Genomic DNA, 56,460 nt, shown 5'->3' on the forward strand with positions numbered 1-56,460 from the left:
CTTTTTGGGCGGCGTCTTGCGCAGGGGGGGTCGGGGCACCGGATACGGCGTCTTCGCGCCGCGCGGCTTTTGAGCGGGCCGGGCGCAGGGTGGCCAGCGAGCTCTGGATCGGCTCGATGAGCGCGGTCATCAGGGTCGGGTGCGGCTGTGCGACCCGGTTGCCTTCCGCATCGCCGATCCCGAAGCGCAGGTCTTCGCGGTCCGACGTCAGGTAGAGCGTGCCGAACATCCAGTCCCAGATCGCCAGCACCTCGCCGTAGTTCTTGTTGTAATGCCGGAGTTCGGAGGAGTGATGCACCTGGTGCTGGGCGGGGGAAATGAAGATATGTTCCCACCGGCGACCGAAGCTCAGCCAGACATGGCTGTGGCGCAGGTTCGCGGTGACCGCGTTGAAGGCAAAGTAAAAGACATTGACCCCGGCGATGAGCGCCACCGAGAGGTCGGTGACAAGAAATGACAGCAGGACGCCCTGTGCCACACCGAGGATCACGCCCTTGGCCGTCGAGGAGATCAGGTCGTAGATCGGATGTTTGCGGTAGACGGTGATCGGGGTCATCACCTCTGCCGAGTGATGCACCGCGTGGAACGGCCAGAGCGTCGGGTGTTCATGGTGCACGCGGTGCACCCAGTAAACGGTGAAGTCATTGGCCAGCAACACGATCAGCGCGATCCAGACCGGCGAGAGGGTGGCAGGTTCGGTCACCGTGCCGCCGGCGAAGCCGACGATCAGCGACGCGATGGCGACGGTCACGGCGACTTTCTGGAACGCGCCCAGAAGGGTGAGAATGCGGCCCACGGCAAAAAGCTGGATATCGACCAGATGCGAGCGGTGGAAATAGATGTCGCGGGGAAAGAGCCAGCGCCAGAAGCTTCCGGTTTCGCGCTGCTTGCGCCACACCCAGTAGGCCAGAATGATCATCCCGGGCAGGTAGAACGGCGCGATGCGCAGCGAAGGGTGGGCGATGGTGGCCTGGAAAAAGGCGAAGATGTCCTGCATGGGATCAGGCTCCGGAATTGGTGACGTCTGCTCGGGCGCGGTCTTGTCGCCGCGCTTTGGGTCCGGTCTCGAGAGCTAGGCCGGGTTTTCGGCAGGATTGAGGCGAGAGCGGGGCGGTTTGGCGCTGCGCCGCGCGGTCGGCGGCGCGACCGGGACGGGACACGCGGGCGGTGGGCGGGCTTGCTGGCGGTGGGTGCGCGGCGCTGGCGGTGGCTTGGGGGCGCTGCCCCCGTCTTTGCAAGCAAAGACTCCCCCGGGATATTTCAGGCCCAAAGAAACCGGGGGAGATCGCGGACCGGTCCTTGTATGGACATCGTGGCCGATCCGGCTGTCTGTTGCGGGCGCGAGGTGGCCGGCGGGCTTGCTGGCGGTGGGTGCGCGACGCTGGCGGTGGCTTGGGGGCGCTGCTCCCGTCTTTGCAAGCAAAGACTCCCCCGGGATAATTCAGGCCCAAAGAAACCGGGGGAGATCGCGGACCGGTCCCTGTATGGACATCGTGGCCGATCCGATTGTGTGTTGCGGGCGCGAGGCTTTCTCGCTTTTCCCCACAAGGCGGCCCCGGGGCCGTGCGCGAGACGAAACCGGAGGCGACGGCTCGGTGGGCGCATGGTGGGCGTGGGGCAGGCGGGTGCGTTCAGGGCGGGTTTTCATCGCCGCGCGCGCCCGGTATGCACGGGGTCACGCGCAGAGGAGACCGCGACCCATGTCGAAGATCGAGCCGCAACCCGGTATCCTGGATATCCAGCCCTATGTGGGCGGGAAATCCCATATCGACGGTGTCGAGAACATCGTCAAGCTCAGCTCCAACGAGAACCCTTTCGGCCCCAGCCCGGCCGCGCAGGAGGCGGTCAAGCGCTCGGTCCATCAGCTGCACCGCTATCCGTCCACAGATCATGCCAGCCTGCGGCAGGCCATTGCTGAGGTCCACGGGCTGGAGGCCCGTCGGATCATTTGCGGTGTCGGGTCCGACGAGATCCTGCATCTTCTGTGCCAGGCCTATGCCGGGCCGGGCGACGAGGTGATCCATACCGAGCACGGCTTTGCCATTTACCGCATCGGCGCACTGGCGGCGGGGGCGACCCCGGTGGAAGTGCCGGAGCGCGAACGTGTGACCTGTGTCGACGAGATCCTCGAAGCCTGCGGGCCGAAGACGCGGCTTGTTTTCATCGCCAACCCGAACAATCCGACCGGAACGATGATCGGCATGGCGGAGATCGAGCGGCTGGCCGCGGGTCTTCCGGACCGCGCGCTGCTGGTTCTGGACGGGGCCTACGCGGAATATGTGGAGGGCTATGACGGCGGTGCGGCACTGGTGGAGACGCGCGACAACGTGGTGATGACGCGGACCTTTTCGAAGCTCTACGGGCTGGGCGGGTTGCGGATCGGTTGGGGCTATGCGCCGCAGGAGATCATCGACGTCCTGAACAGGATCCGGGGGCCGTTCAATCTCAGCCAGACCGCGCTCGATGCCGCGGAAGCGGCGATCCGCGACACGGCCTATGTGGAGAAGTGCCGGGTGGAAAACGCGCGGATGCGGGCGTGGCTGTCGGAGGCGCTGGCCGAGCATGGGGTGCCGTCGGATACGTCCATGGCCAATTTCGTGCTGGCGCGGATGGGGTCGGCGGAGGAGGCGGAGGCCTGTGACGCGTATTTGCAGAGCGAGGGGCTGATCGTGCGACGCGTGGCGGGCTACAAGCTGCCGAATGCGCTCAGGATCACGGTGGGCGATGAGCCGTCCTGTCGCCGGGTGGCGCATGCGATCGGTCAGTTCAAGGCAGGTGCGCGATGCCCGTGATTTACGACAAGGTGGCGCTGATCGGGCTTGGGCTGATCGCGTCGTCGATGTTCTGGTCCGGCAAGCGGACCGGGGCGGTGGGCCATGTGTCGGGGTTTGCGCGCTCTGCCGAGACACGCGAGACCGCGCGACGGATCGGCCTGTGCGACAGCGTCTGCGACAGCATCGCAGAGGTCGTCGCCGATGCCGATCTCGTGGTGCTGGCGGTCCCTGTTGGTGCGATGGGGGCGGTGGCGCGGGAGATGGCGCCGCATCTCAAGCCGGGGGCGACGGTGACGGATGTGGGGTCGGTCAAGCAGACCGTGATTGACAATGTGGGGCCGTATATTCCGGAGAGGGTGCATTTTGTGCCCGCGCACCCGATGGCCGGGACAGAGCATTCCGGGCCGGAATCGGGCTTTGCGACGCTGTTTGACAACCGGTGGTGCCTCGTGGTTCCGCCCGAGGGCACGGACCCTGCGGCGGTCGACCGGCTGGAGGCCTATTGGCATGCGCTGGGCAGCCAGACGGAGCGCATGGATGTGGAGCATCATGACCTTGTCTGTGCGGTGGTGAGCCATATTCCGCACCTCATTGCCTACACGATGGTTGGTGTGGCCGATGATCTGCGCCGGGTCACGGATCAAGAGGTGATCAAGTTCTCGGCGGCGGGGTTCCGGGATTTCACCCGGATTGCGGCCTCTGATCCGACCATGTGGCGGGACGTGTTCCTGACCAACAAGGACGCCACGATCGAGATGCTCGGGCGGTTCACCGAAGAGCTGTTTGCGCTGCAACGGGCGATCAGAACCGGCGACGGTGAGCAGCTTCACGCCTATTTCACCCGTACCCGGACCATACGCCGTAGCATTCTGGAGGCAGGTCAGGATACTGATAAGCCAGATTTCGGTCGGGTTCAGGTGGGCAAATGAAACGCATTGCATTGGCGATAGGTCTTGTGGCGACACTGGCGGCATGTGCGTCGCGCGATGCGCCGACCGATACGGCCGGCCCGGAGAAAAAGGGGGCGGTGGCACAGGTGGGCGCGGTTCTGGGCCGCGCTTTTGCGTCGACCTCGGACAGTAAGGACGGTCTGCGCGCCATCGAGGGCGGCGGGCTGTGTGGAGACCCCGTGCTCAAGGGGGTGGTTGTCGGCCGGGTGCCGGGACGGATCGCCGGCTGCGGGATCGAGAACGCCGTGCGGCTTGATCAGGTCGGGCAGATCTCGCTTAGTCAGGGGGCGACGATCAATTGCGCAACGGCCAAGGCTTTCAAGACATGGATCGAAACCGGGGCGATGCCCGCCTTCGGGGACCGCGGCGGCGGTCTTGCCGGGCTCAAGGTTGCGGCCAGCTATGCTTGCCGGACGCGCAACCACAGGCGTGGCGCGAAGATATCCGAGCATGGCAAGGGCAACGCGATCGACATTTCGGCTTTCTTTCTGCTCGATGGCACGGAGATCCCGCTTCTGGGGAACTGGAACAGCGGCACAAACGGGCAGGCGATGAAGAAGATGCATGCTGCCGCCTGCGGCCCGTTCAAAACGGTGCTTGGCCCGGATTCGGATCGCTGGCATCAGGATCATTTCCATTTTGACGTGGCGCAGCATCGCGGCGGCGGAACCTATTGCCGCTAGGTCAGACGGGCGCGCGCAGGGTTTGGGACGACGCTGACTGGCAGACGTCCGGCCCACGGGCCTGATGGTCGCAGCGATTTTTGATTGCGGACGCTGCGCCGGACCGTCGGTCCGGACGGTTGATGCTTGGCCCGGCTGATCGCCCGCAGTCCCGGTTAAGCGCGGGCAAAGCCGCGCAGGGTCGGCTCGGTGCGGCGCTTGCCGGAGAGGGGGCGCTGTGCATTCCGGTCAATCTCGGTATGGCCGATCCACAGTCCTCTCGGCGCGGCCCAATCGTGACAAATCGAGCCGAACAGGCGCGTGCCGGGCCGCAGGGGCCCGGCGGTGTTGTCCTGCGTGGCGGAGATCGGGCCAGCGGGGACCAGAGCAGCCCTGCACCGGCGGCACGGGCGCGGCCTCCGTGCAGGGGAGCGTGGAGGCAGGGTCACGCGGCGCGGGCTGTTCGGCTCAAGCAGGAGAGACCCCGTCGCGGCCCGTGTCCCCGCGCGTGATGCGCAGGTGTGCAGGCGCCGGGCCGAAATCCGGGTCAGGCGGCCGCCGTTGCCTCGATTTCAAAGAGCAGGCCGGGAATGGCGAGCCGCGTGACACCGAGAAGGGTCATGGGTGGGGCGCAGTGCGCCGCGCCAAAACGCTGCCCGAGCAGATCGAAATGCGACAGCGCCGCGTCCACGTCGGTGGCAAACACCCCGAGCCGGATCACATCGCCGAACCCAAGGCCCGCCTGTCCGAGCACCGCTTCGAGATTGTCGAGCGCGAGGTCGATCTGCGCGCGCATGTCGCCCGGATGCTGCGGGGCGCCATTGGCGTCCACGGCGGTTTGCCCGGCGCAGATGACCTGACGCTGTGCGCCTTCGATGATTTCGGCCTGATTGTATCCGAGGCCGAGCGACCAGTTCCATGGATTGACAGCGGTGCGTTGCATGTTTGGATGTCCTTGTTTTGCTGTTGTTTGACGTGACATCACCTGCGTAAACCAAAATGGTGCCAAATTTTGTCACCATTCATGCTATGGTGGTGAAATGAATAGTCGCCTGCGCCAAGACGCCCTCATCCGAAGCCTGCGCCGCAGCGGGTCAGCCACCGTTGACAGCCTTGCCGACGAGGTTGGCGCGTCGCGCCGCACCGTGCTGCGCGATATCGGTGCGCTGCGGGATCAGGGTTTTGTCATCCATTCCGAACCGGGCCGGGGCGGAGGCATACAGCTTGACCCGCAATCGGTCCAAACCACCGCGCGGCTGTCCGTGGCGGAGGTCTTTGCGCTGCTGATCAGCGTGGCGGCGATGCGTGCGGCGGGAAACCTGCCATTTTCTGACCTTGCCGATCAGGGCCTGGCGCGCATCGAACGCGCTTTGCCGCCCGACAAGCTGCGGGACCTGCGACGGTTTCTCGATTGCCTGCATGTGGGGCCGCTTTCCCCACATCAGGATCTTTCGGATCTGGGCACGCTGGATCCGGAGCTTCTGCCGGCTTTCGAGGCGGCCTTTCTCTCTCGCGTGATGCTGCGGTTTGCGTATCGCGACGCGCGGGGGCGGCAGACCCGTCGCGAGGTGGAGCCGCAGGCGATGCTGATCCTGCCGCCGCTTTGGTACCTGGTGGCGTGGGATCCCGCGCGGGCGGGGTTTCGGCATTTCCGGATGGACCGGATCAGCCGGCCGGAGCAGGTCCCGGGCACGGGCTTTCGCCAGCGGCATGTGCCGTTTGAAGCGGATGTATGCCCGTATCGCGATTTGCCGCGCTGATACCGCGCTGCGGCGTAAGGCGCAGCGATGGCGGTGCAGGCTGGCCCGTCGGAGACCGCCCGGCGGGCGGGCGAGGGGGTGGTTCGGAGACCGCCCGACGGGCGGGCGAGGGATGGATCCGGATCAGGCCTCTCGCGCGCCGTAATACAGCCCGACCACATGTTCGGCCTCGGCAAAGAACAGCCAGCGCGCCACCGCCACACCGGCGACATGGCTGATCACGGCGATGGCGGCGAGCCAATGGGCAAACGGGGCGAGCAGCAGCAGAACCGGCATCAGCATCGCCAGCACAATGGCAATCATCCGCAGTTTGCGGCCATGTCGGCGCCCGACCACAAAGACCATCTCGCGGGTGAGGTAATTGGACCCGGTATGGGGGGGCTCGAAGGCACGCACGGTCCCGATCGTGCCCAGCCCGGTCGCGGTGGCCAGAGTGGTGCCGCTGTCTGCAAGGCGCTTGTCCCCTTCTTGCCACCACCAGAGTTGCAGGCCGCCCGCAACCACGATCAGCACAAGCGCCACGGTCACGCGGCCCGACAGCAACGCGCCGCCCGCCACGGACCAGGCGACAAACATCGCCGAGGTGGACCAGTGGTTCCAGCGCGGCACTGTCTTGAGCTGGGCGTAGATCATCGACGTGGTGAACACCGTGGCAAGGCAGAAAACCGCGCCAAGCCAGCCAAGCACGGCCCAATGCGCGGAAAAGAAGACCAGACCGAGCGCGTAGAGGCCAAGCGAGACAAGGGCGATCACGGCGCACCAGGCCTCGCGGGACAGCCAGCTCGTGCGCCATTGGGTGAACGCCTTGATCGCGCGTTCGGGGCGTCCGAGGTGAAAGGTTGAGGACATCAGGCCCCCGATCGCAAGGACATAGCCGATCAGGAAGAAGAAGAAGGCGGTCCAGCCGGTCGGGGGGGTGGCGTCGAGCCCCAGCCAGAACAGCAGGCCAAAACCCAGACCGGACAGGGTTGTGAAAGCGATGATGCTTGGTGCGGGATGCATGTCAGGGGGTTCTTTCTGGCATCGGTGTGGCGGTGACGCGGGCGGGACGGCCCTTTTTGTGCCGGCGGTGCGCGCGGCGCGGGGCGGCGGGCCGGCGCATCAACCCTCCTTGCCGGCGCTGTCGCCGGGCAATTTGCCAAGGGCGCGATCGAGCCAGCCGAGAAAGCCGCCCTGCGGTTCGGGGTCGATTGGCGCGAGCCAAGGGGCGAGCACGTCGGTTTCGCCCTGCCAGCTGTCCTTGGGCCGCGGGGGCAGGTATTTGTTCACCGGTTTGGTTCCTTGCTCGGGCATGAGGTCCATGCCGCCGCGCGCGGTGCTGAGCTTGCTCACGTGGCTGTCGGGATCGGCGAAATCGCCGAAATGCCGCGCCCCGGAAGGGCAGGTGCGCACGCAGGCGGGTTCGCGGTCTTCTTCGGGCAGGTTTTCGTTATAGATCCGGTCGACGCAGAGCGTGCATTTCTTCATCACGCCTTCGGCGGCGTCCAGTTCGCGCGCGCCATAGGGACAGGCCCAAGCGCAGAGACCGCAGCCGATGCAGTCGGTTTCGTTGACCAGAACGATGCCATCCTCGGTGCGCTTGTAGCTTGCGCCGGTGGGGCAGACCGTCACGCAGGGCGCGTCTTCGCAATGCAGGCAGCTTTTGGGAAAGTGGATGAGCTGCGCCGGGCCGGTGTCGGGCTGGACCTCGTAGCTGTGGATGCGGTTGAGGAAGGTGCCGGTCGGGTCGGAGCCGTAGGGGTTTTGATCCGAAAGCGGCGCGCCGTAATTCTCGGTGTTCCAGCCTTTGCACGAGATCACGCAGGCATGGCAGCCGACACAGGTGTCGAGGTCGATCACGAGACCGAGCTTGCGCGTGGTGCTGTCGGGAAGGGTGGTCATGCGGTCCACTCCTGCTGCGTTGGGAGTTGGGAGACGGGTTGTTCGGCGTCACGGTCCCAGGTCATCACGAACCAGACGAAGGACGCAACAACCGCGAAGAAGAACAGCGCGATGGCAAGAAGTGTCAGTTTCATGGCTGTCCTTTCCGGTAGTCCAGAGGCGCCGCTGCCGCGGCACGGGTTTTCAGGCAGTGTCGACGCGTCGCCTCGCGGGCGCCGGGGGTGCGCCGGGCGGGTGTGGCATGTGAGTATTTCCGGACAGAAGAAGCCATGGGGTCGGTCCGGAATAACAGGTGTGCCGCGGATGGCATGTCGTGTCGTGTCATGTGCCGATCCCCCATTTCAGCAGTTTGGGACCTTTGCCGACCGGGCTTTTCTGGGCCGGGAAAGCGGGGAGGCTTTCCTGCGGGGCTTTCGCCTTTTCCAGTTTCACCCGCAGGTCGAACCACGCGGCCTGCCCCGTGATCGGGTCGGAATTGGACCAGCGCAACCCGTCGCCTTTGGGCGGGAGCAATTCGTGGATCAGGTGGTTGAGCAGAAAGCCCTTGGTGGCCTCGGGGGCGTTTTCATCCAGCGCCCAGGCGCCCTTGCGCTTGCCGATGGCGTTCCATGTCCAGACCGTATCCTTGTTGAGCGCGGCCATATGGGCGGCGGGGACGGTAATCTCGCCGTGGCTCGAGGTGACGCGCACCCAGTCGCCGTCGCGGAGTTTGAGCTTCTCCCACCAGAAGGTGGGCAGGTAGAGCGGGTTGCGGCCATGGATCTGGCGCAGCCACGCGTTTTGGGAGCCCCAGGAGTGATACATCGCCATGGGGCGCTGCGTGAGCGCATGGACCGGGAATTCCGCCGGATCCTCATGCGCGTCCGATAGCGGCGCGTACCAGAGCGGCAGCGGGTCCATCGTATGTTTGAGCCGTTCGCGCAGATGCTCTGGCGGCTGGCGCTCGCCATGGCCTTCGGCGGCGTGCTGAAAGCGGCGCAACGGTTCGGAATAGATCTCGAAGAGGTAAGGGGTCGGCGCGTCGTAGAGGCCGAGATTGACGGCCCAGTCCTGATAGGCCGCGTTCCACGGTTTGTAGAACTGTGCCTCGTCGGGGATGTGGAAGACCGCGAAGCCGCCGTTTTCGATATAGCGGTCGATCTGCTGCGGGTTGGGCGCGCCGCGGCCCTCTTCGTCACCATTGCCGCGGAAGCCGGAGAGCGGGCCGATGCCGGGCTTGCGTTGGTGGTTGGTGATGTAATCGGCGTAATCCGCGTAGAGCGCGTTGCCGTCGGCATCGGTGAAGCCGGGCAGTTTCATGCGGTTGGCCAGATCGATGAGCACCGACTGGAAGCCGCGCACGCCCGCATGGCCCGGGCGCTCCGGCTCCACCACCGGCCAGCGGATCGCGTCGGCGGCGGCTTCGGGTTCGGAGATCGGACGGTCGAGCAGCGAGATGCAGTCGTGGCGCTCGAGATAGGTGGTGTCGGGCAGGATCAGGTCGGCATAGGCGACCATCTCGGAGCTGTAACTGTCGGAATAGATGATGTTGGGGATGACATAATCGCCGTTCTCATCGGTGTCGGACAGCATCTCCATCACGCCGCGGGAGTTCATCGAGGAGTTCCACGCCATGTTGGCCATGTAGAGAAACAGCGTGTCGATCTTGTAGGGATCGCCCGCATGCGCGTTGGAGATCACCATATGCATCAGCCCGTGGGCGGAGAGCGGGTTTTCCCAGGTAAACGCCTTGTCTATCCGGATCGGGTTGTTGTCGGCGTCGAGTGCGAGGTCGGCGGGCCCGTGGGGGTAGCCGAGATGCGGGCCGTCGAGCGGTTTGCCCGGGGCGGCGGTGAAATGCGGTTTGGGATGGGCGGTGGCGGGCTTGGGGTAGGGCGGCTTGAAGCGGAACCCGCCGGGGACCTCGACCGTGCCGAGGATGATCTGGAGGATGTGCAGCGCACGGCAGGTCTGGAAGCCGTTGGAATGGGCGGAGATGCCGCGCATGGCGTGCATGGAGACCGGGCGGCCGAGCATCTTCTCGTGCCGGTTGCCGCGGAAATCGGTCCATGGCTGATCCAGCTCGAAGGCCTCGTCGAAGGCGACGCGGGCCAGTTCGGAGGCGATGCGGCGGATGCGGGCAGGCTCAAGCCCGCATTTCGGCCCGACGGTGTCTGGGTCGTATTGCGGGTCGAGGTAACGCTCGGCCATGGCGGCGAGCACGGTGCGGTGCGTGATGCCGTCACGGGTGAGCGTGCCGGAGAGGTCGGGCTCGACGCCGTGCCCATCGAAGGCGGCGGGCGCGCCGGTCTTGCGGTCGATCACGATCAGCTTGCCGTCGCCGTCGCGCAGCAGCATGCCCTTGGTGGGCGAGTTGGGATCCGCGTCGATCAGCGCGGGGGCGTTGGTGAAGCTGGCCAGATAGATGAGGTCGATCCGGCCCGCTTTCATCAGGCAGTGGATCAGCGACAGGATGAACAGGCCATCGGTGCCCGGTGTGATGCCGACCCATTCATCGCTCACGGCGTTATAGCCGGTGCGGATCGGGTTGACGCCGATCACCTTGGCGCCGCGTTCCTTGAGCCGCCCGAGACCCATCTTGATCGGGTTGCTGTCATGGTCCTCGGCGACGCCGAAAAGCATGAAGAGCTTGGTGCGTTCCCAATCCGGCGCGCCGAATTCCCAGAACGCGCCGCCCATCGTGTAGATGCCCGCCGTGGCCATGTTAACCGAGCAAAAGCCGCCATGGGCGGCGAAGTTGGGCGTGCCGAATTGCTGCGCCCAGAGGCCGGTGAAGCTTTGCGACTGGTCGCGCCCGGTGAAGAAGGCGAGCTTTTCGGGGGCCGTGTCGCGCAGCGGTTTGAGCCAGGACACCGCCGTCTCAAGCGCCTCGTCCCAAGAGATTTCCTCGAACTCACCGGAGCCGCGCGGGCCGACACGCTTCATCGGGGCCTTGAGGCGCGAGGGGGCGTTGTGCTGCATGATCCCCGCAGAGCCCTTGGCGCAGAGCACGCCGCGATTGACCGGGTGGTCGCGGTTGCCTTCGATATAGGCGACCTGTTTCTTGCCGTCGGGGCCGTCCTTCATATGCACGTTGATGCCGCAGCGGCAGGCGCACATGTAGCAGGTCGTCTTGCGGATCTCGTCGGAGACCTTCGGGGAAAGCTCAAGCGTCGGGTTGGGGGCGGTCATGGCGGGGCTCCTGTCCTTGGGCTTACGCTTGCAGGCTGCGGAAGAGATGTAAACGCTTACATCCCTTCATCGCAAGGCTTTGTTGCGTGGGGCGGTCGTGCGGCGCAGCGATTGGTTGACGCGCCGGCGTGCGCGGCGTTTTCTGGCACGGTGCGAAATCGCGAGGAGCCGAAATGAGCCGTTTGCCGCGTGTTGTCTTTCCCGAGATCGAAGAACCGCGCGTGGCGGACGCGGTTGCGGCAATCGCGGCCGAGGGGTTCGCGGAGCCGGTCGCGCTCACACGGCCCAGCGATGCCCAGATCGAGGCGCTTGTGACGGCGCGGGGCATGAAGCCGGCCCTGGCGCGACGGCTGCTTGCGAAACCGCTATATGGCGCGGCGGCGATGGTGGCGGCGGGCGAAGCGGACGCGATGGTGGCCGGGGCGGATGTGCCCACGCGGCGCGTGATCGAAGCGGCGTCCATGGTGATCGGGTTGGCGGATGGCGTGAGCCTGCCGTCCTCGTGTTTCCTGATGCGCTTTGCGGATGGGCGGGACATGGTCTTTGCCGATTGCGCGGTCAATGTCGACCCGGACGCCGAGGGGCTTGCGGCGATTGCCCGCGCGTCCGCGGTGACGGGGGCGGCGTTGCTCGGCGAGGCGCGGGTGGCGCTCTTGTCATACTCGACCGGGGCCAGCGGCAGCGGCGCAAGCGTCGCACGTGTCCGCGCGGCGGCGGCGGCGACAGGCTTTGCCGGGCCGCTGCAGGCGGATGCAGCGCTCAACGCAACGATTGCGGGGAAAAAGGGCGTTGCAGGCGGGGATGCCAACGTCTTGATCTTTCCGGATCTGGATGCCGGCAACATCGCATACAAGCTGTGCCAGGAACTGGCCGGGGCGCAGGCCATCGGCCCGATCCTGCAGGGGTTCCGCAAGCCAGTCTGTGACCTGTCACGCGGGGCGCGCGTGGACGATATCGTCGAGTCGACACGGATCACCATAGCCCTCGCGTCGCGGGACTGACCCCGGTCTGGTCGGGGCATGTGTGGTCCGGGGCCGGGTATCGGGATGTCGACACAAGAAAAAACCGCTGGCATGGGCGGCAGTATAGCCCGGCTTTACCCATTGTCTTGCAGGATTGCGCGGGCATTGCGGGCAATTTCACGTTCTTCTTCGGCGGGGACGATCCAGACGGCGATCCGGCTGTCGGGGCCATGCAGCGTGGGCGCGTTGGCGGTGTTGGCCGCGTCGTCGAGCGTGGCGCCGAGCCAGTCGAGACCGGCGATGATGCGCGCGCGCACCTCGGCGGCATTCTCGCCGATCCCGCCGGTGAAGGCGACCGCGTCGCAGCCCTGCATCGCGGCGATGAGCGAGCCTGCATGGCGCAGCGACCAGTAGCAGAAATGCGCGACGGCAAAAGCCGCTTCGGGGGAAGGGTCCTGCATCAGGCGGCGCATGTCGGATTTGCCGCCGGACAGCCCGAGCAGTCCTGATTCCTGATTGAGGATTTCCTTGGTGCGGGCAAGCCCGTTGTCTTCGACCAGCTTGAGCACCGCGTTGGCGTCGATCCCGCCCGAACGGGTGCCCATCGTCAGGCCGTCGAGCGGCGAATAGCCCATCGTCGTGGCGACCGACCGGCCGCCGCGGATGGCGCAGAGCGACGCGCCGTTGCCAAGGTGAAACGCAAGCAGCCGGTCCGGGAGCGGGTGGCCCGAAATCTCGGGCAGGCGGCGGGTCAGGGACGCATAGCTCAGCCCGTGAAAACCATAGCGGCGGATGCCCTTGGTCTCGGGCAGGGAGGGGATCGCGTAGCGCGTGGCGACCTCTGGATTGGTGGCATGGAACGCGGTGTCGAAACTGGCATATTGCGGCAAGCCCGGCGCCAGCGCCGAAATGCTGTCGATCGCGGCAAGATGATGCGGGTTGTGCAGCGGCGCCAGAGGCGTGCAGGAGGCAATCTCTGCGCGCGTTTTGGCCGTAATCCGGACCGGGCCGGACAGGCTCGCGCCCCCATGCACCACGCGGTGGGCGGCGGCACGAAAGGACGACAAGGGATAGCCGCATGCGCCCAGCCGCTCGATCAGAGCGCCAAGTGCGGTGCGGTGATCCGGCAGCGGCAGCGCTTCATGCGTGCCGCCCAGACGGATCGCGGAGGCCCCGCCGATGGCCTCCGCCATGCCCGTGATGCACTCCGTCAGCGCATCGTCGAACACCGCCAGTTTGATCGAGGACGAGCCCGCGTTCAGCACCAGAATCCGGTCTGTTTCGGGCGCGCCCATGCTGATTACTCCGCGGCCATGTCTTCGCGCGAGATCCCCGCCACGGAGACCGGCTTTTTCATCGCGTCGCGACGGAACGGCTCGCCGAGCTCCTGGTTGATCATGGCTTCGATCAGGGTCGTCTTGCCATGTTTCATCTGGTCCTCGATCGCCGTGTTCAGCGCCTCGGTCAGCTCGTCCATGGTGCGCGCCACCACGCCTTGCAGGCCGCAGGCCTTGGCGATGCCGGCATAGGACACTTGTTCGTCAAGCTCGGTGCCGACGAAATTGTCGTCGAACCACAGGGTCGAGTTCCGCTTCTCCGCGCCCCACTGGTAGTTGCGGAAAACGATCTGGGTGATGGCGGGCCAGTCGCCGCGGCCAATTGCCGTCAGCTCGTTGACCGCGATGCCGAAGGCGCCGTCACCGGCAAAGCCCACAACCGGCACGTCGGGCTGGCCGATCTTGGCGCCGACGATGGCGGGCAGACCGTAGCCGCAAGGACCGAAGAGGCCCGGTGCGAGATATTTGCGGCCCTCGTCGAAATCGGGATAGGCGTTGCCGATGGCACAGTTGTTGCCGATGTCGGAGGAAATGATCGCCTCGCGCGGGAGCGCCTGCTGGATCGCGCGCCACGCCATGCGGGGGCTCATCCAGTCGGGCTTGGCCTTGCGCGCGCGCTCGTTCCATGTGGTGCCGGGGTCGTCCTCCTCGTGGGTGAGAGAGGTCAGTTCCTGCGCCCAGCGCGACTTGGTCTCGGCGATCCGGGCACGGCGCGCCTCGCGGCCCGCGTCGCCCGCGTCATCCGCAAGCTGGCGCAGGATGCCCTTGGCCACCTTTGCCGCGTCGCCAACGATGCCCACGGTCACTTTCTTGGTGAGGCCGATGCGGTCGGGGTTGATATCGACCTGAATGATGGTCGCATCGGCGGGCCAGTATTCCATGCCATAGCCGGGCAGGGTCGAGAACGGGTTCAGCCGCGTGCCGAGGCAAAGCACCACGTCGGCGTCCTTGATCAGCTCCATCCCGGCCTTGGAGCCATTGTAGCCCAGCGGTCCGGCAAAGAGCGGATGCGAGCCGGGGAAAGCGTCATTGTGTTGATAGCCGACGCAAACCGGTGCATCGAGCCGTTCGGCCAGCGCCTTGGAGGCCTCGATGCCGCCATTGGAGAGCACAACGCCCGCGCCATTGAGGATCACCGGGTTCTTGGCGGTCGAGAGCAGTTCCGCGGCTTTCGCGACGGAGTTTTCACCGCCGGGCGAGACTTCGAACTCGATCGGATCGGGGATCGCGATGTCGACCACCTGGGTCCAGAAATCGCGCGGGATGTTGATCTGGGCCGGGCCGGAGAGGCGCTTGGCTTGGGAGATCACGCGGGTCAGCACCTCTGCGACTCGGGAAGGGTCGCGGACCTCTTCCTGATAGGCGACCATGTCCTCGAAAAGCTTCATCTGCTCGACTTCCTGAAAACCGCCCTGACCGATGGTCTTGTTGGCGGCCTGCGGCGTGACCAGAAGCAGCGGCGTGTGGTTCCAGTAGGCGGTTTTGACGGCGGTCACGAAGTTGGTGATTCCGGGGCCGTTCTGCGCGATCATCATCGACATCTTGCCGGTCGCACGGGTGTAGCCGTCGGACATGAACCCGGCTGAGCCTTCATGGGCGCAGTCCCAGAACTTGATGCCTGCGGCGGGAAACAGGTCGGAAATCGGCATCATGGCGGAGCCGATGATCCCGAAAGCGTTGTCGATCCCGTGGCGTTGCAGAACTTTGACGAAAGCTTCCTCGGTGGTCATCTTCATGGCAGGCGGTCCTCGATGTCGAAAAAAGGAAAAAACGGGCGTCCTCGCCCGCATGGGATTGCGCGGCAACATACCGATCCCGCCAAGCAGCGGTTAGGGCCAGTGTTTTCCATGGCATAATGCCAGAATCCACCAGTTTCAAAATTTATGAGATATTTTGTCTCATAAAATGTTGTTCGCGCAGGATTTTGCGCAATTGGATCGACGCGGATTTGCGGGTGACCGGCGCGGCGGTGCTGGCGTCTCGGCGGTATGAATGTGGTGTTTGACTCAGCGATCCAAGCGCTGTGCGGCGCGGACCTCGTGCAGGGCTTGCGCCGTGCGGCGGCCCCAGGCGTCCCAGTTCAGCCGCTCTTCATATTCACGGCGCGCGCTGGCGCATAGGGCGGCATAGCCAGAGGGGTCGTCCAGATAGGTCCGGATGCGCGCCGCGAAGGCGTCTGGCGGGCTTCCGGGGGGCAGGGCATGACCATTGATCCCATCGCGCACCGGCACGCCGCCCACACGCAGGCACAAGGAGGGCAGCCCATGCGCGGAGGCTTCGCAAAATGCAAACCCGTAGCTCTCGAACGACGGCTGCACGAGGAAATGCGCCCCGGCCAGCGCGGCGTTGAACTGCGCCAGCTGATCGGGGATCGCCTTGTCGAGCTGAGGGTGGATGGTGACCCATTCATTTGTATGAAACGCGGGCGGCATGCAGCCGATCACACAGAGCCGCGCGTCGACGCCCTGCGCCCGCAGCGCCTGCATCGTGTCAAAGGCAACCGGGCCACCCTTGGCGAACCAGTCGCGGCCGATCAGCAAGAGCCGCAGCGGCGCATCGGGCGCGATGCGGCGCGGGGCGGGGGCGGGCACCGGGTCGATATTGGCGCCCCACTCGATCAGGCGCGCGGCCTTGGGCGGGAGGTCGTAGCGGTCGGTCACGGCATCGAGAAGCCATTGCGAGGGCCACAGCGCGAGATCGAGGCTGTGCAGAATGGCCTTTTCCTGTCGCTCGACCCAGGTATCCATGAGCGCCGAGAGCGCAAGCTTGCGCTTGAAACTGGCCCCGATTTCCGAGGTGCGGTAGACGGTTTGGGTCGCGTCCGAGGTAAACACCTTGATGCAGCCGGCAGGCACGCGAACCTGTGCCATCGAATGCAGCGAATAGGCGCCAAAAAGCACGTCATAGCCGCCGCGGGCCAATTCTGTTTCGACCCCGCGGGCAATGCGCCGGGCAAGCATGAGGTGCATGCGCCAGCGCAGCCGCAGATTGGCGCCGACGGGCAGCGCTTCGATCAGGCGGCGCACGGGCTGGACGCCGTGCCAGCGGTTGTCGAGGATGGTCACATCCCCGGCATGGGCGCACAGGGCGTCATGAATCCGCGCATTCCCTCCGGAGTAGAGGTTGCGGTCGAGCGGCGAGTGGTCGCAGAGATATGCGATCCGCAGGCGGGTCATGTGGCTCCCTTGCACGTGGCGGTGGCTTCCGCGCCGAAGGTTATCGGCAAAGTGTTGACGATCAATGCGGCGATTCGAGGGCGAGACCGTTGGCGTGGGGAGACCGGCGGCGCGTCCTTGATGCAGCGTCCGATTCCCCACCCGCTCGAGGCGCCGGTTTCGGGGGCGGGCGAATTGCGCACGGCGGGCGTGAGGCATAGGGATCGCACAAGGCGCGATTGCGCGATGGATGGCGGGATTGCCGGAGCCGTCAGAGCGCGCGGGGCACCCGCATTGCGCAAGGTATCGGGGCTTGCCATGCCTGCGCATGGCTTGGGGTGCTCAGGCGCGGCGTGACACAGGCGGTGCGCGCGGCGTGACACAGGCGGTGCGCGCGGCGTGACACAGGCGGTGCGTGAGGCGTTACACGGGCGGCGCGTGAGACGGCACACGGTGGCGCGCGAGATGGCACACGGTGGTGCGCGTGGCGTGACACAGGCGGTGTGCGAAACGGCACACAGACGCTGCCCAAGGCGTCAGAGGAAGGCAGGGCACGGGCATTGGCCGGGCACAAACCTTGCGCAAGCGCGGGCGGATCGACCGCGCCGGCGCAGCTTGCCGGTGGCGGGGATGCCATCAATTTGGCTCAAACATGACGCGACTTTGCCTCTGACGGCTGCTAAATCGGGATCTGGACCCCTGTGCACCCTGTTCTGCGAGGCTCATGCCAAACGTCATCGCCCTTGCCGCTCTCGCCATCTGGCCCCTCGTGGCCGTGATGCTTTTCTCGCGGATGCGTTTCGATCAGGCACTGATCTGGACGCTGCTCGTGGGTTATCTTTTCCTGCCGGAGCGGCCCGCAGTCTTTGATCTTCCGGCGTTTCCGGCGCTGCACAAGCATAACATCCCGGCGCTGGCGGCCTTCCTGATCATCTTGCAGAAAGGCGGGCTCAAAGGATCCCTCCTGCCGGAGAATATCGTCGGCAAGATGTTGGTGCTGACCTTTGTCTTCTCGCCGGTGATGACCGTGCTGAGCAACGGAGAACCGGTGTTTTTTGGCCAGATCGGGCTTCCCGGGCTCGGGCTCAAGGACATGATCGCCTTGCCGATCGAACAGTTCCTGCTGATCCTGCCATTCCTTCTGGCGCGTCAGCATCTCGTGTCGGGCGGGGCGCAGCGCGAGTTGCTCAAGGCGTTGATGGTTGGCGGGCTGGTCTACTCGCTGTTCATGCTGATCGAGATGCGCCTGTCGCCACAGCTCAACCTCTGGGTTTACGGGTTCTACCAGCACCAGTTCGGCCAGTCGGTGCGGGCGGGCGGATATCGCCCGGTGGTGTTTCTCTACCACGGGCTTTGGGTCGCGTTCTTTGTCATGACGTCGGTTGTCGCGGCATGGTCGCTGTGGCGGCTCGACGAGCAGGGTAACAAGACGAAACTGCTCATGGCGGCGGGCTATCTGACGATCATCATCGTCTTGGCCAAATCGCTCGGAGCCCTGCTTTTTGCCGTGATGCTGATCCCGCTGGTGATCGTGCTGAGCCCGAAAGCGCAGATCCGCGTCGCGATCCTTCTGGGCAGCATCGCGCTGGCCTATCCGTTGCTCAAGGGCGCGGATCTCGTGCCGCAAGACCGCATGCTTGCGGCGGCGGCCTCCGTCGACCCACAGCGCGCGGGCAGTCTCGAATTCCGCTTCGACAACGAGAACACGCTGCTGGAGCGGGCCTATATCAAACCGGTTTTCGGCTGGGGGAGCTGGGGCCGGAACCATATCCTCGATCCGGTGACGGGTTTCATCCTGACGGTGACCGACGGGCGCTGGATCATCGTGATCGGCGTCTATGGCTGGGTGGGGTTCATGGCAGAGTTCGGATTGATGCTACTGCCGCTGATCCTCATGTGGCGCGAAGCCGTGGCCCCGAGGCGGGACAAGATTTCCCCCATGATTGCCCCGCTGTCGCTGATTTTGGCGGTCAACATGCTCGATATGATCCCGAACGCCACATTAACGCCCTTGTCGTGGCTTATCGCCGGGGCGTTGACGGGATACGCCGAAAAACTGCGTGCGGCCCGTCTGGCCGCCGGACCTGTGGAAACGCCCGTTTTCTGGCGCAGTGTCATGTGATGGAGTTGTGAGTGTCCCTTTCCTGTCGCCGCCCTCGCGTTCTGATCCTGGCCGAGGAGTGCAACCCCGAGTGGCCGTCCCTGCCCATCGTTGGTTACAAATACGCCCGTGAGATCGCGCGCGGTGCGGATGTGACGCTCGTCACCCATGTGCGCAATCGCGAGAACATAGAGAAAGCCGGCTATGACGTGCCGGTGACCTATCTCGATACCGAATGGCTCGCAGGCCCGATGTACAAGGTCGAGCGGATCGTGCGCGGTGGCGACGATATCGGCTGGTCCACCTCCAAGATGTTTGCCTACCTGCCTTACGTGGCCTTCGAGCGCGCGGCCTGGACGCGGTTTCGCACCGAGCTCAGGAGCGGCGCGTTTGATCTGGTGCATCGCATCACACCCATGACTCCGACCCTGCCAAGCTATATCGCGCATAAATCACCGGTGCCGTTTCTGATCGGGCCGATGAACGGCAATCTCGACTGGCCCGCGGCCTTTGCCGCCGAACAGAAGCGCGAGAACGAGACGCTGCGGCGGTTCCGGGATTTCTACAAGTATCTGCCCTATGCGCGCTCGACCTATGACCGGGCCGCCGCCGTGCTGACGGCGTTTTCGCATACGCGTCGCGATCTGTCGCGGGTCGAGGATGCGCGGATTGTGCCGTTCCCGGAGATCGGGTTCGATCCGTCGATCTTCCACGGCATCGGGACGCTGCCCGCCGGTCGGCGCAGCGAGGATGGCAAGGTGCATTTCCTGCATGCCGGGCGACTTGTGCCCTATAAGCTGCCGGAATTGCCGATCCGCGCCTTCGGTGCGTCCGAGATCCTGCGGCAGCACCACCTGCATATCGTGGGGGACGGGCCGGAATTGCCGCGCATGCAGGCCGCGATTGCCGAGGAGGGGCTGGAGGCCTGCGTGACGCTGCATGGGCGCAAGACGCAAACCGAACTGGCCGACTGGATGCGGCGTTGCGACGTCTTTGTGCACCCGTCGATCCGGGAACTTGGCGCGGGTGTGGTGGTGGAAGCCATGGCCTGCGGGATCGAGGTGATGGTGACCGCCTATGGTGCGCCGGGCGATCTTGCCGCCGAGGGGCGGGGCGCGATGGTCGAGATGGCGGATTTTGACACGCTGGTGGCCGGGTTCCGCCGCGAGATGGAGGCGGTTGCCGAAGCGCCGGACCGCGCCGCCGCGGTTGCCGCGCGCGGCCAGGCATATGCCGAGACGCTGTATACGTGGCGCGCCAAGGGCGAAAAGACGCTGGAGCTTTACGAGGCGGTGCTTTCGGGGCGGCCCTTGAGCGGTCTGGGCTACTGAACGAGGGTCTCAAACCAATCCGGCCCGGTCTGCGCCGGGTCGCGCGGGCCTCTCCGCCCCGCTCTGTGCTACCCTTCTTCCGGGGCGTTTCTGGAAATGATGCGCGCGGGGATTCCGGCCACCGTGGCGCCTTCGGGGACGTCGCGCGTGACCACCGCATTTGCGCCGATCACCGCGTGGTCACCCACTGTAAGCGGGCCGATCAGCTTGGCGCCCGCGCCGACATCCACATGACCGCCCAGAACGACAGGCCCGGCCAGCGTCACCTGATGGAAGATCATGCAATTCACCCCGATTTCCGCATCGGGGTGCACGATGATGCCCGTGGGATGGGTGAGCCGCAGGCCACCCCCGATCCGGGTATTCAGATGCAGCTCGCTCTGCGTGATGGTCGACCAGAACAGGTGGTTCAAGGCCCAGTATTTCGAGGCAAGACGCGCGCCGCGCGCCTTTGCGGCCTGATAGCGGCGGATGGCGCGGAGCAGTTTCTGCCCCGGATCCCAAAACCGTCGGATCGCCTCACGCGACCAGTCGGGATGCTCTGCCGAAATGCCTGTTTCGTCCACGGGTCTGCCTGTTCTGCGCGCGCTTGTCATCGAAACGCCATTTATGCGCCCGGATTTGAGCACGGCTTGACGCTATGGCAACACTTGTCATCTAGCAACGCCTTCGATGCCCGTTCAAACTGGGCAGCCAAACGACCGGAGAAACCGGAAACACCATGACAGGATCGCGCCTCTCGCCTGGAGCCTCATCATGACGCGGCATGACCCCGCGCCGCCATTGCCGTATCGGGGCGATATCGACGGTTTGCGCGCAATCGCGGTGCTGTCCGTGGTGCTTTACCACTTCGGCGCGCCGCTGGCGGGCGGCTTCGTCGGGGTCGACATCTTTTTCGTGATTTCCGGGTTCCTGATCGGCGGCATACTCTGGCGGGAGTTTGACCGCACCGGGCGGGTGCGGCTCGGGGCATTCTATCTCCGGCGGTTCAAGCGGTTGGCCCCGGCTTTCTTTGCCATGGCCTTCGTGACCACGCTTGTCGGAGCGGCGATCCTTCTGCCCTTCGAGTTCCGCGAATACGGCAAGTCCCTGATCGCGGCGACGGTGTGGCTGTCCAACGTGCTGTTCTATCGAGACGCGGGATATTTCGACGCCGCCTCGGAGGAAAAGCCCCTCCTGCATACATGGTCGCTCGCGGTTGAAGAGCAGTTCTATATCCTCCTGCCGCTGACCATCCTGTTGCTGAAACGCTCCCGGCGGCTGTTGCTCTGGGCGCTGATCACGGCATGGGGGCTTTCGCTGGCGGCGTCGATCCTTGCGACCCCGAGCCACCCGATGGCGGCCTTCTACCTCTTTCCGTTCCGGGCATGGGAGCTCTTGTCGGGCGTGTTGCTCGCGATCTGGGGGTTCGAGACGCGGCGCCGATGGCACGGCTACGCCGCGTTGAGCTGGTTGGGGCTGGGTTTGGTGGCGGTGTCGATCCTGTTCATCCCGGCCGGGCCGCAGTTTCCCGGCGTGCTGGCGATCCTGCCGGTCCTTGGGACGGTCCTTCTGATTGCCAACGGCACGGGCCCCAACCCGGTGAACCGGCTGCTGTGTCATCCCTGGGCGGTGATGATCGGCCTGCTGTCCTACTCGCTTTATCTGTGGCATTGGCCAATCTATGTTTTTGGTGCCTACCTGCGGGGCGGCGCGCTGGACCCGGTCTCTGCGGCGGTCTTGATCGCGCTGTCGCTGGCGCTGGCATGGCTGTCGTGGCGCTTCGTCGAAACCCCGGTGCGACGGGCGCGCAGCTTGTCGGCGCGCCGCGTCTTCGTCTCCACCGGCCTTGCATCGGCAGCCGCTCTGATGGCGGGGGCGGTGATGTTTACACGCGACGGGCTGCCGGGACGGTTTGGCCCGGAGGCTCGGGTTCATATCGCGGCGTCGGGCGATTTCCTCCAGGATTTCAGCCGGTGCCGTATTGCCGAGACAGCGCCCCTCGACGGGCTCGAGATCTGCCCGATCGGGCCGGACGGGCCGCCCCAAGTTCTGATCTGGGGCGACAGCCACCTTCGTGCCCTGCATGACGGGCTTTCGCTGGCGGCAGCGGAGGCGCAGGTGCCCGGGCTGATCCTGTGGCGCGCGGGCTGCCCGCCGCTTTTTGGGGTGCGCAAGACCGAAAGTGCCGCCACCCCGTCGCAGGATCTTGATTGCACGCGGGCGAATCTTCAGATCCGGCAGGCGCTTTCGCGGCTGGACACGGTGGAAACCGTGCTGCTGGTGGGCCGCTGGAGTTATTATGCCAGCGGCACCGGTATCGGGCTCGATGCGACGAATGAAATCGGTGTGTTTGCGGTCGAAGACATGCGCGCGGGCCAAGCGCAGGCGCAGGTCGTCACCACGGCCGCGGGCCGCACGATCGATATCCTGTCACAGCAGTTTCCGCGCGTCGCAGTGCTGCGTCAGCCGCCGGAAATCCCGGATTATGACAGCCGCCGGGCCGCGCGGGAGACGGCGCATGCCGGCCTGCCCTTTGCGGCGGACCCGATCACGCGGCCGGATGTGGCGCGCGATGCGTTGGCTCTGCGTGCGGCATTGGCGGATGCCCCGTGGCTTGCGGCGGCGGAAGCGGGCCGCATCACCTGGATCGATCCGTGGCCCCGTCTGTGTGACGCGGAGGTCTGCTCCGCTCTTCAGGATGGTGCCGGGCAGTATTTCGACAACAATCATCTCACCAACAGCGCCGCGGTGCGTTTGCGCGACCTGTTTGCGCCGCTTTTTGAACCGGTGACGCAGCGCACGGCGCTTGATCGGCGGCCATGACCCATCCGGCCACAGAGACGCATTGGGATACGATTGTCATCGGAACCGGCATGGGCGGCGCCACATTGGGCCGGGCGCTGGCCGAGGCCGGTCAATCCGTGCTGTTCCTCGAACAGGGGGGCGCCGGCTATCGCGCGGAGGAAAACGGGCTGTCCGAAACCCCCTTGCCCGAAGCGCGCCTCGCGCGCGGGCTCTGGCCCGAGCCGCTCCATGTTGCCCTGAATGGTCGCACCCAGACGCTTTTTGCCCCGCTGGGCGCAGGGGTCGGCGGCTCGTCGGTCTTTTACGCGGCGACGCTCGAACGGCCCGCGCCGCATGATCTTGACCCCGGTCCGGACCATCCGACCGGGGGGTGGCCCGTCAGCTTCGCCGAGATGCGGCCATGGTATGACGTGGCCGCGCGGCTCTACGAAGTCTACGGCGCGCCGGATCCCTTGTCGGACGATCCACCGGCGGCGCTGGCGTCGCCACCCGCGCTCACGCCCACCGAGGCTTCGCTGATGCGCAGCCTGTCGGAGGCTGGCTTGCACCCCTACCACGCGCATACGGCGCTGCGGCGCCTGCCCGGCTGCGCCGCTTGTCTGGGCCGCAAATGCCCGCGCGATTGCAAGCGCGACGCGCGCTCCGTCGGGGTCGAACCGGCCCTGGCCACCGGTCGTGCAACGCTGGTCACAGGCGCACAGGTCACCCGCCTCTTGGCGGATGCGGAGCGTGTGATCGGGGTGGACGCGCGTGTAGACGGCCAGCCGGTGCAGTTCAGGGCGGACCGCTACGTGCTCGCAGGCGGTGCGCTGGGCTCTCCGCGTGTGCTTCTGGCCTCCGCCAGCGCGGATTGGCCAAACGGTCTTGCGAACCGCTCCGGTCTGGTTGGCCGCAACCTGATGTTCCATCTCAACGAGATGTTTGCGCTCTGGCCCAAGGACCGCGTGCCGGATGACGGCGCGACAAAGGCGATATCCTTTCGCGATCTTTATCACCGCGACGGGCAGCGCTTCGGAACCGTGCAATCCATGGGGATCCGCGCCTCCTATGGCGAAATCGTGCACTACCTGAACCGCATGCTGGCGCAGTCCCGGATGCCCGGCCTGCCCGGGTTGCAACCGTTCACGCGCGTGCCGGCGGCTCTGGCGGCGCGGCTCTTCGGGCAGGCGCAGATCTTTGTCGGCCTGCTGGAGGATCTGCCCTACGCGGACAACCGCGTGATCCATGACCCGACGCAGCCGGACCGGCTGGCGGTGTCCTATACCATCCACCCGGAGCTTGCCGCCCGCCGCCGCGCATTCCGCCACGCGATCCGGCGGGCGCTGAAAGGACATCGGCGGGTGTTCTTGTCGCTCCTTCCGGAACTGAACTACGGGCACCCGTGCGGCACGGTCCGTTTCGGCGACGACCCCGCGCGCTCGGTGCTGCGCCCGGATTGTCGCGCCCATGATGTCGCGAACCTCTGGGTTGTGGATGCCGCTTTCATGCCGACGTCGATGGGGGTCAATCCGAGCCTGACCATTGCCGCAAACGCCTTGCGCGTGGCGGAGACACTGACAGGAGGTGCACGATGACGGAGATCCACCCATCGGAGGGCTGCGTGCTTCTGTCGGGCGCAGGCTCCGGCCTTGGACGGGCCATGGCCATGGCGTTTGCGGAGCGTGGCTTCAGGGTCGTCGGACTCGGACGGTCCGAAGCGGCCTTGCAGGAAACCGCGGGCCTTTGCGCGCCCGGATTGTTCGTTGCCCGGCCGTGTGATGTGGCGGAGTTGTCCACGCTTTCGACAGTGGTGGCCGGGATCTGGCAAGAGCACGGGCCTGTTGCGGTGCTTGTCAACAACGCGGCGATCTATCCCAGGCGGGATTTCCTCGATGAAACCCCCGAAAGTTTTGCGCAGACCGTGTCGGTCAACCTGCTTGGCGTGGCGGGGCTGTCCAATGCCGTTCTGAAACAGATGGCAACGGTCGGGACGGGACGGATCCTCAATGTCGCCACCTTTGCGGATATGAACCCGCTTCCCAGCGCGGCGGCCTACTCCGTGTCCAAAGGCGCCGCGCGCATCCTGACCCGTGCGATGATTGCCGATCTGGGTGATCGCTTCCCCGGCATCGTGATCGGCGACTGGATGCCGGGCATGTTGGCGACCGACATGGGGATCCCGGACGGTCTGGACCCCGCGGTCTCCGCACAATGGGGCGTCACGCTGGCGCTCAAGCGGGATCCGTTACTCAACGGTGCGGTCTTCGAAATGAACCGTGAAATCCTTCCGCCCCGTGGATTGAAGGGCAAGGTCAAGGATCTGCTGACCTTCAATCGCCCGAGGCCACGGATGCTCTGACCGCTCCGTCGCGGGTTTGGCGGGGCCAGCCGCCTGTGTCCCGACAATGGGCGGCACGTCACTATCCAGACGTCCGGCCGGGCCGATCACGGCGGGCTTGTCGCGCGTATCGGTCTTATGGATCCGACACCTCGTGAACCTCGATCACGTTGCCGTCCGGATCGTAAAAGAAGATCTGCGACCATCCGGCCACGGCAGCATGCCCCCAATCCGCGTATGGCACGCCCTGGGCCTCGAGATGCGCCTTGAACGCGGCGAGATCGTCGGTGCGATAGGCGATATGCCCCCGACTGACCGGGTTGACCAATTGACCCGTGCGGAACCCGGCCAGAACGTCTTTTTCCGCGATATGCGTCTGGATCGCACCATCGGTCACAAACGACACCGCGCCGGCGTAACCTTTGGTCTTTTCGAGGGTTGGCAACCCTTGGGTTTCCCGCTCTAGTTGGAGCACGTCGCGATAGAACCGCTCCATTTTTTCGACATTTTCGGTGGCCAGATTGATATGATGCAGCGTCAGTTTCAAAGCGGCCTCCGGGGTCAGGTCTGGCAAAGTGGGCTTTTCCTTACTGGCACGGTTTTTGGCGCCACGCCATTGTAACACGTCCGTGAGAACCTATATCAAATGTATACCATAGCATACCAAACAATGGGCCTGACATGATTGACCCGTTTCTGACCCAAGGGATGTTTCCCTTTACCCTTTCGCTTGCCCTGCTTTTCGGGCTGATGCTGCTCGAGCTGGTCTTTGCCATGCTCGGCGGCACGCTGATGGGCAAGGACGGTCCCGATCTTGACGGTCCGGATCTGGATGCACCGGAGGTGGCGGATTTCGATCTCGATCTGGAACTTGACGGGCTCGAAATGGATCTGGGGGAGTTTGAAGGGCCGGAATTCAACCCGCCCGAAGCGCCTGACGGCGCCGACGCACCAGACGGAATCGCGGCAACGGGCGGTGTTGCGGGGTTTCTGGGTCTCGGGAAGATGCCCTTGCTGATCTGGATCGGTTGCATGCTTTTTGCCTTTGGCTCGACCGGGCTTGTGATCCAGAGCATCACGCGCAACGCCTTCGGTTTTGAATGGCCGTGGATCGTGGCTTCTGTTCCGGCGGCCATTGTCGCCGTTGTCTTCACGCGGAAATTCGGGATGTTCTTTGCGCGCATGATCCCGAAAACCGAAACGCAAGCCTTGTCCGAACGGCATCTGGGGCGCCGCCCCGGTGTGATCACGCAAGGCACCGCCGCGCGTGGCAAACCCGCCGAAGTGCGCGTCACCGACCGCTACGGCAACACACATTACCTGCGCGCCGAGCCGCTGCGCGATGATCTGTCGATCCCGCAAGGGTCCGAGGTGATCGTTTTGCGGCACCGGCGCGACGGCGGCTACCTGCTGGTGCCGCTCAATCAATAATCCTTCAGGGAAAGGGAGTTCATTATGGATATCACGGGTCTTCTGGTCATTGTTGGATCAGCGCTTGCGCTGCTTGTGCTGATTGGTCTGGTTCTTGCGCGTCTCTACCGGCGCACGACACGGGAAGTCAGTCTGGTGCGCACCGGAGCCGGTGGCCGCAAGGTGATCATGGATGGCGGCACAATCGTCGTGCCGTTGTTCCATGAGATCAGCCCGGTCAACATGAAGACGCTGCGCCTTGAGGTGAAGCGCGACGGAGAAGCCGCGCTCATCACACAGGACCGGATGCGCGTCGATGTGGGCGTCGAATTCTACGTCTCGGTCAACGCAACAGAAGAAGGCATCAGCCGTGCCGCGCAGACGCTGGGCGACCGGACCTTTGACGTCGAGCAACTCCGCGAGATGATCGAGGGCAAGCTCATCGACGGTCTGCGCGCGGTGGCGGCCCAGATGACCATGGACCAGCTTCACGAGAACCGCGCCGATTTTGTGCAGGAAGTGCAGAACGCCGTCTCCGAGGACTTGTTGAAAAACGGCCTGTCGCTGGAATCCGTCTCGCTGACAGCGCTTGACCAGACGCCGTTCGAGGCGCTTGACGAGAACAACGCATTCAACGCGGTGGGTATGCGCAAGCTGGCGGAGGTGATCGCGAAATCCAAAAAGGACCGCGCGAATATCGACGCCGATGCCGAGGTCGAGGTGCGTCGGGCCGCGATGGAAGCGGAGCGCCAGAAGCTCGCGATCATGCAGGACGAGGAACAGGCCCGCATCAACCAGATTGAAAAGGTCGAGACGATGAAGGCCGCGCAGGAAGCCGAGATCGCCGCGCGCCGCGAAGACAGCATGCGCGAAACGGAGCGGTCGCGGATTGCCCGGGAAGAGGCCATCCGGTCATCAGAGATCGAGCGCGAGCGCAAGATCCGCGAAGCCGAGATCACCAAGGAGCGCGAGCTCGAGGTGGCCGATCAGGAACGCCAGATCATCATTCAGCAGAAATCCGAGGAAGAGAGCCGCGCGCGCGCGTCTGCCGACCTTGCCCGCGCAGAGGCAATCAAGGCGATGGAGGCCGTGACCACGGCCAAGCAGGTCGCCGAGGCCGAGCGTCTCAAGCAGATTGCCCTGATCGAAGCGCAGCGCGAAGCCGAGCGCGAAGCCACGCGAGTGCGGCTCGAAGCGGCCGCCGAAAAGGACGCGGCACAGGACCGTGCCGAGGCCCGCCGGGAGGAGGCACAGGCCGAGGCCGATGCGATCACCATCCGCGCGGAAGCCAAGAAGAAGGACATGCTGGCTGAAGCGGAAGGCACCCGCGCCATCACCGACGCGGAGAACGCGCTGAGCGATGCGTTGATCGCGATGAAGGTGGACCTCGCACGGCTCGAAGCGATGCCGAAAGTGCTCGCCGAGGCGGTCAAGCCTGCGGAAAAGATCGACTCGATCCGCATTCACCAGGTCACCGGTCTGGGCGGCAACGCGGGCGGCGCCGGCGGCGGCAGCGGCGATGGCGACAAGCCGGTTGTCAATCAGGCGCTCGACTCGATCATGGGCATGGCGGTGCAGATGCCGGCGCTGCGCAAGCTTGGCGACGAGCTTGGCTTGTCGATGGATGGCGGGATTGCCGGGCTCACCACCGGCATCACGCAGAACGACAAAGCCATGCCAACGGTTGACGGAGCGGAGCCAAAGGCGGTTGAGGGTCCCGAGACCGGAACCGAACCGACGCACTGACCAAGCGGCACGGGCATGACAAACGGGGCGCGTGTTCGGCACGCGCCCTTTTGCTGTCGCGCTGCGCGTCTGGGGGGCGGCGGGGGTGCTGTCCCTGACATCTGGCGCAAAAAAGCCCCGGAACGGGAAGTCCGGGGCCTAGCGTGTCTCTCGAAGAGGAAGGTGGGGCGCTATTTCTTCGCGCCTCCGAACAGGTTGCGCAGCCAATGGCTGCCATCGTCGATCTTGTCGCCCACGGTTTCCAGCGTCGGGTCGACCCGCGCTTCCCAGAAGCGGGTCCAGCGCACCCAGATCGCCCAGAAAAGCCCCGCAAGGATGACCAGGATCACGATCGACACCCAGGGGATCACGCGCGTGTCAGGCCCGTCCACCGGTCGGATCGAGATCGCATTGGGGAAGATCGAGATGAATTCGTTGCGCCACCCGTAATGCCGGATCGCGACCCAGCGCGGGTTCTCGGCGGTAGAGACCTGATCGGCGGCCTCGGCCTGCAGGTTGGCGGTATCGAACTTGAAATAGGGCGGCCAGCCCCAGCCCGTATCTTCGTTGCGATAGACCATCACCTCGCCATTGTTGAGCCGTGTCTGGATGAAGAACACATCGCGCTCGACCCCAACCGCGTCGCCCGCGTTCTCCTGCGCCCAGAACCAGCGGTTCTCGCCCGGGTTCACACGGCTTTCATAGGTATCCGTGACCCGCGCGATATCCGTCTGCGGCAGGGTGTAATGCAGGAAAGAGGCCAAACAGACCCAGAAGAGCAGGATAAAGAACCATTTCACGTATCGCATGGGGGCCTCTTTGCGGATCTCAACTGAAGTTGGTCAGATAGACTATTGTGGCGATCAGCGCCATGGGAACGATGTAAACACCCAGAATGAGTTTGCGGCGCAGCGATTGATCATATTCCTTGAGCCCATCCTCGATATAGACATCCTTGTCGCCTGGGCGGCCCTCTTCTTCCCACCACTCCGCCAGCTTTGAGCGCCGCACGGCTCGGGAGTAGAGCGACAGGCAGATATAAACCACCGTCAGGACCAGAAATCCCACTATCAACAACCGCGCCAGCGCCAGCATGGTTCCACTCCCGAAGACATACCCGATCTTTGTGCGCCGTGCCGGAGGGAGAAATCAAGTTACCAGCGGTTGGTTTTCCATCTTTGCGGCGCGGTGATGGTGACAATGCCAACGAGAGGCGCCCAGATCAGGGCGGCCTTGGCCCCGAGCGCGAGGAAATGCACGATGCCCTCCGGGCTGGCGAGGAGCGCTGCGAGGCGGCTGTCCTGTCCGAGGTAGAGCGTTGCAAAAAGGGCCCCTGCCACAAGCCAGAGCACCAGCGACGACACAACGCCGAGCGTGGCAAGGCCCAGCCCCGATTCCGGCACGACCCGCTCGATCAGGCGCGTGATCAGCACGGCCGCAATCATCAACAGCAGGGTGGGCAGAGCGAGACCGGTCAACATGGGTCTGAGATGTGCGCGGCGGCGCGGCGTTCAAGTCTTGTCCGTCTTCGGACCGCGAAACGCACCCCGGAAATGGCGGCCAGCTACCCGGCAAAGGCGCCGGTGATCGCGGCCCGTTTCTCCGGGGCCGCGATTTTTTTCGTTTTCCAAAAGAGAGTTACCCTCAGCCCACCACGTTGTGAGCGGGGCCATATGGGAAGCCGGTGATGTTCTCGTTTCCATCCTCGGTGATCACGAGAATATCGTGTTCGCGATACCCACCCGCGCCGGGTTGGCCTTCGGGGATGGTGAGCATTGGCTCCATCGAAATGACCATGCCCGGCTCCAGCACCGTGTCGATGTCTTCGCGCAATTCCAGACCGGCTTCGCGGCCATAGTAATGCGACAGAACCCCGAAGCTGTGCCCGTAACCGAAGGTGCGGTATTTCAGCAGATCGCGCTCCGCAAAAAAGACATTGATGGCCTCTGTCACATCGCAGCAGCGCGCGCCGGGCTTGAGAAGGCTCATGCCGTATTCATGCGCGGCGACGTTGGCTTCCCAGATTTTCAGCGAGGCGTCATCGACGTCCTGCACGAAGAGCGTGCGCTCAAGGGCGGTGTAATAGCCTGAAATCATGGGGAAAGTATTCAAGCTGAGAATGTCGCCGGTTCGCAGTTCGCGCGCGGTGACGGGGTTATGCGCGCCGTCGGTGTTGATGCCCGATTGGAACCAGACCCAGGTGTCGCGATACTCCGCGTCGGGGAAGCGTTTGGCGATCTCAAGCTCCATCGCATCGCGCCCGGCCATGGCGACGTCGATCTCGCGCGTGCCGGGGCGGATGGCGTCGCGGATGGCGTAGCCGCCGACATCGGCGACCTGCGCGCCGTGCCGGATCAGGGCGATCTCGGCGGGGGATTTATGCATCCGCTGGCGCATGGTGTCGGGCGCGATATCGACGCTGGACGATGGCTTAAGAAATTGATCCATAAACTCTTTTTGCACAAGTGTCAGATGGTCGCCTTCATATCCGACCGTGCCGGCCGTGCCTGTGACGGAGGCAATCGCGCGCCAGTAATTGTTCCGCGTCCAGTCGGTATAGGTGATGTTGTCAGCCACGCTGCGCCGCCAGGGCTGGGCCGCGTCGATCCCTGCGGAGATGGTCACTGCCTCGGACGCGGTCACAACCAGCGCGTAAGGCCGCCCGAAGGCGCAATAGAGAAATCCGGAATAATAGGCGATGTTGTGCATCGACGTGAATACGCAGGCGCCACGGCCTTGGTCTTCCATAGTTTTTCGAAGCAGGCTCAACCGGGACTCGTATTCGTCCGGTGCGAAGGGAAGGGTTTTTTCGCCCTGGTGAAATCGGTAAAACTGGGGTCGGTCCATGCGGTCCTCCTCACGAGCGGCGGGTGATCTTCCCCGCCGGTTCGGCAAAGCAAGATCCCGGCGTGCAGGATGGATGAACGGCCAGAAAGGTGACGACGCCATCGTCGGCCTGAAGATGCTTGTCCCCGATCCGGAGCAGTCTGGCAAGAGCCTCGGCACCGCTGATCCAAGCCGGAAAACGGCCATGCACAATCCATGCACATTCGATGCACAACCCATGCGCATGAACGTTTCACGAACATCTTTGATCCGGCCTGTGGCCAACCGCAAGGCGCCCTGAAAAATTCTGGATCGGGTGACGCGATCCGATACACTTGCGGCCATTAAATGACGAAAGACGGAGTTTTGACATGGCTTTGATTAACGGCAACGACAACAGCGAAACCCTGACCGGCACCGAGCAGGACGACACGATCAACGGGCTTGGCGGCAACGACCAGCTGGCGGGCGCAGGCGGCGACGATGTCCTGAACGGTGGTCCGGGCAACGACTGGATGTATAGTGAACCGGGCGATGACACTTACAATGCTGGCCCAGGGTTTGATCGCGTCGATTACCGTGATGCTCCGGCGGCGGTGACAGTTGATCTTGCTTCCGGCGTCGCCACCGACGGGCAGGGCGGGACGGATCAGCTTTTTGATGTCGAGCGGGTCATCGGCTCGGCGTTCGACGATACGCTGCGGGGCAACGATCCGATCAGCAACAGTTTTACGGGAGAGGCCGGGGATGACCTGATCGACGGGCGCGGCGGGTTCGATTTCGTCTGGTACGGGCGTGCGCCCGCAGCGGTGCAGATCGATCTGGCGGCGGGCACGGCGACGGGTGGAGAGGGCAATGACACCCTGATCGGCATCGAGGGCATTGGCGGGTCGAACTACTCCGATAGCATCGCGGGCAACGACGCCGACAACTACTTCACGCTCGATCAGGAAGGGGATCAGTTCACCCCGAATTTTTCAGTGGGTGGGGCGGATAGTGTCGATGGGCGCGGCGGTTGGGATACGGTTGACTACTCGGAAGCAGTCAACCCGGTATCTGTGGACCTTGGGGTCGGCACGGCAGTCGATGGCGCCGGCAATACCGACAGTTTGACCGATATCGAGGAGGTGCATGGCAGCGCCTTCGACGACAGCCTTGCGGGTGGCGATGGCGGTGACAGCCTGCGGGGCAATGACGGCAACGATACGCTCGACGGGCGCGGCGGGAGCGACACGCTGGATGCCGGGGCCGGCGACGATCTGTTGATCAACAGCGGCGGCGGCAACGACAAGTGGATCGGCGGTGCGGGGATCGACACGCTGGAAACGGATGTCACCGGGATTCCGGCGGATTTCGACGTCGAGGTGGACATGCTGCAAGGCATTCACGGGCGGCTGGGGTCGGATATCGGGCGCGACTACATCGAGGGGATCGAGAATTTCTCCTTGATGGGGCTGTGGAATGCGCGGCTTGTGGGCAATGCGTCGGATAACGTGCTTTTGGCGGCCGAGGGGGACGATACGCTCATCGATGGCGCCGGTAATGACAGCCTGTATGGCGATGAGGGGGACGATCACTTCTTCCTTGTGACCGGCTTTGACACGGTGAATGGCGGCGAGGGCACTGACAGCGTCTGGATCACGGCGGGCAATGCCGCGGAGGACGCGTTCACGGCCTTCGGGAACCTTGCAACGGGAGAGGGCGGGGCCGTCGAGTTCGGCAATGGGCGCGACACTTTCATCGAGATCGAGAATTACTTCTACGATGGCGCGCCGGCGATCGAGATCACCGGCACCGATGGCGCCAACTGGCTGCGCGCGGATCGCAATGACGACACGCTGATCGGCGGGCTTGGCGACGATACGCTCGAAGGCGGGCCGGGCAGCGACCGCGCGGTGATTGCCGCCAACGCCGCCGATGCGACGGTGACCATCGAGCGCGACGGTGTGCGGATCGCGACCGGGGACGGGTCCGACCTGCTTTCGGGGGTCGAGCAGGTTGCCTTTGCGGATGGCGTCGTAGCGCTCACCAGCCTGTTCGACGATACGGCGGGCGTTGGCGCCATTGGCACCGCGGGTGACAACACGATTGTCGGCGGCGCGGGCGATGACGACCTTGCGGGGGTGTTCGGCTCCGACCTGCTGTCGGGCGGGCCGGGGGACGACACGCTGATTGGCGGGTTCGGCTTCGACACGCTGGGCGGCGGCGATGGCGCCGACTCGTTGCTCGGCGGCAATGGGTTCGACGCGCTTTATGGCGGTGCCGATGACGACTCCCTCGTGGGCAATTTCGGCAACGATGTGCTGAACGGGCAGACCGGGAACGACACGCTTGAGGGCGGTCTTGGCTTTGACACGATGCTGGGCGGGGCAGGCAACGACCTTCTGGTGGCGCGCGACGGGTTCGACCATCTTCAAGGCGGGGTCGGGCTGGATACGTTGCAGGGCAACAACGGCAATGACCTGCTGGAAGGCGGGGCCAACAGCGACCTGTTGCAAGGCGGGTTCGGCGCGGACACGCTGGATGGTGGCACCTGGGAAGACACGCTTCAGGGGGGCAACGGGTTCGACCGGCTGGATGGCGGGGCGGGCAATGACCGGCTTGAGGGCAATTCCGGCAATGACACGATGGATGGCGGCTCCGGGGACGACGTGTTGCGCGGCGGTCTTGGCGCGGACACCTTTGTCTATTTCGCGGGAGCGGACCGGATCCTCGACCATGCGCCGGTGGATACGATCGAGATTGCCGCAGGCCTGCTTGACGAGATGTCACCCAGCGTGGCGGATCTTGCCAATTACGTTGTTCCGGACAGCAACGACCTTGTTTTCGATTTCGGCAATGGCAACACGCTGACCGTGGTCGGGGCCGATCTGGCGGCGGTGCAGGATGACCTTGTGCTGATCTAGGCTGCTGTGCCGAAGGGCTTGTGCGACAAGAGGAATGGCGGCCCCCCATATCGGGAGGGGCCGCCTTTTTTGTGCCTGTGCTTTTGCGTCTGCCTGTGCCTGTTCCCTGCGCGGGCCTGTGCCTTTGCCTGTGCGGGCCCGTCACGCCGGGAAGGACGGGAAGGGCAAGACGGGCCCGATCTCGTGATCAGACGGTCATGCAGATGTATTTCATCTCGAGGAATTCCTCGATGCCGTGGTGGCTGCCTTCGCGGCCAAGGCCGGATTGCTTGACGCCGCCGAAGGGGGCGAGCTCGGAGGAGATGATGCCCGTGTTGACTCCGACGATGCCATATTCCAGCGCCTCGGCCACCTTGTAGACGCGGCTGAGATCGTTGGCATAGAAATAGGACGCAAGGCCGAAGATGGTGTCATTGGCCTGCGCGATCACGTCATCCTCGTCATCGAACTTGAACAAAGGCGCGAGCGGGCCGAAGGTTTCCTCGGTGGCCACGGCCATGTCCTGGGTTGCGCCGGTCACGATGGTCGGCGGGCAGAACGAGCCCTTGCCCGCATGCGGGTCGCCGCCAAGGATGACGGTCGCCCCCTTGGACTTGGCGTCGGCGAGATGCTCTTCCACCTTGTCGATGGCGTCCTGGCTGATCAGCGGGCCAAGGTCGGTGCCCTCTTCGAGGCCGTCGCCCACCTTCATCGTCTTGACCCGGGCGGCGAGTTTCTCGGCGAAGGCGTCATAGACACCGGACTGCACGTAGATCCGGTTGGCGCAGACGCAGGTCTGGCCGTTGTTGCGGAACTTGCAGACGATCGCGCCTTCGACAGCGGCGTCGAGATCGGCGTCATCGAACACGATGAAGGGTGCGTTGCCGCCCAGCTCCATGGAGCATTTCTTGACCTGATCGGCAGCCTGGCGCAGCAGGATCCGGCCGACCTCGGTCGAGCCGGTGAAGGTGATCTTGCGCACTTTCTCGTTCTCGCAGAACTCCTTGCCGACCTCGGAGGCAGAGGTGGAGGGCAGCACGTTGAACACGCCTTTGGGGATGCCTGCGCGTTCGGCCAGAACGGCGAGCGCCAGCGCGGAGAGCGGTGTTTCGGTGGCGGGACGCGAGACGAAGCTGCACCCGGCGGCGAGCGCGGGCGCGGCCTTGCGGGTGATCATCGCGTTGGGGAAGTTCCACGGCGTGATCGAGGCGGCGACGCCGATGGGCTGCTTGATCACGGTGATGCGCTTGTCGCGCGCATGGCCGGGGATCGTCTCGCCGTAGACGCGCTTGGCTTCTTCGGCAAAGAACTCGACAAAGCTCGCACCATAGGCCACCTCGCCCTTGGCCTCGGGCAGCGGCTTGCCCTGTTCGGCGGTCATGATCACGCCGAGATCGTCCTGGTTTTCCATCATCAGCTCGAACCAGCGGCGCAGCACGCCGGCGCGTTCCTTGCCGGTCCAGGCGGCCCAGTCTTTTTGCGCGGCATAGGCGGCATCCACCGCCTTGGCGACCGCGGCGCGGTCCATATCCGCGACCTCTGCGATCACATCCCCGCGCGCGGGATTGGTCACGGTAAAGGTCTTGTCGCCAGAGAGCCACGCCCCGTCCACGTAGGCGCGGGTTTCGAGCAGGGCGGGATCCTTCAGCATGGATTTGAGGTCTGTGGTCTGGTCGAGCATCGCTTTCTCCGTCATTCTGGATTGCGCTGGCGGGCGCAAGTCGTGGCGTTCACCGCAGTCATATAGATCTTGATCGGAGAAAGCGATGGAGCTTGACGACGCCTATGCCAATGCCGCCCACATCCCGGGGGCGGATGACTACCCGCCACGCTGGACCGAAGCGGCGGAATCCTATCGCAAGCGGCTAGCGGTCACGGGCCATGCGCGGCTTGGCCTGATGTATGGGCACGGGGCGCGGCAGGCGATGGACCTGTTCCTGCCGGACGGGGAGCCGAAAGGGCTGGTGGTGTTTGTGCATGGCGGCTACTGGCTGCGCTTCGATCGCTCCTTCTGGTCGCATTTTGCCGAAGGCGCGCGGGCGCATGGCTGGGCGGTGGCGATGCCGTCTTATGACCTTTGCCCGCGGGTCGAGATTGCCGATATCACGCGGCAGGTGGCGGATGCGGTGACGGTTGCGGCGCGCGAAGTGTCCGGGCCGGTGCGGCTGGTGGGGCATTCGGCGGGCGGGCACCTTGTGTCCCGCATGGCAGAGCCGGGCCTCTTGCCCGAGGACGTGGCCGGGCGCATCGTCAAGATCCTTCCGATTTCGCCAGTTTCGGACCTGCGCCCGCTGATGCAGACCTCGATGAACGCGGATTTCGGGCTCGACGATGCCAAGGCGCGCGCCGAAAGCCCGGTGTTTCAGCCCAAGCCGGAGGTGTCTGTAACGGTCTGGGTCGGGGCAGATGAACGGCCCGTCTTTCTCGATCAGGCGCGCTGGCTGGCCGAGGCCTGGGAGGCGGAGCACGTGGTGGACGAGGGCCTGCATCATTTCGATGTGATCGACGCGCTGGCCGACCCGACCAGCCGCATGGTCAAGACGCTGCTGGGCGCTGGCTGATTTTTTTTCGCCGCACGGCCAAGGATTGCGGCCCGGGCTGCGTCCCAGCGTCAGGATGTTGATGGACAGCAGTGATGAAAGCCTCGCGCGGGCGGCGCAGATGGGGGACCGGGAGGCCTTTGGCCTCTTGGTCGAGCGCGTGTATGACCGCGTGTTCGGACTGGGCTTTCGTCTCACCGGGGACCGCGCCGAGGCGGAGGATCTGGCGCAGGATGTGTGCCTGTCGCTGCCCGCGCGGCTGAAGTCGTGGCGCGGCGAGGGCAAGCTGTCGACCTGGCTCTACCGGGTGACCGTGAACGCGGCGCGGGACCGGTTCCGGCGGCGCGCGGCCCATGCGCGCGCGGCGGAGGGCTGGGGCGACTGGGAGGTGGCGCGGCAGGCGGATCTTGCGGAGGCGTCCGAGCGGCTCGACTGGCTCACACGGGCGATGCGGGCGCTCAACGACGACCTGCGCGAGACGCTGGCCTTGGTGCTTGACGGGGTGAGCCACGCGGAGGCGGGCGCGGTGCTGGGTGTGTCCGAAGGCACGGTGTCGTGGCGCGTGTCAGAGGCGAAAAAGCGGCTCAAGGCAGTCAAGGAGGCGGAAGGATGAGCGAGCGGGACGAGTTCGATCTCGACGATCTCGCGCGGGCGATGCGCGATGCGACCCCGAGGCCCGATGCCGCGCGCAAGGCGGATGTTCTGGCCCGGGCGCAGGAAAATTTCGATGCGGTCCAAGGAATGAGCGGCGCGGCGCGTCCCACTTCCGAACGCCCCGCTGGGGGGCGGATCAGAGGAGTGAGAGACATGCTGCACGCAATGAAAACCCGGACGATGCTTGGGCTGACCACCGCTGCGACAGCGGTGGCGGCGGTGTCGCTTTTGGCGGTGCTGCCGTCCTTCGAGATGCCGCGTCTCGGCGGCAACGGCCCGGTTTCGGTCAGCGAAGCCGCGCTGGATGCGGAAGAGATGGCGCCCGTCGTCTTGGCAGAGCCGGTGGTCGCGGCAGAACCGGTGGTCGTGGCGGAGGCGGAGAGCGCGGCGGATGCGCCGATGGTGCCGCGCGAAGCGCCCGGGGCGTTGACGCGCATGGCCGCACCGGACACTGGCGCGGCGGTGCTCTATTCCGGGCAGGCCGTGTCGCCGGAGACGGGCGAGGGGCGCGCGGTGCAGCTCCCGTTGCCTGTGCCGGATCGTCCGATTGTGGCGGAGGCCGATACCGAAGCCTATCCGGACGCCGAGGCGAACCCAGTGAAGATCACTGCCGAGGAGCCGGTGTCGACCTTTTCCATCGATGTGGACACGGCAAGCTGGGCGATGGTGCGGCGCGCGCTGAGCGCGGGGCAATTGCCGCCCGAGGGTGCGGTGCGGATCGAGGAGATGGTGAATTATTTCACCTATGATTATGCGGCGCCGGAACCGGGCGGCGAGGCCTTTGCGCCGTCGGTCGCGGTGATGCAGACACCGTGGAACGCCGGCACGCAGCTGGTGCGGATCGGGTTGCAGGCGGAGTTGCCGCAAGCGCGCCCGCCGATGAACCTCGTGTTCCTGATCGACACGTCCGGCTCGATGAACCAGCCCGACAAGCTGCCGCTTCTGATCCAGAGTTTCCGGCTGATGCTGGGCGAGCTGAGCGCGGAGGACCAAGTGTCGATCGCGACCTATGCGGGCAGCGCGGGTCGCGTGCTTGAGCCGACGCCCGCGAGCGACCGCGAGACGATTCTGGCGGCGCTGGAGCGGTTGCAGGCGGGCGGTGGCACCGCCGGTCAGGACGGGTTGCAGCAGGCCTACGCGACCGCCGCGGAGATGGCGCGGGACGGCGCGGTGAGCCGGGTGATCCTTGCGACGGACGGGGATTTCAACATCGGGCTGAGCGATCCGGGCGCGCTGGAGGCGTTCATCGCCGAGAAGCGCGAGGCGGGCACCTATCTCAGCGTGCTGGGCTTCGGGCGCGGCAATCTCGACGACGCGACGATGCAGGCGCTGGCGCAGACCGGCAACGGCATCGCGGCCTATATCGACACGCTGGCCGAGGCGCAGAAGGTGCTTGTCGATCAGTTGACGGGGGCGCTTGTGCCGGTGGCCAATGACGCGAAGATCCAGGTGGAGTTCAACCCCGCGACGGTCGCGGAATACCGGCTGATCGGCTACGAGACGCGCGCGCTGTCGCGGACCGATTTCAACAATGATCGCGTCGATGCGGGCGATATCGGGGCCGGGCATCAGGTGACGGCTTTGTATGAGGTGACGCCGGTGGGCTCGGATGCGGTGCTGAGCGATCCGCTGCGGTATGGCGATGCGGCCGCGGCTGGCGGGTCCGATGAGCTTGGCTTCCTGCGGCTGCGCTACAAGGTGCCGGGCGAGACCGAGAGCCGGCTGATCGAGGCGCCGATTGCGGCGGTGGCGGCACCGGGCGAGGCCGGTTTCGCGGCGGCGATTGCGGGGTTCGGGCAGCTTCTCACCGGATCGGAATATGTCGGCGACTGGGGCTATGCGGAGGCGATTGCGCTTGCCCAGGCGCATGTGGGCGAAGATCCGTTTGGCTACCGGCGGGAGGCGGTCACGCTGTTGCGGCTGGCGCAGAGCATGGATCGGTAGACCCATTTCGATGGCGCGTGCAAACGGGGGCGGTGCCTCCGTTTGTGCTTTTGGAGAGCAGTGGTGCGGAGGGGAAACGTGCCGGGGGCCAGCCCCCGGACCTCCGGGATATTTCGGGCCCAAAGAAACCGCTGTGTCGGCGCGGTGCGGGCGGGGCCGCGCCTAGATGTTTTGGTGGGGGGCGCCGGCCTTGGCATTCGCCGCTGCGGTGGGGGGCGGGGCATCGGCCGGATGTTTTGGTCACGGTGGGCGCCGGCCCAGGCATTCGTTGCCGCGGTGGGGGCGGTGTTGCGCGATCTGCGGCGGGCGGGGCGGGCGGCGGGCCAGACGCCTATGGCGGGCAGGGCGCGCGGCGGGGGATCCCGCTGCCTTGGACGGGTTTGACGCCGGTTGCGAGGGCGCACGCGGCGTTTGCGCGGTCGCGCGCGCCGGGTTGTGGTGGCGCGCCAGGCTATTTAGGGGGGCGGTTATTGCAGGTCGGCGAAAGCGGCTTGCAGCCGCACACAGGCTTCCTCCACCCGTGAGCGGGGGGTTGCGAGGTTGAACCGCAAGAAGGAGGCGCCGCCCTGACCGAAGGTTGTGCCATGGTTGGCGGCGATGCGGGCCTCCTTTTCGACCCGCTGTGTGAATTCCTCGCGGGTCATGCCGGTACCAGCGAAGTCGACCCATGCGAGGTAGGTGGCTTCCAGCGGCATGGAGCGCAGACCGGGGATTGCGTGGATCGTGGCGTCGAAGAGCCGTCGGTTCCCATCGAGATAGGCACAGAGCGCATCGACCCAGGCCGCGCCTTCCGGGCTGTAGCCGGCGGTCACCATATGCAGACCGAACGAGCCCGGAGAGGTGCCCGTGCCCGCAACGCTTGCCGCAAACCGCGCGCGCAGATCGGGGTCTTCGATGATGACATTGCCGACATGTGCGCCTGCGATGCCAAAGGTCTTGGTGGCGGCGGCCATCATGACCAGTCGCTCGGTCAGCGTCGGGTCGACCAGCGCCATGGGCGTGTGGGTCTGGCCCGGCATGACGAGGTCGGCATGGATCTCGTCGGAGACGAGAACCAGGTCGTGGCGCTTGCAGAATGCGGCGAGCCCCTTGAGCTCTGCGCGGGACCAGACGCGCCCGCCGGGATTGTGCGGCGAGCAGAGCACGACCATGCGTTCCTTGCCCGTCATCTGCGCGTCGTAAGCGTCGAAATCCATTTCGTAGCGGCCATCGACGAGGGCAAGCGGGCATTCGACCACATCGCGCCCGGCGGCCCGGATTACCCGGAAGAAGGCATGATACACCGGCGTGAAGAGAATGACGCCGTCGCCCGGTTTGGTGAAGGCATCGACGCAAAGACCCGTTCCGTTCACCAGCCCGTTGACCGAGAAGATCCATTCCGGCGCGACCGACCATCCGTGGCGTTCCGCATGCCACCAGCGGATCGCCTCCTTGTAGGCGCTGTCATCACCGAAATAGCCGTAGATGCCATGCGTGGCCATGCGGTCCACCGCGGACTGGATGCAGGCGGGGGGGCGGAAGTCCATGTCGGCCACCCACATCGGGATGCCGGTTTCTGGGGAGACGCCATAGGTCTGTTCCATGCTGTCCCATTTGCTGCAATGGGTGTCGATCCGGTCGACGATTTCGTCAAACGGGCTGCTGCTTTCGATAAGGTTCATGGAGGCTCCGGGCTTGTAGGCAATCAGCGAGACGGTAGCTGTTCCGGCAGCGAGGGCAAGGGGCGGATCCTGGCGGTTTGACGCATTGCATGCGGCGCAGCGCACGGTGGCCTCTGCGGTGCCGCGAGGGGGGGCTGCTGCCGGTGCGGGCCGCTGCGGGCCGGGACGTGCCGGGGGGCGGAGGCGTGGCGAGGCATCCCGGAAGGCCGGTGCGGGCCGGGCCGCCTGTGTGCGCGGTTCAGGGTAAAGCCACGCGGTGGCGGGAGGGGGGCTGGCCCGATCCGCGCGATCCCCTGCTGGTGCGGCCTGCGACCGATCGGGCGCTGCCCGGTGACGGGGGTGTGGCGACGGGGGTGTCGAGCAATTGTCCGGGTCAGCAGCGCTACCAGCCGGGCTCTGTGGCTTGCAGCCGCGCGGCGTTGGGCCTAGATCAGTGCCATGAAACGCCCGATCCTGATCCACCCCGACCCGCGCCTCAAGAAAGTCTCCGCAGAGGTTGCCGATATCGACGATGACCTGCGCGCCCTGGCGGATGACATGCTGGAGACCATGTATGAGGCGCCCGGCATTGGCCTTGCCGCGCCTCAGGTCGGTCTGTTGACGCGCATGATCGTCATGGATTGCGTCAAGCCCGAGGACGAGCGGCCGCCACGCCCGCTTGTCATGATCAACCCGGAAGTTGTGAGCGCGTCGGAAGAGCGCAACGTGTACGAGGAAGGCTGCCTGTCGATCCCCGAGCAATACGCGGATGTGGAACGGCCCGCCGAGGTTGAGGTGCGCTGGATCGACGTGGACGGCAAGGAGCATCGCGAAGGCTTTGACGGTCTTTGGGCGACCTGCGTGCAGCATGAGATCGACCATCTCGATGGCAAGCTCTTCATCGACTATCTCAAGCCGCTCAAGCGTCAGATGATCACCCGCAAGATGGTCAAGTTCAAGAAAGAGCGCGCCCGCGCATGAGGGGCAGGGGCGGGGATGCAGCGAGACGCGCGGGATGCGCCGGGGGGATAGCCCCGGAGCAGACGGCGCGATGAGCGCGCGGCCGTTCCTGATCTGGCCGGACAAGCGGCTGTTGACCCCAGCGGCGCCGGTGGCGGCGGTCGATGATGCCGTGCGGGCGGTTTGGGACGACATGGTTGCAGCGATGCACAGCATGGCCGGTGGCGTCGGGCTGGCCGCGCCCCAGATCGGCGTTGGCTTGCGTCTTGCAATCGTCGATGCGTCCGAGAGCGGTGGTGCGGTTGTGCGCATGGCCAATCCGGAGATCCTGCATGCCTCTGTCAAGATGCGCAGCCACGAGGAGGCGAGCCCCAATCTGCCGGGCATATCCGCCATGGTAACGCGGCCGCGGGCCGTGACACTGCGCTTTCTCGACGAGACGGGCGCGACGGTGGAGCGTGATTTTGTCGGGCTTTGGGCCACGTCGGCGCAGCATCAGGTGGATCATCTTGACGGCAAGCTCTTTGTGCACCGGCTCAGCAAGGTGAAGCGCGACATGCTGCTTAAGAAATTCGCAAAGCGCCGGTGATATCTCCGAAGGGGCGCTGCGCGCACGGGAAAGGATAAGGCGAGTGAGACTTGTGTTCATGGGAAGCCCGGCGTTTTCCGTCCCGGTTCTCGACGCGCTGGCGGCGGCCGGCCATGACATCCTTTGCGTTTACACGCAGCCGCCACGACCGGCCGGGCGCGGCAAGGCCGTGCGCCCGACCCCGGTTCAGGCGCGAGCGGAGGCGCTGGGCTTGCCCGTGCGCCATCCCGGCAGCCTGAAGGGAACGGAGGCTCAGGAGGCCTTTGCGGCGCTCGATGCGGAGGTTGCCGTGGTGGTGGCCTACGGGTTGATCTTGCCGCAGGCGGTGCTCGATGCGCCAAGGCGCGGCTGTCTCAACATCCATGCCTCGCTGCTGCCGCGCTGGCGCGGGGCGGCGCCGATCCATCGCGCGATCCTCGCCGGCGATGCGGAGACCGGTATCTGCATCATGCAGATGGAGGCCGGGCTCGATACCGGGCCGGTCCTGCTGCGCGAGGCGACGCCGATCGGCGCGGAGGAGACAACCGGGGACCTGCATGACCGGCTCAGTGGGATCGGCGCGCGGCTGATCGTGGCGGCGCTGGATCGTCTCGACGCGTTGACGCCGGAGCCGCAGCCGGACGCGGGGGTCACCTATGCCGAGAAGATCGACAAGGCGGAGGCACGCATCGACTGGAGCGCGCCGGCCGAGGCCGTCTCGCGGCAGATCCGTGGTCTGGCGCCGTTTCCCGGTGCCTGGACGGAGCATGATGGCACCCGGCTGAAGCTGCTGGGGGCCCGGGTTGTGCCCGGTGCGGGCGTGCCGGGGACGGCGCTGGACGATGCGTTGACCATCGCCTGTGGCGGCGGGGCGGTGCAGGTGACCCGGGCGCAGCGCGCCGGGAAGGGGGTGCAGGCGGCGGATGTCTTCCTGCGCGGGCATCCGGTGCCACGCGGCGCCGTTTTTGGAGGGTAGAGCGCCATGTTTCCCGTGATGATTGGCACGATCGTGATTGCCGGGATCGTCGGATATGTCTCCGAGCGCAGCGGTTTCACGCGGAACGGCGTGATCGCCAGCATCATCATTTGCATCGGAGGTGCCTTTCTGGCCTATTTCGTGCGATTGATGTTCGGAATAGGCTTTGCGTCGCCGGGGCTGAACGCGATTGCGTCCTCGGTCGGGGCGCTGATCATCGTGCCGACACATTGGCGCAAGCGTCGTTGACCACGGCCTGTGGTTCTGGGCACCGGCCACGACGAGAGGGAGGCAAATCCATGGGTTCGATCATCTGGCTGGTGATTGTCGGCGCAGGGGCCGGTTTCATCGCAACGCGATTGATGCGGCTGAACCTCGGGATCGTTGAGACGGTTGTGATCGGCATGGCCGGGGCGCTGATCGGCGGTTTGATGCTGCGGTTCCTGCTTGCGCTGACGGGGGCGTTCGCCGGGTTGGTCGGCGCCATTCTCGGTGCGATGGCATTGATCTGGATCTGGAAAATGATCGTGCAGCGCTGATCTGCGCAGGCTTCCGGCCCGGATTGGTGCGATTTTGCGCAGCACCCTCTGCACAGGCGAGGGTTTCATAATTTTGCGCACAAGCTACCTACGGTTCAAATCGCAATGAAGGAGAGAGCCTGATGGGACAGCTTGTGGACGGCGTCTGGCATGACGTGTGGTATGACACCAAGCAGACCGGCGGCAAGTTCGTGCGCTCCAACGCAAGATATCGCAACTGGATCACGCGGGATGGCGCGCCCGGTCCAAGCGGCGAGGGCGGGTTCATGGCGGCATCCGGGCGCTATCACCTGTATGTCTCTTATGCGTGCCCCTGGGCGCATCGCGCCTTGATCTTCCGCGCCCTCAAGGGCTTGCAGGATCATATCGGGGTGAGCGCCGTGCATCCCGACATGCTGTCCGACGGTTGGACCTTTGACACCGATGACAAGGGCGCCAATGGCGACGCGCTTTACGGCTTCGCCTTTGCCCGCGACCTCTATCTGAAGGCCGACCCCAAGGCGACCGGGCGGGTGACGGTGCCGATCCTGTGGGACAAGGAGCGCGAGACAATCGTGTCGAACGAAAGCTCCGAGATCATCCGCATGTTCAACACCGCCTTCGATTCCATCACCGGCAATACGGCGGATTTCTGGCCGGAGGCACTCCGGAGCGCGATCGCGCCGGTCAATGACCGGATTTATGATACGCTGAACAACGGCGTCTACAAATCCGGTTTCGCCACCACGCAGGCGGCATACGAGGCGGCTGTCCGGCCGCTTTTCGATACGATCGACTGGCTCGAAGCGCGTCTGTCCGAGCGCCGCTACCTGATGGGCGATCGCATCACCGAGGCCGATTGGCGGTTGTTCACGACGCTGATCCGGTTCGACCTCGTCTATCACGGCCATTTCAAGTGCAACCGCACCAAGGTCGCGGAACTGCCCGCCCTGTCGGGCTGGTTGCGGGAATTGTATCAATGGCCCGGCGTGCGCGAGACGGTGAATTTCGATCACATCGCGCGACACTACTACTACAGCCACGAAACGGTGAACCCGCACCGGATCGTGCCGATTGGTCCGGTTCTCGATCTCGACGCGCCACATGGGCGGGAGCACCTCAAGGCGGCCTGAGCCGGCCACCGCCGGTGCCCGGCGACGCGCCGCAGCGCGGTTGGGCGCTGTCCCGCCCCCGGGCTTTGGCGCGGTGGGGGCGGGATTGGCAGCGCCGAGCCGCGCGGGGCTTACCCGGCGCGGAGAGGCGTCAGTATGTGGCGTAATGCTCGACCATGGCGGCGAGATCGTCGGGCTTGGTGGCCGCCGGAAGGAAGGCACGCGCGTTGCCGCAATGCTTGAAGATGGACCCGTCAGAGAAGAACGCGGTGTTGGATACAAAGATCACCCGCGCGTCCGGTTGGCGGTAATGGGCAAAATCGGACACGGTGAACGCGCCGCCGCTTTCGAGCGATAAGTCGAGAATGATCACCCGGAAGGTCACAAGCAGCAACGCGTCAATGGCGTCTTGCTCGCTATCGACGATGGTAACATGGGTATCCATGCGCTGAAGATGTCGTTTCCACAATCCGGCAAGGCTGGCATTTTGCTGGACAATCAGGACATTCACTGTGATGGCTCCACTAAGGATTTAGGGCCGTTGCGCGCGTTCTGCGCGGCTGGTCAGCCACAATTGCGCTGATTTCCTGAACAAACCATTAACGTAAACGTAAGCTTGGTATCCAAAACGTGAACATCGGCGGAGAATGGCCGATGACCGTGGTTATTGAGCGTAAACCTTCTCATTCTTGTCGGGAATCGGGCGATCAAGGCATTTTTCCGTCTCTCCAGCCCGTCGCCCGCACCCCAATGGGCTGCACAGGACACATCCGCGCGCAAAGCGACGCTTGCGGCGCGCGCGCCCCTTTGTACTGTGCGGTCTGCACGAACGGAGGATTGGCGATGCGCAGGAAACGGACAGGTTTGGCAGCGATCATGGCACTTGGCATGGGGCTTGCAACGGCCATGACGGCGCAGGCGCAGACGCAGACACCTGTGCCGTGCGGCGGTGATTTCGGCGCGTTCGTTTCCGAACTCGCGGCAGAAGCGGTGGCCGGGGGCGCCGATCCCGCAACGGTGGGCCGGTTTTTCGCGGGGGCGGCGCAGGATGCCTCCGTGCTGCGCGCGGACCGGCGGCAGGGGATCTTTCAGGATCCGTTTATCACCTTTTCACGCAAGCTGATCTCCCAGTCCCGCCTCGATCGTGGGCGCGAGATGGGCCGGCGCCACGCAGAGACTTTTGCACGGATCGAGCGCGACTATGGCATTGCGCCGGGCGTCTTGCTGGCATTTTGGGCCTTCGAAACCGATTACGGCAGCTTTCAGGGCGATTTCAACACGTTGAATGCGCTGGTCACGCTGGCACATGATTGTCGTCGACCAGAGATCTTCCGGCCGCAGATCCTTGCCGCGCTGGAACTGTACGAGATGGGCGATTTCGACCCGGCGCGCACCACCGGCGCCTGGGCGGGGGAGATCGGCATGGTCCAGATGCTGCCGAGGGACATCCTTGAAAACGGCGTGGATGGCGATGGCGACGGGCGGGTGACCCTCAAGACTTCGGCGCCGGATGCGCTGATGTCCGGCGCCAAGATGCTGTCGCATCTCGGATGGCGGGCCGGGGAGCCGTGGCTGCAGGAGGTGGTGCTGCCAGAGACGCTGGACTGGTTCGAAACCGGCCTGCATGTGCAAAAACCGGTGGCCGAATGGGCCGCGCTTGGCGTGCGCGCACGCAACGGGGATTTCGAGGGGAGCGGCCTGATGGCGTCGATCGTCATCCCGCAAGGCCGCGATGGGCCGGCATTTATCGCCTATCCGAATTTCCGCGTCTATTTCGAGTGGAACCAGAGCTTTACCTATGTGCTGACCGCAGCTTATTTCGGCACCCGCCTCGAAGGCGCGCCGATCTACGACGCGGGAAACCCCGCCCCGGGCCTGTCGGGAGACGCGATGAAGGCGCTGCAGGCCAAGCTGGCGGCGCGCGGCCATGACGTGGGCGAGATCGACGGCATCCTTGGCGCGGGCACGCGCGCGGCGGTGCGCGCGGTGCAGCGCGAATTGGGCATGCCTGCGGATGCATGGCCCACACAGGCGCTGCTTGACCGGCTCTAGGCGTGCCGGTCGCGCGGGGGACGGCGCAGGGTGGCGGGAACGCGCGCCCTTTTCAGGCGCTCGATTGGCAGGATGACGCAAACGACAGGCGGCAGACCCGCGCGGCGTGACCGGGGCGGAGACGCTTGGCGCGTCAGGCGATGATCTCGAAGCGGGTCACGTCGACCATGCCGCGATCGGTGATCTTGAGCGCGGGAATCACCGGCAGAGCAAGAAAAGCCAGTTGCAGGAACGGCTCTTCCAGCGTGACGCCAAGCTCGCGCGCGGCGGCGCGTAGGTCGATCAGGCGGTCGCGCACCTCTTCGAAGGGACGCAGGCTCATGAGCCCGGCGACGGGCAATGCCAGTTCCGCCAGAATGGCAGTCTCATCCGCCACGACAAAGCCGCCCTCGATCTCCGAGAGGCGGTTTGCGGCGAGGGCCATGGCGGCATAATCCTGACCGACACAAACGATGTTGTGATGGTCATGGCAGACGGTGGAGGCGATGGCCCCGCGGGTCATGCAAAACCCGCGCACGAATCCGCAGGCGATATTGCCGTTCTTGCCGTGGCGTTCGACCACCGCGATGCGGGCAAGATCGCGCGCGGGATCGGGGCGCTTGTCGCCATCCTCGACGGGGATGATTTCATGCAGGTGATCCGTCAGGATCTGACCGTCGCGAATGCCGATCACATCGGTCTCTGCCCGGTTGGCCGTGGTGCGGAAATCATCCGCCTCCAGCCGGGGTGCCCGGACGGAGTTGCGCCCGACCGGGGCGACGGGGCGGCGCGCGGCGAAGGCGTCGTCACAAACGCGGATGCCGCCGGCGATCACAAGCTGGGCGTCGCAGGCCTCCAGCGACGTGACGGCGACGATGTCGGCGCGTTTGCCGGGCGCGATCATGCCCCGATCCTTCAGCCCGAAGGCTTCGGCGGCTGAGAGCGTGGCAGCGCGGTAGGCCGCAAGCGGCGACGTACCCAGAGCGATCAGCGTGCGGATCATGTAATCCAGATGGCCGTGCTCTGCGATATCGAGCGGATTGCGGTCATCGGTGCAGAGCGCCATAAGCATCGCGCTGCGCTCTGACAGGAGCGGTTGCAGCGCGTGCAGGTCCTTGGAAACTGAGCCCTCGCGGATCAGCACGCGCATGCCCTTGCGCAGCTTTTCCAGCGCTTCCTCGGCGCTTGTTGCCTCGTGTTCGGTCCGGATCCCGGCAGAAATATAGGCGTTGAGGTCGTGCCCCGAAAGCAGCGGGCAATGGCCGTCGATATGACCACCTTCGAACAGCTGCAGCTTGGCCATGGCCTCGGGGTCGCGATGGATCACGCCGGGGTAGTTCATGAATTCCGCCAGCCCCAGACCGCTTGCATCGCCCATGAGCGGCCGCAGATCCTCCGCCAGAAGCGTGGCGCCGGCGGTTTCCATGTGGGTGGAGGGCACGCAGGAGCTGAGCTGCACCTTGATGTCGATCAGCGTTTCGCGCGCACAGGCCTGGAAATAGCGGATGCCCTCCGCGCCGATCACATTGGCGATCTCATGCGGGTCGCAGATCGCGGTCGTGATCCCGCGCGGCGCAACGCAGCGGTCGAACTCCTGCGGCGTCACGAGAGAGCTTTCGATATGCAGATGCGTGTCGATGAATCCGGGCACAAGGATCAGGCCGCTCACGTCGATCACGCGGTTGCCGTCATAGGCCCCCAGAGTGCCGACGATGCGGTCCCCGCAGATGGCCACATCGCCATCAAGCAGATCCCCGGTGACAAGATCGAACAGCCGCCCGCCGCGCAAGACGAGATCGGCGGGCTCGTCGCCCCGTCCCTGGGCGATGCGGGTTTCGAGGTCTGGCATCCTGTCCTCCGTCGGTAGGGCATGATGATGGCACAGCGCGGCGCGAGGTGCGAGAGGCGTTGCGGTTGCAAAGCGCGCCGTTCCGGCGTTGACTGTTCTGCAAACAGATCACACATCAACGGGAGACATCACGATGAAAAAACTGGCATGTTCTGCGCTCGCACTTGGCGTTGCGGGCGGCATGGCGGCCGCGGATTGCGGCACGGTCACCTTTTCGGACGTGGGATGGACGGATATCACCGCAACCACGGCGGCGACGACGCTTGTGCTTGAGGCGCTGGGTTACGAGACGGATATCAAGGTGCTGTCCGTGCCGGTGACCTATACCTCCATGGCGGCGGGGGATATCGACGTGTTCCTCGGCAACTGGATGCCGACGATGGAGGCCGATATTGCGCCGTATCGCGAGGCCGGCACGGTGGACACGGTGCGTGCGAACCTCGAAGGCGCGAAATACACGCTGGCCACCAATGCCGCCGGGGCCGCGCTCGGCATCATGGATTTCGCCGATATCGCGGCGCAGGCGGAGGCGCTCGAAGAGACGATCTATGGCATCGAGCCGGGCAATGACGGCAACCGCCTCATCATGGACATGATCGAGGCCAACGCCTTTGGCCTTGAGGGGTTCGAGGTGAAGGAAAGCTCCGAACAGGGGATGCTGGCGCAGGTCGGTCGCGCGGACGGGCGCGATGAGCCCGTGGTCTTCCTCGCGTGGGAGCCGCACCCGATGAATGCCAATTACGACCTGACATATCTCACTGGCGGAGACGATTATTTCGGACCGAACCTTGGCGGTGCGACGGTGTTCACCAACACCCGCGCAGGGTATGTCGAAGAATGCCCCAATGTCGGCAAACTGCTCAATAATCTCGAATTCACGCTTGCGATGGAGAACGAGATCATGGGCGCCATTCTGGATGACGGTGCCGATCCGGATGACGCGGCACGGGCGTGGATCATGGCCAATCCGGGTATCCTCGAGACGTGGCTCGACGGTGTGACCACCGTGGATGGGGGCGATGCGATGGCAGCCGCTCAGGCTCTGGTCGACGGTTAATCAGAACAAGCGCTGCGGCGAGGTGCCAGAACGCCCGCCGCAGCGATGCTATAGCACCCGCCGCGCGGCAAGGAGTGCGCCGACCCACGCGCCGATGGCGTTGAACACGAGGTCAAGCGCTGTATTGATGTAGCCGCCGACATTGGTGTCGGGCACCATGACCACCGCGGTAAACTCGATCATCTCGTTCAGCGCACCAAGCCCCATCGAAGCCAGCGCCGGGAAAACCACCGCGCTTGCGGTGCCGCGCATGGCGGGAAAGTGCCGTGTCAGAAGATGGTGCAACAGCCAGGCCGCGACGCCGAAGCCATAGGCATGCACCGCCTGATCGTATTTCAGGATCGGGTTTTCGCCGACCGCGAACAGATCCAGCAGCACCAGGTTGTATAGCACGGACCCGTTGACCGGAACCCCGCCGCCAGCCATGTGCAGCAAGCCCCAGATCGACAACGCCCAAAGGATGGCTGGCGGGTATTCGGCCTTCCCGAGGCTGAACCCGACAAGCGCCATCAGGATGAGCATCGTGGCGACATAGACAATGAATTCGAGATTGCCGATCGACAGGAACCAGACCGAGAAAGCCAGAACATAGGCCGCCGTAAAGACAGCGATGATGGTTTCCATGCGATTGGGTGCGCGTGTCATGCACCCAAATTGGCAGCTTGCGGGCGCTGCGGCCTTGATACGGATCAAGCGATGTGTCGGGCGCAGCAGCGCACCGGGTCCGGATGGTGGCGATGCCGGGTCTGGCCGCGTGCCGGGACGGGACCGGGCCTTTCGGCGCGGTGCTCACCGTGGCGTCACTGGCGGTGCGACCGGCCCGTGGTGACGCAGCCTGACGCATCGGTAAATGCGCGAACCCGCGGGTGGGCCAGAGGCGCGAGCCCGCGGTGGGCAGACGCGCGAGCCGGCAAGGCAAGACGCGCAAACGGGCGCGGGCAGACGCGCGACCACACGGGTTTCCGGCTCTGGCATCCGTTCGCGTCAAGGACCTGAAACAGGCCGCACGAGAGGGGCATGGCGGCCGCGCAGTGAGGCGGCACCCGGCGGAGGTTCTGGAGCTTTGTCCGCCTGCGGGTGTGCGGGGGAGGCATGGCCGACAGCGCCAAGATGGCACCGAACACAGTGCGCTGCATCGCGGAGCCGGTGACGCGAGCCATTGCACCCTCCGCGCCGGACCGGTCGCCACACGCCGCATCGTCCGAGGCAGGCCGGCTTGCCATGACCGTGGCGCGGCCTTGACGGAAATCTTCTCTTTTCATTCGCTGGGCCGCAGGTCAGTCTCGGGGTCACGTGCGGGCGAAGAGGGGACAGGCGTGGAGTGGTTGACGGAGAGGAAAATCCCGGTCGGGGATTGGGCCGAGGCAGGCTTTGATTGGCTGCAGCGCAATGGCGCGCCGTTCTTTGACGCGCTGGCAGAAGCGATGGAGGCGCTGATCGACGCCATTCTCTGGCTCATGCAGACCCCGCATCCGCTGATTGTCGTGCTCGCTTTTGTGGCGGCTGCGTGGTGGGGCCACCGCGGCTGGAAAATCCCGCTGTTCATCGCGCTGGGGTTCCTGTTCATCCTCAACCAGGGCTATTGGGAGGAGACGACGGAGAGCCTAACGCTTGTGTTGTCCGCATGTGTCGTCTGTATGGGAATCGGCGTCCCCATCGGGATCGCCGCGGCACACAGGCCTCGCCTTTATGCTGCGATGCGCCCCGTGCTCGACCTGATGCAGACCTTGCCAACCTTCGTCTATCTGATCCCGGCGATTGTCTTTTTCGGGATCGGCATGGTTCCGGGGCTGATTGCGACGGTGATCTTTGTTCTGCCCGCGCCGATCCGACTGACGCATCTGGGGATTTCCTCGACGCCCACGGCGCTGATCGAAGCAGCGGACGCTTTCGGCGCGACACCGCGACAGAAGCTGTGGAAGGTCGAGTTGCCATCCGCGCTGCCGCAGATCATGGCCGGGCTGAACCAGACCATCATGCTGTCGCTGTCGATGGTCGTGATCGCCGCGCTTGTGGGCGCCGACGGGCTTGGCGTGCCGGTGATGCGGGCGCTCAACCGCGTCGATACCGGGCTTGGCTTCGAGGCGGGGCTGATCATCGTGGTGGTCGCCATCATGTTGGACCGCGCGCTGAGGGTCGGCAAATGAGCGCGGTGCAATTCGACTCCGTCTCGATCGTGTTCGGTGACAAGCCCGGAGCGGCGCTGCCGCTCGCGGATGCCGGGCAGTCCCGCCCGGAGATCCAGGCCGCCACGGGGCAGGTGCTGGGGGTGCATGATTGCTCGCTTGACGTCGAGGAGGGAGAGATCGTTGTCCTGATGGGGCTGTCGGGTTCGGGCAAGTCGACGCTTCTGCGTGCGGTGAACGGGCTGAACCCGGTGGTGCGTGGTGCTGTGCGCGTCCGGGACGACGGCGAGATGGTGGATGTGGCGCGGTGCTCCGCCGCGCGCTTGCGGCAATTGCGGCAAAGCCGGGTGGCGATGGTGTTTCAGCAATTCGGCCTGCTGCCCTGGCGGACGGTTGCGGAAAATGTCGGCTTTGGCCTCGAGCTTGCGGGGCGTCCGGCGGCGGACCGGGACCGGACCGTGACGGAGCAGCTGGCGCTTGTGGGGCTTGAGGGCTGGGCGGACCGCAAGGTCGGCGAGCTTTCCGGCGGAATGCAGCAGCGCGTCGGTCTGGCGCGGGCCTTTGCTACCGACGCACCTGTCCTGTTGATGGATGAGCCGTTCTCGGCGCTGGACCCGCTGATCCGGGCGCGCCTTCAGGACGAGCTTCTGGAACTGCAACACGCGCTCAGGCGCACGATCATCTTTGTCAGCCACGATCTCGACGAAGCCTTCAAGATCGGCAACCGGATTGCGATCATGGAGGGTGGCCGCATCGTGCAATCCGGCACCCCGCGGGAGATTTTCTCCAATCCGGCGTCGGACTATGTGGCCGATTTCGTGGCCAACATGAACCCGTTGGGCGTATTGACCGCGCGCGATGTGATGACCGGCGGCACCGGCGAACCCGATGACGCGCGGGTGAGCGCGGAAACCCCGATTGCAGAGCTGATGCCGCGCTTGCAGAACGGCTCCCTGACGGTGACGGAGGCGGGACAGGCGATTGGCACAATCACCGCCGAGAGCCTCGTGGCGCGGTTGACCCGCTGAGCCGTGTCCGGGGCGGGATGTGCCGCGCCCCGGGTCAGGGGATCATGCGTTTGATCGCCGTCGCATGGGCAGGTGCCGCGCCAAGCACATCCGCCGCGAGGGCGCGGGCTGCGGCGACGGGGTCTTCTGCGGTGACCATATCGATCAGCCCCCAGCCAAGCGCGGTTTCCACCGGGATTTTCTGTCCGCCCATCAGGATCATGCGGGCGCGCGACGGGTTGGTCAGCGCGGCCAGCCGCCGTGGATCCGAAGGCTGCGGCAGGAATCCCAGCTTCATCACCGGGTAGAACAGCTTGGCCCCCGGCACGGACACGCGCAGGTCGCAGGCGAGAAACATCCCCATCGCCCCGCCCGCGCATGTGCCGTTCAGCGCGCAGATGGTGAGCGCATCGAGCGCGGCCAATCCGCCGGAAAGCCGCTCCCAGAGCGGCGATGTGGCGAGCCCGGCACGGGCTGCGTCAAGATCGGCGCCCGCGGAAAAAACCTTGCCGCGCCCGGTGAGCACAAGCGCGCGGGCGTCGCCCGCGCCCTCGACGACCGCGCAGAGCGCTTCGAGCATCTCTGGGGTCAGCGCGTTGGCCTTGTCGGCCCGATCCAGCCGCACCACCCAAAGCCCGTCGGCCCCGCGTTCGCAAGCGATCATACGAGGCCGACCCGGGCGCGAATGCTCTCGTCGCGCAGGCTGATTTCGGCGCCAAGCCAGTCATCTGTTTCGGAGCCGCACATCCAGACAAGCGTTTTGGCCACCCATTCGGGCGGGATGTGGTCGGACCAATCAAGCTGGCTCACCGGGTTGATGCCGGAGGACTTGATCTCGCGCTGCATCTGGGTGGCAACGGTGCCCGGAGAGAGCGACAGCGCGCGAATCCCGGCCTCGCCATATTCCTTGTGGACCATGCGTGTGAGCATCAGCGCCCCGGCCTTCGACGCGCAGTAGTGGGACCAGGCCTCTATCGGGTTATGCGCGGCACCGGAACCGATGGTCAGGATTGTGCCACCCCCCTTGGCCTGCATGACGGGCAACGCGGCGCGCATACCGTGAAAAACCCCCTTGAGATTGATGTCGATGACATCGCCCCATGCATCGGGGTCGGCCTCTGCGAGATGCGCGATGGGTTCGATGGCTCCGGCATTGTTCACGAGGATATCAAGCCCGCCATGAGCGTCCACGCAGTTCTGGACGGCCTTTTCGACCTCCCAGTAGCGCGTGATATCGCAGGGGATGGCAACGGCGGCCTCGCCGATTTCTCCGGCCAGTTCGGCGATGGCATCGGATCCGCGGGCCACGAGCGCGACCTTGGCGCCGGCCTGTGCAAAGGCGCGGGCAGCCGCTGCGCCGATCCCCCGGCTGGCGCCTGTGATGAGTGCTGTCTTGCCTGAAAGGTCCATGCGGCATTCTCCCTGTGCTGTGCTGTGCTGTGCTGTGCTGTGCTGTGCTGTCGTTTGCTGTGCCGAGACGTAAGCCGCACGGGGTAGGGAATCCAGTCCCTTGACCGCCGGGAGATGCGCCGTGACACTGAGGCAATGAAACTCGATCACTCGGAAGGTCCATTATGAAACCGCTCAAAGGTGTTCCCGCGCTTGCATTGATTGCCATGATGCAGCCGGCTTTTGCAGATGTCTCAGCCCAACAGGTCTGGGACGATCTTGAAGCTTATCTCGAAGGCTTCGGTTATGACGTCACCGGCGACGAGGCGCTTTCCGGCGGTGTTCTGACCGTGTCGAATGTCGTGATGTCCGTCCCCGTTCCGGATGAAGAGGATGTCGATGTGGCGATCCGCATGGACAGCGTCGTGTTCACTGAAACCGGCGATGGGGCGGTCTCCGTGGCGTTCCCGCCGGTGATGCCGATCACGGTTTCCGGGCCCGAGGCCACGGTCCGCATCGATTATACCCACGACGGGCTGGAGATGATGGTGTCGGGCGATGACAGCACGCTGACCTATGCCTACAGCGCCAACCAGCTTGGCCTTGCCCTGGCGGAGCTCGTGGTCGAGGGCGAGACCATCCCGCGCGCCAATGCCCGGTTCGACGCCACGATGGGGCCGGTCGAAGGGTCGTCCTCCACCGTCTATGACGGCAGCATGCGGACGATCACGCAGGAAATGTCGCTTGGAACGCTGGCCTATTCCGGGGCCTTCACCGATCCCGACGGCGGCAATGACAGCGCGTCCATGTCCGGTGAACTGGTGGGTGTCATGGCCTCCGGCGACAGCGTGGTGCCCGACGAGCTGGACATGGAAGACATGCTGGCGGCTGTCGCGGCCGGCTTCGGCGGGTCGGGCGAGATGCGCCACGGTGGCAGCAAGCTTGAGTTTTCCGTGACCGAGCGCTCCGGTGTGACCAGCGGCCAGATGAGCTCCGGCTCGGGTCTTCTGGAGGTATCCTTCGGGGGCGAGGGGCTGTCCTACACCTTGGGCAACACCGATTTTGTCATGGCTCTGACGACGCCGGACGTGCCGTTCCCGATCAACGCGGCCATGGCAGAGACGGGCTTTACCATCGCGCTGCCGGTGGAGGCCTCCGATACGCCACAGGACGCGGCCCTCGGCGTGACGCTGGGCGGGTTCACCATGTCCGACATGTTGTGGAATATCTTTGACCCGGGCGCGGCGCTGCCGCGGGATCCGGCGACCGTTGCGCTCGATCTGACGGCGCAGGTGACGCCGTTCTTCAGCCTTCTGGATGCGGAGAAGATGGAAGAGCTTGGCATGTCGGACGAGGTTCCCGGAGAGCTGAACGCTGTGACGCTGAACGCGCTGACGGTTGAGGCGGCGGGCGCCAAGCTGACAGGCACGGGCGACTTCACCTTCGACAACACCGATCTCGAGACCTTTGACGGTATGCCACGCCCGACTGGCAAGATCGACCTTCAGGTTGAGGGCCATAACGGCCTGATCGACCGGTTGATCTCCATGGGGCTTCTTGCGGAAGAGGATGCCATGGGCGCGCGCATGATGCTGAGCATGTTCACCGTGCCGGGCAGCGGCGCGGACACGGCAACTTCGACGATCGAGATCAACGATCAGGCGCAGATTTTCGCGAACGGTCAGCGAATCCAATAACCTTCATTTTAAACGGCCGAAGGGCGCGCCGCATGTCCGGCGCGCCCTTTTTCGTGGCGGTTGTCCTCGGGCGGGCCGGGGCGTACGACCTGCGCGGGGGCTTTCCAAAGCAAGCCGGCGCGCGGGCCGCCTTGCGGCTTGGGAAAGGGCGCGCGCGACCGGCGCGGTCGGGGCTTACGTCTGAGCGCTCTGGCGCAGGGCCGGAAGCCCGACGCCGGTGCTTTCGAAGCCACCATCGGCGGCGATCACCTGGCCGGTTACATAAGACGCCTTCCTTGAGCACAGAAAGGCGATCACTTCGGCGATTTCGCGCTCCGACCCGTAGCGGTTGAGCGGAATCGCGTCATGATAGGCGTCG

51 protein-coding genes (2 of these 51 cut by a window edge) are annotated in these 56,460 nt (G+C 65.1%); 28 read left to right on the forward strand and 23 right to left on the reverse strand.

Annotation, left to right across the window (positions count from 1 at the left end; all coding sequences use genetic code 11):
• Window positions 1-997: the 5' portion of a sterol desaturase family protein gene (locus J1C49_RS01960; RefSeq protein WP_227444111.1), read on the reverse strand. It extends 59 nt beyond the left edge of the window; the window shows 997 of its 1,056 coding nt (coding positions 1-997); its start codon is at window positions 995-997; its stop codon lies off the left edge, out of view.
• Window positions 998-1,700: 703 nt separating this feature from the next.
• Between J1C49_RS01960 and hisC the strand changes: the two genes are divergently transcribed.
• The 3 genes from hisC to J1C49_RS01975 are packed head-to-tail and all read left to right on the forward strand — an operon-like array spanning window position 1,701 to window position 4,407.
• On the forward strand, window positions 1,701-2,792 hold the full coding sequence (hisC, locus tag J1C49_RS01965; protein WP_227444112.1) for a histidinol-phosphate transaminase: 1,092 nt from the start codon (window positions 1,701-1,703) through the stop codon (window positions 2,790-2,792).
• On the forward strand, window positions 2,783-3,703 hold the full coding sequence (locus J1C49_RS01970) for a prephenate/arogenate dehydrogenase family protein (protein ID WP_227444113.1): 921 nt from the start codon (window positions 2,783-2,785) through the stop codon (window positions 3,701-3,703). The genes hisC and J1C49_RS01970 overlap by 10 nt, the downstream gene beginning before the upstream one ends.
• On the forward strand, window positions 3,700-4,407 hold the full coding sequence (locus tag J1C49_RS01975) for an extensin family protein (RefSeq protein WP_227444114.1): 708 nt from the start codon (window positions 3,700-3,702) through the stop codon (window positions 4,405-4,407). The genes J1C49_RS01970 and J1C49_RS01975 overlap by 4 nt, the downstream gene beginning before the upstream one ends.
• Before the next feature lie 526 nt (window positions 4,408-4,933).
• On the opposite strand, the gene J1C49_RS01980 is transcribed toward J1C49_RS01975, so the two are convergent.
• Complete coding sequence (locus tag J1C49_RS01980; RefSeq protein WP_227444115.1) at window positions 4,934-5,329, reverse strand: RidA family protein; 396 nt, start codon at window positions 5,327-5,329, stop codon at window positions 4,934-4,936.
• A gap of 97 nt (window positions 5,330-5,426) precedes the next feature.
• Here J1C49_RS01980 and J1C49_RS01985 point away from each other — a divergent pair, with 97 nt between their 5' ends.
• Window positions 5,427-6,146 (forward strand): YafY family protein, encoded by a 720-nt coding sequence (locus J1C49_RS01985; protein ID WP_227444116.1) that lies wholly within the window; start codon window positions 5,427-5,429, stop codon window positions 6,144-6,146.
• Window positions 6,147-6,269: 123 nt separating this feature from the next.
• On the opposite strand, the gene J1C49_RS01990 is transcribed toward J1C49_RS01985, so the two are convergent.
• The 4 genes from J1C49_RS01990 to J1C49_RS02005 form a co-directional block, all read right to left on the reverse strand.
• On the reverse strand, window positions 6,270-7,148 hold the full coding sequence (locus J1C49_RS01990; protein WP_227444117.1) for a DmsC/YnfH family molybdoenzyme membrane anchor subunit: 879 nt from the start codon (window positions 7,146-7,148) through the stop codon (window positions 6,270-6,272).
• A 99-nt stretch (window positions 7,149-7,247) separates the two neighbouring features.
• A complete protein-coding gene (locus J1C49_RS01995; protein ID WP_227444118.1) occupies window positions 7,248-8,027 on the reverse strand; it encodes a 4Fe-4S dicluster domain-containing protein in 780 nt (259 codons plus the stop codon).
• Window positions 8,024-8,161: a hypothetical protein gene (locus J1C49_RS02000; RefSeq protein ID WP_227444119.1), complete on the reverse strand. Its 138-nt coding sequence runs from the start codon at window positions 8,159-8,161 to the stop codon at window positions 8,024-8,026. The genes J1C49_RS01995 and J1C49_RS02000 overlap by 4 nt, the downstream gene beginning before the upstream one ends.
• 187 nt (window positions 8,162-8,348) lie before the next feature.
• Window positions 8,349-11,198, reverse strand: a complete 2,850-nt coding sequence (locus J1C49_RS02005) for a molybdopterin oxidoreductase family protein (RefSeq protein ID WP_227444120.1) — start codon at window positions 11,196-11,198, stop codon at window positions 8,349-8,351.
• A 173-nt stretch (window positions 11,199-11,371) separates the two neighbouring features.
• Here J1C49_RS02005 and J1C49_RS02010 point away from each other — a divergent pair, with 173 nt between their 5' ends.
• The gene (locus J1C49_RS02010; RefSeq protein WP_227444121.1) at window positions 11,372-12,199 is read left to right on the forward strand and encodes a phosphate acyltransferase; all 828 of its coding nucleotides are present in this window, start codon (window positions 11,372-11,374) and stop codon (window positions 12,197-12,199) included.
• Window positions 12,200-12,294: 95 nt separating this feature from the next.
• Here the strand turns inward: J1C49_RS02010 and J1C49_RS02015 are convergent, their stop codons facing one another.
• The 3 genes from J1C49_RS02015 to J1C49_RS02025 form a co-directional block, all read right to left on the reverse strand.
• Window positions 12,295-13,455 (reverse strand): acetate/propionate family kinase, encoded by a 1,161-nt coding sequence (locus tag J1C49_RS02015; RefSeq protein ID WP_227444122.1) that lies wholly within the window; start codon window positions 13,453-13,455, stop codon window positions 12,295-12,297.
• 5 nt (window positions 13,456-13,460) lie between these two features.
• A complete protein-coding gene (xsc, locus tag J1C49_RS02020) occupies window positions 13,461-15,233 on the reverse strand; it encodes a sulfoacetaldehyde acetyltransferase (RefSeq protein WP_227444123.1) in 1,773 nt (590 codons plus the stop codon).
• 270 nt (window positions 15,234-15,503) lie between these two features.
• Entirely contained in the window at window positions 15,504-16,673 is a 1,170-nt protein-coding gene (locus J1C49_RS02025; protein ID WP_227444124.1) for a glycosyltransferase family 4 protein, read from the reverse strand.
• Between the two features lie 703 nt (window positions 16,674-17,376).
• On the opposite strand from J1C49_RS02025, the gene J1C49_RS02030 reads away from it, so the two are divergent.
• Window positions 17,377-18,774 carry a hypothetical protein gene (locus J1C49_RS02030; RefSeq protein WP_227444125.1) on the forward strand — a complete coding sequence of 466 codons (1,398 nt, stop codon included), beginning with the start codon at window positions 17,377-17,379 and terminating at the stop codon, window positions 18,772-18,774.
• An 11-nt stretch (window positions 18,775-18,785) separates the two neighbouring features.
• Entirely contained in the window at window positions 18,786-20,084 is a 1,299-nt protein-coding gene (locus tag J1C49_RS02035) for a glycosyltransferase (RefSeq protein WP_227444126.1), read from the forward strand.
• A gap of 68 nt (window positions 20,085-20,152) precedes the next feature.
• Here J1C49_RS02035 and J1C49_RS21890 read toward each other — a convergent pair whose 3' ends face one another.
• Window positions 20,153-20,650, reverse strand: coding sequence for a serine acetyltransferase (locus tag J1C49_RS21890; protein ID WP_227444127.1), 498 nt, complete (start codon window positions 20,648-20,650; stop codon window positions 20,153-20,155).
• 190 nt (window positions 20,651-20,840) lie between these two features.
• On the opposite strand from J1C49_RS21890, the gene J1C49_RS02045 reads away from it, so the two are divergent.
• From J1C49_RS02045 to J1C49_RS02055, 3 genes are read left to right on the forward strand one after another with little or no spacing between them, the layout of a single operon-like run.
• Window positions 20,841-22,889 (forward strand): acyltransferase family protein, encoded by a 2,049-nt coding sequence (locus J1C49_RS02045; RefSeq protein ID WP_227444128.1) that lies wholly within the window; start codon window positions 20,841-20,843, stop codon window positions 22,887-22,889.
• Window positions 22,886-24,445 (forward strand): GMC oxidoreductase, encoded by a 1,560-nt coding sequence (locus J1C49_RS02050; RefSeq protein WP_227444129.1) that lies wholly within the window; start codon window positions 22,886-22,888, stop codon window positions 24,443-24,445. The genes J1C49_RS02045 and J1C49_RS02050 overlap by 4 nt, the downstream gene beginning before the upstream one ends.
• Window positions 24,442-25,209 carry an SDR family NAD(P)-dependent oxidoreductase gene (locus J1C49_RS02055; protein ID WP_227444130.1) on the forward strand — a complete coding sequence of 256 codons (768 nt, stop codon included), beginning with the start codon at window positions 24,442-24,444 and terminating at the stop codon, window positions 25,207-25,209. Before J1C49_RS02050 ends, J1C49_RS02055 begins: the two co-directional genes overlap by 4 nt.
• A gap of 115 nt (window positions 25,210-25,324) precedes the next feature.
• On the opposite strand, the gene J1C49_RS02060 is transcribed toward J1C49_RS02055, so the two are convergent.
• On the reverse strand, window positions 25,325-25,762 hold the full coding sequence (locus J1C49_RS02060) for a VOC family protein (protein ID WP_227444131.1): 438 nt from the start codon (window positions 25,760-25,762) through the stop codon (window positions 25,325-25,327).
• 107 nt (window positions 25,763-25,869) lie between these two features.
• Between J1C49_RS02060 and J1C49_RS02065 the strand changes: the two genes are divergently transcribed.
• Window positions 25,870-26,619, forward strand: a complete 750-nt coding sequence (locus J1C49_RS02065; RefSeq protein WP_227444132.1) for an OB-fold-containig protein — start codon at window positions 25,870-25,872, stop codon at window positions 26,617-26,619.
• Window positions 26,620-26,643: 24 nt separating this feature from the next.
• On the forward strand, window positions 26,644-28,344 hold the full coding sequence (locus J1C49_RS02070; RefSeq protein ID WP_227444133.1) for a flotillin domain-containing protein: 1,701 nt from the start codon (window positions 26,644-26,646) through the stop codon (window positions 28,342-28,344).
• A 170-nt stretch (window positions 28,345-28,514) separates the two neighbouring features.
• On the opposite strand, the gene J1C49_RS02075 is transcribed toward J1C49_RS02070, so the two are convergent.
• The 4 genes from J1C49_RS02075 to J1C49_RS02090 all read right to left on the reverse strand — a co-directional run bounded on the left by J1C49_RS02075 (window position 28,515) and on the right by J1C49_RS02090 (window position 31,170).
• A complete protein-coding gene (locus tag J1C49_RS02075; RefSeq protein WP_227444134.1) occupies window positions 28,515-29,132 on the reverse strand; it encodes a DUF1523 family protein in 618 nt (205 codons plus the stop codon).
• 19 nt (window positions 29,133-29,151) lie between these two features.
• Window positions 29,152-29,418, reverse strand: coding sequence for a hypothetical protein (locus tag J1C49_RS02080; RefSeq protein ID WP_227444135.1), 267 nt, complete (start codon window positions 29,416-29,418; stop codon window positions 29,152-29,154).
• Between the two features lie 59 nt (window positions 29,419-29,477).
• On the reverse strand, window positions 29,478-29,804 hold the full coding sequence (locus J1C49_RS02085) for a hypothetical protein (RefSeq protein ID WP_227444136.1): 327 nt from the start codon (window positions 29,802-29,804) through the stop codon (window positions 29,478-29,480).
• 163 nt (window positions 29,805-29,967) lie between these two features.
• Complete coding sequence (locus J1C49_RS02090; protein WP_227444137.1) at window positions 29,968-31,170, reverse strand: M24 family metallopeptidase; 1,203 nt, start codon at window positions 31,168-31,170, stop codon at window positions 29,968-29,970.
• Between the two features lie 350 nt (window positions 31,171-31,520).
• Between J1C49_RS02090 and J1C49_RS02095 the strand changes: the two genes are divergently transcribed.
• Complete coding sequence (locus tag J1C49_RS02095) at window positions 31,521-34,055, forward strand: calcium-binding protein (protein ID WP_304522408.1); 2,535 nt, start codon at window positions 31,521-31,523, stop codon at window positions 34,053-34,055.
• Between the two features lie 187 nt (window positions 34,056-34,242).
• Here the strand turns inward: J1C49_RS02095 and J1C49_RS02105 are convergent, their stop codons facing one another.
• Window positions 34,243-35,715 carry an NAD-dependent succinate-semialdehyde dehydrogenase gene (locus tag J1C49_RS02105; RefSeq protein ID WP_227444138.1) on the reverse strand — a complete coding sequence of 491 codons (1,473 nt, stop codon included), beginning with the start codon at window positions 35,713-35,715 and terminating at the stop codon, window positions 34,243-34,245.
• A gap of 85 nt (window positions 35,716-35,800) precedes the next feature.
• On the opposite strand from J1C49_RS02105, the gene J1C49_RS02110 reads away from it, so the two are divergent.
• The 3 genes from J1C49_RS02110 (at window position 35,801) to J1C49_RS02120 (ending at window position 39,172) form a co-directional block, all read left to right on the forward strand.
• On the forward strand, window positions 35,801-36,595 hold the full coding sequence (locus tag J1C49_RS02110) for an alpha/beta hydrolase (RefSeq protein ID WP_227444139.1): 795 nt from the start codon (window positions 35,801-35,803) through the stop codon (window positions 36,593-36,595).
• A 61-nt stretch (window positions 36,596-36,656) separates the two neighbouring features.
• A complete protein-coding gene (locus J1C49_RS02115) occupies window positions 36,657-37,187 on the forward strand; it encodes an RNA polymerase sigma factor (protein WP_227444140.1) in 531 nt (176 codons plus the stop codon).
• Window positions 37,184-39,172 carry a VWA domain-containing protein gene (locus J1C49_RS02120; RefSeq protein ID WP_227444141.1) on the forward strand — a complete coding sequence of 663 codons (1,989 nt, stop codon included), beginning with the start codon at window positions 37,184-37,186 and terminating at the stop codon, window positions 39,170-39,172. Before J1C49_RS02115 ends, J1C49_RS02120 begins: the two co-directional genes overlap by 4 nt.
• 467 nt (window positions 39,173-39,639) lie before the next feature.
• Here the strand turns inward: J1C49_RS02120 and J1C49_RS02125 are convergent, their stop codons facing one another.
• Entirely contained in the window at window positions 39,640-40,833 is a 1,194-nt protein-coding gene (locus J1C49_RS02125; RefSeq protein WP_227444142.1) for a MalY/PatB family protein, read from the reverse strand.
• 438 nt (window positions 40,834-41,271) lie between these two features.
• On the opposite strand from J1C49_RS02125, the gene def (J1C49_RS02130) reads away from it, so the two are divergent.
• The 6 genes from def (J1C49_RS02130) (at window position 41,272) to J1C49_RS02155 (ending at window position 44,967) form a co-directional block, all read left to right on the forward strand.
• Entirely contained in the window at window positions 41,272-41,793 is a 522-nt protein-coding gene (def, locus tag J1C49_RS02130; protein ID WP_227444143.1) for a peptide deformylase, read from the forward strand.
• Between the two features lie 70 nt (window positions 41,794-41,863).
• Window positions 41,864-42,361 (forward strand): peptide deformylase, encoded by a 498-nt coding sequence (def, locus tag J1C49_RS02135; protein WP_227444144.1) that lies wholly within the window; start codon window positions 41,864-41,866, stop codon window positions 42,359-42,361.
• Window positions 42,362-42,404: 43 nt separating this feature from the next.
• Window positions 42,405-43,316 carry a methionyl-tRNA formyltransferase gene (fmt, locus tag J1C49_RS02140; RefSeq protein WP_227444145.1) on the forward strand — a complete coding sequence of 304 codons (912 nt, stop codon included), beginning with the start codon at window positions 42,405-42,407 and terminating at the stop codon, window positions 43,314-43,316.
• A gap of 6 nt (window positions 43,317-43,322) precedes the next feature.
• Complete coding sequence (locus tag J1C49_RS02145; protein ID WP_227444146.1) at window positions 43,323-43,565, forward strand: hypothetical protein; 243 nt, start codon at window positions 43,323-43,325, stop codon at window positions 43,563-43,565.
• A gap of 50 nt (window positions 43,566-43,615) precedes the next feature.
• Complete coding sequence (locus J1C49_RS02150) at window positions 43,616-43,855, forward strand: GlsB/YeaQ/YmgE family stress response membrane protein (protein ID WP_227444147.1); 240 nt, start codon at window positions 43,616-43,618, stop codon at window positions 43,853-43,855.
• A 122-nt stretch (window positions 43,856-43,977) separates the two neighbouring features.
• The gene (locus J1C49_RS02155; RefSeq protein ID WP_227444148.1) at window positions 43,978-44,967 is read left to right on the forward strand and encodes a glutathione S-transferase family protein; all 990 of its coding nucleotides are present in this window, start codon (window positions 43,978-43,980) and stop codon (window positions 44,965-44,967) included.
• A gap of 130 nt (window positions 44,968-45,097) precedes the next feature.
• On the opposite strand, the gene J1C49_RS02160 is transcribed toward J1C49_RS02155, so the two are convergent.
• Window positions 45,098-45,391, reverse strand: a complete 294-nt coding sequence (locus J1C49_RS02160; RefSeq protein WP_370639359.1) for a hypothetical protein — start codon at window positions 45,389-45,391, stop codon at window positions 45,098-45,100.
• Between J1C49_RS02160 and J1C49_RS02165 the strand changes: the two genes are divergently transcribed.
• Both J1C49_RS02165 and J1C49_RS02170 read left to right on the forward strand, forming a co-directional pair.
• A complete protein-coding gene (locus J1C49_RS02165; RefSeq protein WP_227444198.1) occupies window positions 45,380-45,529 on the forward strand; it encodes a hypothetical protein in 150 nt (49 codons plus the stop codon). The genes J1C49_RS02160 and J1C49_RS02165 overlap by 12 nt on opposite strands.
• Window positions 45,530-45,834: 305 nt before the next feature.
• Entirely contained in the window at window positions 45,835-46,998 is a 1,164-nt protein-coding gene (locus tag J1C49_RS02170) for a lytic murein transglycosylase (RefSeq protein WP_227444194.1), read from the forward strand.
• Window positions 46,999-47,131: 133 nt separating this feature from the next.
• On the opposite strand, the gene ade is transcribed toward J1C49_RS02170, so the two are convergent.
• Window positions 47,132-48,826, reverse strand: a complete 1,695-nt coding sequence (gene ade / locus J1C49_RS02175; RefSeq protein WP_227444149.1) for an adenine deaminase — start codon at window positions 48,824-48,826, stop codon at window positions 47,132-47,134.
• Between the two features lie 133 nt (window positions 48,827-48,959).
• Here ade and choX point away from each other — a divergent pair, with 133 nt between their 5' ends.
• On the forward strand, window positions 48,960-49,883 hold the full coding sequence (gene choX, locus J1C49_RS02180) for a choline ABC transporter substrate-binding protein (RefSeq protein WP_227444150.1): 924 nt from the start codon (window positions 48,960-48,962) through the stop codon (window positions 49,881-49,883).
• Window positions 49,884-49,931: 48 nt separating this feature from the next.
• Here choX and J1C49_RS02185 read toward each other — a convergent pair whose 3' ends face one another.
• On the reverse strand, window positions 49,932-50,528 hold the full coding sequence (locus tag J1C49_RS02185) for a DUF2238 domain-containing protein (protein ID WP_227444151.1): 597 nt from the start codon (window positions 50,526-50,528) through the stop codon (window positions 49,932-49,934).
• A 671-nt stretch (window positions 50,529-51,199) separates the two neighbouring features.
• Here J1C49_RS02185 and choW point away from each other — a divergent pair.
• Together choW and choV are read left to right on the forward strand one after the other, a co-directional pair.
• Window positions 51,200-52,030, forward strand: a complete 831-nt coding sequence (gene choW / locus J1C49_RS02190; protein WP_227444152.1) for a choline ABC transporter permease subunit — start codon at window positions 51,200-51,202, stop codon at window positions 52,028-52,030.
• Complete coding sequence (choV, locus tag J1C49_RS02195; RefSeq protein ID WP_227444153.1) at window positions 52,027-53,037, forward strand: choline ABC transporter ATP-binding protein; 1,011 nt, start codon at window positions 52,027-52,029, stop codon at window positions 53,035-53,037. The genes choW and choV overlap by 4 nt, the downstream gene beginning before the upstream one ends.
• A gap of 34 nt (window positions 53,038-53,071) precedes the next feature.
• Here choV and J1C49_RS02200 read toward each other — a convergent pair whose 3' ends face one another.
• Both J1C49_RS02200 and J1C49_RS02205 read right to left on the reverse strand, forming a co-directional pair.
• Entirely contained in the window at window positions 53,072-53,680 is a 609-nt protein-coding gene (locus J1C49_RS02200; protein ID WP_227444154.1) for an enoyl-CoA hydratase/isomerase family protein, read from the reverse strand.
• Window positions 53,677-54,426 carry an SDR family oxidoreductase gene (locus J1C49_RS02205; RefSeq protein WP_227444155.1) on the reverse strand — a complete coding sequence of 250 codons (750 nt, stop codon included), beginning with the start codon at window positions 54,424-54,426 and terminating at the stop codon, window positions 53,677-53,679. The genes J1C49_RS02200 and J1C49_RS02205 overlap by 4 nt, the downstream gene beginning before the upstream one ends.
• Window positions 54,427-54,590: 164 nt before the next feature.
• Here J1C49_RS02205 and J1C49_RS02210 point away from each other — a divergent pair, with 164 nt between their 5' ends.
• Complete coding sequence (locus tag J1C49_RS02210; RefSeq protein WP_227444156.1) at window positions 54,591-56,102, forward strand: DUF2125 domain-containing protein; 1,512 nt, start codon at window positions 54,591-54,593, stop codon at window positions 56,100-56,102.
• Between the two features lie 174 nt (window positions 56,103-56,276).
• On the opposite strand, the gene J1C49_RS02215 is transcribed toward J1C49_RS02210, so the two are convergent.
• Window positions 56,277-56,460 carry the end of an SDR family NAD(P)-dependent oxidoreductase gene (locus J1C49_RS02215; protein ID WP_227444157.1) on the reverse strand. Its footprint extends 584 nt past the window's final position, so the window shows 184 of its 768 coding nt (coding positions 585-768); its start codon lies beyond the right edge, outside the window — the gene reads right to left on this strand; its stop codon occupies window positions 56,277-56,279.

It is taken from the genome of Cognatishimia sp. F0-27 (genome assembly GCF_020667845.1).
GTDB lineage: Bacteria > Pseudomonadota > Alphaproteobacteria > Rhodobacterales > Rhodobacteraceae > JAFMPQ01.

Excerpts from the sequence above, each read along its gene's own strand:
- J1C49_RS02105 (WP_227444138.1), bottom strand. The coding sequence starts at position 35,715 with ATGCTCGACCAGACCACAGACCTCAAATCCATGCTGAAGGATCCCGCC.
- J1C49_RS01990 (WP_227444117.1), bottom strand. The coding sequence starts at position 7,148 with ATGCATCCCGCACCAAGCATCATCGCTTTCACAACCCTGTCCGGTCTG.
- J1C49_RS01980 (WP_227444115.1), bottom strand. The coding sequence starts at position 5,329 with ATGCAACGCACCGCTGTCAATCCATGGAACTGGTCGCTCGGCCTCGGA.
- J1C49_RS02155 (WP_227444148.1), top strand. The coding sequence starts at position 43,978 with ATGGGACAGCTTGTGGACGGCGTCTGGCATGACGTGTGGTATGACACC.
- J1C49_RS02125 (WP_227444142.1), bottom strand. The coding sequence starts at position 40,833 with ATGAACCTTATCGAAAGCAGCAGCCCGTTTGACGAAATCGTCGACCGG.
- J1C49_RS02205 (WP_227444155.1), bottom strand. The coding sequence starts at position 54,426 with ATGGACCTTTCAGGCAAGACAGCACTCATCACAGGCGCCAGCCGGGGG.
- J1C49_RS01975 (WP_227444114.1), top strand. The coding sequence starts at position 3,700 with ATGAAACGCATTGCATTGGCGATAGGTCTTGTGGCGACACTGGCGGCA.
- J1C49_RS02080 (WP_227444135.1), bottom strand. The coding sequence starts at position 29,418 with ATGCTGGCGCTGGCGCGGTTGTTGATAGTGGGATTTCTGGTCCTGACG.
- J1C49_RS02065 (WP_227444132.1), top strand. The coding sequence starts at position 25,870 with ATGATTGACCCGTTTCTGACCCAAGGGATGTTTCCCTTTACCCTTTCG.
- J1C49_RS02045 (WP_227444128.1), top strand. The coding sequence starts at position 20,841 with ATGACGCGGCATGACCCCGCGCCGCCATTGCCGTATCGGGGCGATATC.
- def (WP_227444144.1), top strand. The coding sequence starts at position 41,864 with ATGAGCGCGCGGCCGTTCCTGATCTGGCCGGACAAGCGGCTGTTGACC.
- J1C49_RS02210 (WP_227444156.1), top strand. The coding sequence starts at position 54,591 with ATGAAACCGCTCAAAGGTGTTCCCGCGCTTGCATTGATTGCCATGATG.
- J1C49_RS02145 (WP_227444146.1), top strand. The coding sequence starts at position 43,323 with ATGTTTCCCGTGATGATTGGCACGATCGTGATTGCCGGGATCGTCGGA.
- J1C49_RS02015 (WP_227444122.1), bottom strand. The coding sequence starts at position 13,455 with ATGGGCGCGCCCGAAACAGACCGGATTCTGGTGCTGAACGCGGGCTCG.
- ade (WP_227444149.1), bottom strand. The coding sequence starts at position 48,826 with ATGCCAGACCTCGAAACCCGCATCGCCCAGGGACGGGGCGACGAGCCC.
- J1C49_RS02110 (WP_227444139.1), top strand. The coding sequence starts at position 35,801 with ATGGAGCTTGACGACGCCTATGCCAATGCCGCCCACATCCCGGGGGCG.
- J1C49_RS02030 (WP_227444125.1), top strand. The coding sequence starts at position 17,377 with ATGCCAAACGTCATCGCCCTTGCCGCTCTCGCCATCTGGCCCCTCGTG.
- J1C49_RS02165 (WP_227444198.1), top strand. The coding sequence starts at position 45,380 with ATGGGTATCCATGCGCTGAAGATGTCGTTTCCACAATCCGGCAAGGCT.
- J1C49_RS02055 (WP_227444130.1), top strand. The coding sequence starts at position 24,442 with ATGACGGAGATCCACCCATCGGAGGGCTGCGTGCTTCTGTCGGGCGCA.
- J1C49_RS02000 (WP_227444119.1), bottom strand. The coding sequence starts at position 8,161 with ATGAAACTGACACTTCTTGCCATCGCGCTGTTCTTCTTCGCGGTTGTT.
- J1C49_RS02025 (WP_227444124.1), bottom strand. The coding sequence starts at position 16,673 with ATGACCCGCCTGCGGATCGCATATCTCTGCGACCACTCGCCGCTCGAC.
- J1C49_RS02200 (WP_227444154.1), bottom strand. The coding sequence starts at position 53,680 with ATGATCGCTTGCGAACGCGGGGCCGACGGGCTTTGGGTGGTGCGGCTG.
- def (WP_227444143.1), top strand. The coding sequence starts at position 41,272 with ATGAAACGCCCGATCCTGATCCACCCCGACCCGCGCCTCAAGAAAGTC.
- J1C49_RS02120 (WP_227444141.1), top strand. The coding sequence starts at position 37,184 with ATGAGCGAGCGGGACGAGTTCGATCTCGACGATCTCGCGCGGGCGATG.
- J1C49_RS01985 (WP_227444116.1), top strand. The coding sequence starts at position 5,427 with ATGAATAGTCGCCTGCGCCAAGACGCCCTCATCCGAAGCCTGCGCCGC.
- J1C49_RS02160 (WP_370639359.1), bottom strand. The coding sequence starts at position 45,391 with ATGGATACCCATGTTACCATCGTCGATAGCGAGCAAGACGCCATTGAC.
- choX (WP_227444150.1), top strand. The coding sequence starts at position 48,960 with ATGAAAAAACTGGCATGTTCTGCGCTCGCACTTGGCGTTGCGGGCGGC.
- J1C49_RS02115 (WP_227444140.1), top strand. The coding sequence starts at position 36,657 with ATGGACAGCAGTGATGAAAGCCTCGCGCGGGCGGCGCAGATGGGGGAC.
- J1C49_RS01970 (WP_227444113.1), top strand. The coding sequence starts at position 2,783 with ATGCCCGTGATTTACGACAAGGTGGCGCTGATCGGGCTTGGGCTGATC.
- xsc (WP_227444123.1), bottom strand. The coding sequence starts at position 15,233 with ATGAAGATGACCACCGAGGAAGCTTTCGTCAAAGTTCTGCAACGCCAC.
- J1C49_RS02185 (WP_227444151.1), bottom strand. The coding sequence starts at position 50,528 with ATGACACGCGCACCCAATCGCATGGAAACCATCATCGCTGTCTTTACG.
- J1C49_RS02010 (WP_227444121.1), top strand. The coding sequence starts at position 11,372 with ATGAGCCGTTTGCCGCGTGTTGTCTTTCCCGAGATCGAAGAACCGCGC.
- J1C49_RS02075 (WP_227444134.1), bottom strand. The coding sequence starts at position 29,132 with ATGCGATACGTGAAATGGTTCTTTATCCTGCTCTTCTGGGTCTGTTTG.
- J1C49_RS02095 (WP_304522408.1), top strand. The coding sequence starts at position 31,521 with ATGGCTTTGATTAACGGCAACGACAACAGCGAAACCCTGACCGGCACC.
- J1C49_RS02090 (WP_227444137.1), bottom strand. The coding sequence starts at position 31,170 with ATGGACCGACCCCAGTTTTACCGATTTCACCAGGGCGAAAAAACCCTT.
- J1C49_RS02005 (WP_227444120.1), bottom strand. The coding sequence starts at position 11,198 with ATGACCGCCCCCAACCCGACGCTTGAGCTTTCCCCGAAGGTCTCCGAC.
- J1C49_RS02070 (WP_227444133.1), top strand. The coding sequence starts at position 26,644 with ATGGATATCACGGGTCTTCTGGTCATTGTTGGATCAGCGCTTGCGCTG.
- hisC (WP_227444112.1), top strand. The coding sequence starts at position 1,701 with ATGTCGAAGATCGAGCCGCAACCCGGTATCCTGGATATCCAGCCCTAT.
- J1C49_RS02170 (WP_227444194.1), top strand. The coding sequence starts at position 45,835 with ATGGGGCTTGCAACGGCCATGACGGCGCAGGCGCAGACGCAGACACCT.
- choV (WP_227444153.1), top strand. The coding sequence starts at position 52,027 with ATGAGCGCGGTGCAATTCGACTCCGTCTCGATCGTGTTCGGTGACAAG.
- J1C49_RS01995 (WP_227444118.1), bottom strand. The coding sequence starts at position 8,027 with ATGACCACCCTTCCCGACAGCACCACGCGCAAGCTCGGTCTCGTGATC.
- J1C49_RS02085 (WP_227444136.1), bottom strand. The coding sequence starts at position 29,804 with ATGTTGACCGGTCTCGCTCTGCCCACCCTGCTGTTGATGATTGCGGCC.
- J1C49_RS02050 (WP_227444129.1), top strand. The coding sequence starts at position 22,886 with ATGACCCATCCGGCCACAGAGACGCATTGGGATACGATTGTCATCGGA.
- J1C49_RS02150 (WP_227444147.1), top strand. The coding sequence starts at position 43,616 with ATGGGTTCGATCATCTGGCTGGTGATTGTCGGCGCAGGGGCCGGTTTC.